The sequence below is a fragment of the Bacteroidales bacterium genome (assembly GCA_017521245.1).
Lineage (GTDB): Bacteria > Bacteroidota > Bacteroidia > Bacteroidales > G3-4614 > Caccoplasma_A.
In genome coordinates this window covers 1-44,198 of record JAFXDI010000019.1, presented here as the reverse complement: position 1 = coordinate 44,198, position 44,198 = coordinate 1, and the positions used below count along the sequence as shown (strand labels likewise).

33 protein-coding genes and 1 rRNA gene are annotated in these 44,198 nt (G+C 37.0%); 18 read left to right on the top strand and 16 right to left on the bottom strand.

Annotated features, from left to right (window positions below; translation table 11 throughout):
• Window positions 1-308, bottom strand: a 308-nt coding sequence (locus tag IKK64_04435) for a rubrerythrin family protein (GenBank protein MBR4119308.1), incomplete at its 3' end; no start/stop codon positions are given.
• Between the two features lie 237 nt (window positions 309-545).
• Between IKK64_04435 and IKK64_04430 the strand changes: the two genes are divergently transcribed.
• Complete coding sequence (locus IKK64_04430; GenBank protein MBR4119307.1) at window positions 546-1,025, top strand: outer membrane beta-barrel protein; 480 nt, start codon at window positions 546-548, stop codon at window positions 1,023-1,025.
• A 106-nt stretch (window positions 1,026-1,131) separates the two neighbouring features.
• Here the strand turns inward: IKK64_04430 and IKK64_04425 are convergent, their stop codons facing one another.
• Complete coding sequence (locus IKK64_04425; GenBank protein ID MBR4119306.1) at window positions 1,132-2,163, bottom strand: aspartate--ammonia ligase; 1,032 nt, start codon at window positions 2,161-2,163, stop codon at window positions 1,132-1,134.
• Between the two features lie 78 nt (window positions 2,164-2,241).
• Window positions 2,242-3,399: a DUF1343 domain-containing protein gene (locus tag IKK64_04420; GenBank protein ID MBR4119305.1), complete on the bottom strand. Its 1,158-nt coding sequence runs from the start codon at window positions 3,397-3,399 to the stop codon at window positions 2,242-2,244.
• 102 nt (window positions 3,400-3,501) lie between these two features.
• Here IKK64_04420 and IKK64_04415 point away from each other — a divergent pair, with 102 nt between their 5' ends.
• Complete coding sequence (locus IKK64_04415; protein ID MBR4119304.1) at window positions 3,502-3,948, top strand: hypothetical protein; 447 nt, start codon at window positions 3,502-3,504, stop codon at window positions 3,946-3,948.
• Between the two features lie 150 nt (window positions 3,949-4,098).
• Window positions 4,099-4,527, top strand: a complete 429-nt coding sequence (locus IKK64_04410) for an Hsp20/alpha crystallin family protein (GenBank protein MBR4119303.1) — start codon at window positions 4,099-4,101, stop codon at window positions 4,525-4,527.
• Window positions 4,528-4,535: 8 nt separating this feature from the next.
• Here IKK64_04410 and IKK64_04405 read toward each other — a convergent pair whose 3' ends face one another.
• Window positions 4,536-5,723 carry a glycosyltransferase gene (locus tag IKK64_04405; protein ID MBR4119302.1) on the bottom strand — a complete coding sequence of 396 codons (1,188 nt, stop codon included), beginning with the start codon at window positions 5,721-5,723 and terminating at the stop codon, window positions 4,536-4,538.
• Window positions 5,724-5,757: 34 nt separating this feature from the next.
• Complete coding sequence (locus IKK64_04400; GenBank protein ID MBR4119301.1) at window positions 5,758-6,504, bottom strand: hypothetical protein; 747 nt, start codon at window positions 6,502-6,504, stop codon at window positions 5,758-5,760.
• Between the two features lie 208 nt (window positions 6,505-6,712).
• Between IKK64_04400 and IKK64_04395 the strand changes: the two genes are divergently transcribed.
• Window positions 6,713-6,970 carry a type B 50S ribosomal protein L31 gene (locus tag IKK64_04395; protein MBR4119300.1) on the top strand — a complete coding sequence of 86 codons (258 nt, stop codon included), beginning with the start codon at window positions 6,713-6,715 and terminating at the stop codon, window positions 6,968-6,970.
• Between the two features lie 216 nt (window positions 6,971-7,186).
• Here IKK64_04395 and clpB read toward each other — a convergent pair whose 3' ends face one another.
• Window positions 7,187-9,775 (bottom strand): ATP-dependent chaperone ClpB, encoded by a 2,589-nt coding sequence (clpB, locus tag IKK64_04390; protein MBR4119299.1) that lies wholly within the window; start codon window positions 9,773-9,775, stop codon window positions 7,187-7,189.
• 424 nt (window positions 9,776-10,199) lie between these two features.
• Here clpB and tgt point away from each other — a divergent pair, with 424 nt between their 5' ends.
• The 3 genes from tgt (at window position 10,200) to IKK64_04375 (ending at window position 13,643) form a co-directional block, all read left to right on the top strand.
• Complete coding sequence (gene tgt / locus IKK64_04385; protein MBR4119298.1) at window positions 10,200-11,330, top strand: tRNA guanosine(34) transglycosylase Tgt; 1,131 nt, start codon at window positions 10,200-10,202, stop codon at window positions 11,328-11,330.
• 18 nt (window positions 11,331-11,348) lie between these two features.
• Complete coding sequence (locus tag IKK64_04380) at window positions 11,349-12,419, top strand: LptF/LptG family permease (GenBank protein MBR4119297.1); 1,071 nt, start codon at window positions 11,349-11,351, stop codon at window positions 12,417-12,419.
• A gap of 93 nt (window positions 12,420-12,512) precedes the next feature.
• Window positions 12,513-13,643 (top strand): glycosyltransferase family 1 protein, encoded by a 1,131-nt coding sequence (locus tag IKK64_04375; protein ID MBR4119296.1) that lies wholly within the window; start codon window positions 12,513-12,515, stop codon window positions 13,641-13,643.
• 186 nt (window positions 13,644-13,829) lie between these two features.
• On the opposite strand, the gene IKK64_04370 is transcribed toward IKK64_04375, so the two are convergent.
• Window positions 13,830-15,296 carry an aminoacyl-histidine dipeptidase gene (locus tag IKK64_04370; GenBank protein MBR4119295.1) on the bottom strand — a complete coding sequence of 489 codons (1,467 nt, stop codon included), beginning with the start codon at window positions 15,294-15,296 and terminating at the stop codon, window positions 13,830-13,832.
• 158 nt (window positions 15,297-15,454) lie between these two features.
• The gene (locus tag IKK64_04365; GenBank protein MBR4119294.1) at window positions 15,455-16,456 is read right to left on the bottom strand and encodes a flippase-like domain-containing protein; all 1,002 of its coding nucleotides are present in this window, start codon (window positions 16,454-16,456) and stop codon (window positions 15,455-15,457) included.
• 141 nt (window positions 16,457-16,597) lie between these two features.
• On the opposite strand from IKK64_04365, the gene rsmA reads away from it, so the two are divergent.
• The 4 genes from rsmA (at window position 16,598) to IKK64_04345 (ending at window position 20,699) form a co-directional block, all read left to right on the top strand.
• Window positions 16,598-17,386, top strand: a complete 789-nt coding sequence (gene rsmA, locus IKK64_04360) for a 16S rRNA (adenine(1518)-N(6)/adenine(1519)-N(6))-dimethyltransferase RsmA (GenBank protein ID MBR4119293.1) — start codon at window positions 16,598-16,600, stop codon at window positions 17,384-17,386.
• 13 nt (window positions 17,387-17,399) lie between these two features.
• A complete protein-coding gene (mgtE, locus tag IKK64_04355; GenBank protein MBR4119292.1) occupies window positions 17,400-18,749 on the top strand; it encodes a magnesium transporter in 1,350 nt (449 codons plus the stop codon).
• Between the two features lie 465 nt (window positions 18,750-19,214).
• On the top strand, window positions 19,215-19,427 hold the full coding sequence (locus IKK64_04350; GenBank protein MBR4119291.1) for an XRE family transcriptional regulator: 213 nt from the start codon (window positions 19,215-19,217) through the stop codon (window positions 19,425-19,427).
• A 126-nt stretch (window positions 19,428-19,553) separates the two neighbouring features.
• Window positions 19,554-20,699, top strand: a complete 1,146-nt coding sequence (locus IKK64_04345) for a 4Fe-4S cluster-binding domain-containing protein (GenBank protein MBR4119290.1) — start codon at window positions 19,554-19,556, stop codon at window positions 20,697-20,699.
• 317 nt (window positions 20,700-21,016) lie between these two features.
• Here IKK64_04345 and IKK64_04340 read toward each other — a convergent pair whose 3' ends face one another.
• On the bottom strand, window positions 21,017-24,163 hold the full coding sequence (locus IKK64_04340) for a C10 family peptidase (GenBank protein ID MBR4119289.1): 3,147 nt from the start codon (window positions 24,161-24,163) through the stop codon (window positions 21,017-21,019).
• A gap of 84 nt (window positions 24,164-24,247) precedes the next feature.
• Entirely contained in the window at window positions 24,248-26,188 is a 1,941-nt protein-coding gene (locus tag IKK64_04335) for an ABC-F family ATP-binding cassette domain-containing protein (GenBank protein ID MBR4119288.1), read from the bottom strand.
• Between the two features lie 90 nt (window positions 26,189-26,278).
• On the opposite strand from IKK64_04335, the gene IKK64_04330 reads away from it, so the two are divergent.
• Window positions 26,279-29,227, top strand: coding sequence for a PD-(D/E)XK nuclease family protein (locus IKK64_04330; protein MBR4119287.1), 2,949 nt, complete (start codon window positions 26,279-26,281; stop codon window positions 29,225-29,227).
• A gap of 247 nt (window positions 29,228-29,474) precedes the next feature.
• Here the strand turns inward: IKK64_04330 and IKK64_04325 are convergent, their stop codons facing one another.
• Together IKK64_04325 and IKK64_04320 are read right to left on the bottom strand one after the other, a co-directional pair.
• A complete protein-coding gene (locus tag IKK64_04325) occupies window positions 29,475-30,119 on the bottom strand; it encodes a hypothetical protein (protein ID MBR4119286.1) in 645 nt (214 codons plus the stop codon).
• A gap of 14 nt (window positions 30,120-30,133) precedes the next feature.
• Window positions 30,134-30,712: a LysE family transporter gene (locus tag IKK64_04320; GenBank protein ID MBR4119285.1), complete on the bottom strand. Its 579-nt coding sequence runs from the start codon at window positions 30,710-30,712 to the stop codon at window positions 30,134-30,136.
• A gap of 287 nt (window positions 30,713-30,999) precedes the next feature.
• Here IKK64_04320 and purL point away from each other — a divergent pair, with 287 nt between their 5' ends.
• From purL to dnaJ, 5 genes are all read left to right on the top strand, one after another.
• Complete coding sequence (purL, locus tag IKK64_04315) at window positions 31,000-34,692, top strand: phosphoribosylformylglycinamidine synthase (GenBank protein MBR4119284.1); 3,693 nt, start codon at window positions 31,000-31,002, stop codon at window positions 34,690-34,692.
• 13 nt (window positions 34,693-34,705) lie between these two features.
• Complete coding sequence (locus IKK64_04310; GenBank protein MBR4119283.1) at window positions 34,706-36,115, top strand: amidophosphoribosyltransferase; 1,410 nt, start codon at window positions 34,706-34,708, stop codon at window positions 36,113-36,115.
• 84 nt (window positions 36,116-36,199) lie between these two features.
• Window positions 36,200-36,637 (top strand): hypothetical protein, encoded by a 438-nt coding sequence (locus IKK64_04305; protein MBR4119282.1) that lies wholly within the window; start codon window positions 36,200-36,202, stop codon window positions 36,635-36,637.
• Between the two features lie 117 nt (window positions 36,638-36,754).
• Window positions 36,755-37,345 (top strand): nucleotide exchange factor GrpE, encoded by a 591-nt coding sequence (locus IKK64_04300; protein MBR4119281.1) that lies wholly within the window; start codon window positions 36,755-36,757, stop codon window positions 37,343-37,345.
• Between the two features lie 11 nt (window positions 37,346-37,356).
• Window positions 37,357-38,514, top strand: coding sequence for a molecular chaperone DnaJ (dnaJ, locus tag IKK64_04295; protein ID MBR4119280.1), 1,158 nt, complete (start codon window positions 37,357-37,359; stop codon window positions 38,512-38,514).
• Window positions 38,515-39,012: 498 nt separating this feature from the next.
• Here the strand turns inward: dnaJ and IKK64_04290 are convergent, their stop codons facing one another.
• The 4 genes from IKK64_04290 to lpxK all read right to left on the bottom strand — a co-directional run bounded on the left by IKK64_04290 (window position 39,013) and on the right by lpxK (window position 43,239).
• Window positions 39,013-39,978 (bottom strand): DMT family transporter, encoded by a 966-nt coding sequence (locus tag IKK64_04290; protein ID MBR4119279.1) that lies wholly within the window; start codon window positions 39,976-39,978, stop codon window positions 39,013-39,015.
• Window positions 39,979-40,249: 271 nt separating this feature from the next.
• Complete coding sequence (gene thiL / locus IKK64_04285) at window positions 40,250-41,284, bottom strand: thiamine-phosphate kinase (GenBank protein MBR4119278.1); 1,035 nt, start codon at window positions 41,282-41,284, stop codon at window positions 40,250-40,252.
• A gap of 36 nt (window positions 41,285-41,320) precedes the next feature.
• Entirely contained in the window at window positions 41,321-42,145 is an 825-nt protein-coding gene (locus tag IKK64_04280) for a purine-nucleoside phosphorylase (GenBank protein ID MBR4119277.1), read from the bottom strand.
• Window positions 42,146-42,171: 26 nt separating this feature from the next.
• Window positions 42,172-43,239: a tetraacyldisaccharide 4'-kinase gene (gene lpxK / locus IKK64_04275; GenBank protein ID MBR4119276.1), complete on the bottom strand. Its 1,068-nt coding sequence runs from the start codon at window positions 43,237-43,239 to the stop codon at window positions 42,172-42,174.
• A 610-nt stretch (window positions 43,240-43,849) separates the two neighbouring features.
• Between lpxK and IKK64_04270 the strand changes: the two genes are divergently transcribed.
• Window positions 43,850-44,198: ribosomal RNA gene (locus IKK64_04270) — 16S ribosomal RNA — on the top strand; the annotation flags it as partial.

Sequence of the window (44,198 nt, the reverse complement as noted above, 5' to 3'; positions counted from 1 at the left end):
TGGTCAAAACCCTCTTCTCTTGCCTCTTTAGCAAAAGTAGCATACATATCGGTCCACTCATAACGCTCACCAGCAGCAGCGTCTGCCAAGTTAGTAGCAGTATCAGCAATACCATCATGCAAAAGTTTAAACCATATTTTAGCATGCTCTTTTTCGTTATTGGCAGTAGCCTCAAATAACTCTGCAATTTGCACAAAACCCTCTTTTTTAGCCTTTGATGCGTAGTAGGTATATTTGTTACGAGCTTGAGACTCACCCGCAAAAGCGGTCATAAGATTTTGTTCAGTTTTACTTCCTTTAAGTTCCATATTCGTTTAGTTTTAAAAAGTTTATAAAAATCAATCATAAAGTAGAACACTCATAAAAGAGATTTGTTTCTACACTGCGAAAATAATAATAAAAACTCAAATCAGTTCACCAATCGGCATTTTTAATATTTTTTTACTTTTTGAACTTCCGTTACCCATTTTTTAATTATCTTTGCACCTCAAATGAGGACAAAGAATAATCCTCTCATATATAATAAACATTAAACTTAAGTCACTATGAAAAAAGTATTACTAACATTAGTATTATGTGCATTTGCAATGGTAGGATTTGCACAAAAAGGAGAGATGACAGTAGGTGCTCAATTTACAGTAGGAGCAGGACAAGGAATATGCAATCCGGGATTAGGTGCAAAATTCTCATATAGCATTACAGATCCATGGCGTTTGGCAGCATCGTTCGACTACGGATTTCAAACTGAAGGAGTAGCAACATGGGATATAAACGTTGATGCACACTATCAATTCTTCTTTGGAAAAGGATTCAGAGTATATCCATTAGCTGGATTCACACTATTGGGATACCACGTACCTGAAATCAAAAAATCAAACTCAACATGTGTTGGTATGAACATCGGAGGAGGTGCTCAATATGATATCAACGACTCTTGGGCAATATTTACCGAAGTAAAAGGACAATTAGTACACAAACACGGTTCACGCTTTGTATGGGGTATTGGAGGATCATATAAATTCTAATACACCTTTCGAGGACCAAAAGTAGCTTTACTACTACAAATAAATAAAAAAAATCTTACCCTTCGGGGCAAGATTTTTTTTGTTATATTGGCTTTTAACTATTATGCTACAACAATTGAATATTATGCTTTAAGCACTCTTCAATTTGCTCTTCGGGCCAGATACTTGCTTGAACCTCTCCAATATGAGCTTTTTGAAGAAGATACATACACAAACGAGATTGACCAATACCACCACCAATAGATAGAGGAAGTTCATCGTTCAAAAGCATTTTGTGGAAACTCAACCCAGCACGTTCTGGGCAACCCTTAATCTCTAATTGACTTTTAAGAGCAACCTTATCAACTCTAATACCCATTGATGAGAGTTCAAAAGGAATATCCAAAATAGGATTCCATAACATAATATCTCCGTTCAAACCTCTGTAACCATCGCTATTGATAGTAACCCAATCATCGTAATCAGGAGCACGTCCATCGTGAGGCTCTCCGTTTGATAGGTTAGATCCTATACCGATAATAAATACAGCCCCATATTTCTTTGTGATTTTTGCCTCACGCTCTTTTGGAGTGCAGTCGGGGTATAGTTGTAATAACTCTTCCGAGTTTATGAATGTAATATTCTCAGGTAAGAAAGGAGTGATATGAGGGAAACTCTCGTAAACCTCCATCTCCAACTCTTTAATAATAGAGTATAGCTTATTTACAACCTCTTTAAGGTAGTCAAGGTTACGCTCCTTTTCGGTAATAACTTGCTCCCAGTCCCATTGGTCAACGTACAAAGAGTGTAGGTTATCCAAATCCTCATCGCAACGAATAGCGTTCATATCGGTGTATATACCATAACCGGGAGAGATACCGTATGCGCCTAACTTCATACGTTTCCATTTAGCAAGAGAGTGAACAACCTCTGCACGTTTGCCCATACACTTGATGTTAAACGATACTGGAGCCTCTTTACCACTCAGGTCATCGTTAATACCTGTTCCTGACAATACAAACAATGGTGCTGTTACACGGCGAAGATTAAGTTTCTTTTTAAGTTTATCTTGAAACGAAACCTTTAATGTTTTAATAGCCTCCTCAGTAGTTTCGGGAAGCAGTTTAAGTTTATAGTTTCTTGGTATTATAAGTGCCATATAATGAAATTCTAAACGTTATCTGTAAAAATATTCTGCGAATATACTAAAAACTTCAATAAGTTTTGCTATAAAATGTTACAAATACCTATTATCGGGGTATATTAAATATATAAGTCGTAACTTTTTGTAAATATCAAGTTGAGTTTTCCAACGACTCTTAATCTCCTCTTCAGTTTTGCCGTTGATAATATCAGAGCGTAGTTGAGCATCGCCCGATAACTTCTCAAAAAAGTTGTTGCTGTTAAAGAAATTCTCCTTATTTGAGTAGTTGTTATACATATCAATCAAATATTTAAGAGTGAAACCTAGCACCTCTTCTCCCTCTCTTAGGTCAATACCATAACATAGTTGCCCTTTGTGAAGAGGATTTTTATCAAACCCTTCAAGAGGGGCAGGGGTAAAGGTAAAATCTCCTAAGTTTTTATCGGGAGCTCCAATCATCTGAAAGGGGGAATAAGTGCCTCTGCCCACACTTATTTTTGTACCCTCAAACAGACACAACGAAGGATAAAGATTTATACTTCTTCCGTTTGGTAAATTAGGCGAAGGCTTAATCTTAAGTTCGTAACTCTCTCCGTGTCTCCACCCATCAACCGCTATAACTTTTAAATCTATATCGTTGCACTCTCCCCAGTTCTCGCCCTTAATCATAAGAGCAAGTTCAGCAACTGTAAGTCCGTGCATAATAGGTAAGGGGAGAGTACCTACAAACGATTTTAAATTCATATCCATAACCGCACCATCAACAAAGTCGTTGGGGTTTGGGCGGTCTAAAACAACAAACTCTTTACCGTGTTCAGTTGCCGATTGCATAGCATAAAACATAGTAGAGATATAAGTATAAAACCTTGCACCAACATCCTGAATATCAAAGATGATTATATCAATATCAGACAACTGCTCGGCACTCGGTTTTTTGTTTTTCCCATACAGAGAAACAATCTTTACGCCACTACGAGTATCAATACCATCCTTAACACTTTCTCCGGCATCGGCAGTACCTCTAAAACCATGCTCGGGAGCAAAAATAGTTTTAATATTCACTCCTCTCGCTTTAAGGGTATCAACCAAGTGAGTACCGCACTCAGTAACTGAAGTCTGATTAACAATAAGAGCCACCCTCTTATTTTGAGTGATCTCTAAAATCTCATCAATCTTATCGGCACCACATTTAACCTTTGCATTGGCAAAAACAAATGGTAAGAGAAATATAAATATTATAAGTCGTTTCATCTTCTTTTTGTGAGATTATTCTTTTGTTTACAACAAAGTTAAACAAACCTTTGTCAGTAACAAAAAAAATAACTAAAATTGCAAAAAATAAACATTGATTATATGAAAGCCAATATAAAAAATATATTACTTCTCATTGTTATTGTTCTGTTTAGTGGAACGGCGTGGGGTGAGGAGGCACAACAAGATAGTGTAATCTATTCGCGAAGTTGTACGTTTGAGGAGTCTATTGATATTCTCGGATTTGAAAAACGCCTAAAAGATAAAAATGAACTCTATATAGTTCGCAATAATACAAATCACACAATAACACTAATAAAATTGAGAGTCTTTTATAAAACAACAAACGATGAAATGTTGGATTATCGCGATGTAACTCTCTCTGGCGAGTTGCTACCACAAACAACAAAGCAGTTTGAGGTTGTAAGTTTTGATAAAGGCAAACGCTACTACTACCATAAGTCGCCCGACCAAAATCCTAAGTTAGAGGGGTATCCATTTAAAATAACCTACGAACTTATCCGCTACGATGTAGCAGTGGAGAGGTAATTTTTAAATAATTTGTTATATAAAACTAACAACTGATAGCATACAGCAATTAAACATATCCCACTACATAAGTGTTATAAAGAGGAGTAACCCAAAGAGATGAGGTTATTTCTCTTTATTTTATGTTTAATTTTTAAAGGAGGACAAATTATGATGCCTGTAAAAAAAGGGCAGAACTGGCTGCCTACAATTTTTCACGACTTTTTTGGTAATGAGTGGATTGAACGAGCAAAAAACACATCAACACCAGCGGTAAACATTATCGAAAACGATAAGGAGTATGAGGTGCAAATTGCAGCACCGGGTGTATGTAAGGATGATATCTGCGTAAATATAAACGAAGATAATTATCTTGAGATAACAGTAGAGAAAAAAGAGGAGAGTGATGAGAAAGACAAAAAAGGCAAATACCTTCGCCGAGAGTTCTCGTATTCACAATTCCGCCAAACATTGGCACTGCCCGATAATATCGAGGCCGATAAAATTGAGGCAACGCAAAAGCATGGAATACTAAAGATTGTAATCCCCAAGAAGGCACTACCTGCACCAAAAGAACCCAAAAGAATAGATATAAAATAATGATTTTATTAACGTCTTATTCGCCAAGTGTAGTTTCGGTATGAACTACTCTTGCCTAAAATTGCAAAGCGAATGTTCTCTATGGGGCGAATAAAATCGTAGAACATAGTCTCAAAACCATTAACATCACCTTTTAATGTTTTTGAGGCTTTGTTTATAACAATACTTTGAGATAAATATCTTATCAAGAACATAGATGTAGCAAAAGCAATAAGCAATATGTTTGTAATACTGCCCCAAATAATCAACGCCACAAAGCAAGCGTAAAACAGGATGGTACAGATCCTCTCTACACCAAAAACAAAGTGAGCCGAAGTTTTAAGAATCTTGTCAGTAAAAGAGCGTCTTAAACGCATCTCTCGCAAATCTCCGTCAATATCGTAAAGAGTATTCTCAATTTGAGCCTCTTCAGCAAGTTCCACTCTGCAATTATCTTTGGTCATAATCTCGTTGGCGAAAATATCATCCTCGCCATACTGAATTGAGAGATTATTTGAGAAGCCTCTATTGTTGAAGAATAGCTCTTTTCTGATAAACATATTAGTACCCTCACCCATATATGCTCGGTGCATAATGGCGAAACTAAAATATTTAAGTTTAAAGAATAGTCTGTAAAATCTATAACTCCATTTGGCACGTTTATCCCCTTTTTCAAAACTATTGCCAATAACAATGTCTATATCGGTAATAAAATTCCTTACCATAGTTGACAACCACTTGTCTGATACAGGTCGGCAAAAAGCATCGGTAAAACCAACAATATCATATTTTGCGGCTTTAATAGCAACGGTAAGAGCAAGTTTCTTTCTGCTCAATGAGTGAGCCCCTTGCGGAACGTATGTATAACTAAGGTTGGGATATCTCTCTTTCAGAAGAGTTATCGTGTCTTTTAAATCGCTATCATCTCCATCGTTAACAACCACAATCTCAAAGTTTGGGTAATTCTGATTTAAAAACGAAGTAATATTACGTTCTGCATCAGTAAAATTTTCACTGCAATAAACAATAACCGAAACATTTGGTTTTGCGGCACTATGCCATATTTTACCTCTTTTGCTCTTGTTTGCATACCTGTTTGGTTTTGCAAAAATTGCAATATAGAATATAAGCTGAACCAACCATATTAAGGCAAATGAGCCCAAACCGTATAGTTCAGTTACCGAAAAATTCTCAATAAAAAAGTTGTATATAAACATTCCAGTTCTCTAATGTAAACAATTTGAAAAACTACTATAAAAGTTGGTCGTTTTTAATGGAGTGAGCAAGTTTCTCTGCAATGGCAGGATACTCTTTTGAAGATAAAAATCTATTAATAACCTCAACATGCCCAAAGTGGTGAAGGTCGCTACCAACAAACGAAACATAACCTTTATTTGCCAACCATAGAGCAGTCTCTTTCTCTCTGTCGCCATAGTAACCTGTAAGAGACAGAAGATTAATCTGAAACTCACAACCTGAGTGAAACAGAGTTTCATAAATCTCCCTCTTGCGTTGATAGTACCCGTAACGTTCAGGGTGAGCAAGAATAGGCTTAATATCTCTAAGTTGCAATTCGTATATAATATTCTTTAAGTCAATAGGAGGTTGAACAAAAGAGTTCTCAATAAGCAGATAGTTATTAGGCATAACAATAATGTTATTTTCTTCAAGCATCTTTCTAAACCTATCATCAATTCTATACTCTGCCGAGTAACGAACATTCATCTTCACGCCCAAATCAAGCATACGAGTATTAAGTTTATCGTAGGCATTTTTTATAGTTTGAGGAGTATTCTCAAAATTCTCTTCAACAATATGAGGAGTAGCAACAATCGATTCAACACCCCAACTCTTCATAGCCTTTAAAAGCTCAATAGAAACATCGGTATTAGGTGAGCCGTCATCAATGCCGGGAAGAACATGAGAATGAATATCTGTAGAGTAAAAAAGCGGTTGAGGCTCTCTCTTTTTCTTACTTTTAAAGAAACTTAGTAACATTATCAACTCTCTCTTAAAAACTAATGCGAAGATACTACATTTTTTTGAGAGAATAAAAGATAAAAACATTATTATAAAAAAAAGAGTAATAAACTTTTTGCTAAATAAAAAATTATGAGTACCTTTGCGTGCCATTACGAGAGAACTATATATACGCACGCTACCAACGTGCTACTAATTTCGGAAACAATTAAAAAGATATATAACAATGAAAAAAGGACTTCACCCCGAAAATTACCGCGAGGTTGTTTTCAAAGATATGTCGAACGAGGAGATTTTCATCACACGTTCAACAGTAGCAACAAAAGAGACAATTGAGGTTGATGGTGTAACTTATCCTTTGGTAAAACTTGAGATTACCAATACTTCACACCCATTCTTCACAGGAAAACAAAAACTTGTCGATACAGCAGGTCGCGTTGATAAGTTTATGAGCCGTTACGCAAAATTTGCGAAGAAGAAATAATTGTTATAACACAATATAAAAGTAGCCTTGCATATAAATGCGAGGCTATTTTTGTATGTATGGTTTTACTCATATAAGAGTAATTGTAAAGAGCAATCTACTTGTTAGTTCAATTAGTACTATTAGTCTAATAAAAAGGGAGAATACTCTCCCTTTCTAACAACTACCCCATAGGGGCGGTTGAGTTTATGCAGCAGACAACTAACAACTCTTATTTTAGTTTCCAAAAACTAAACCATCTTCGTCAGCATCAATTACAATAGGTTTGCTCTTATCAACCTTTTGAGCAAGAAGTTCTTTAGAGAGGTGGTTAAGTACATCTCTATGGATAACTCTCTTAACAGGTCTTGCTCCAAATTGGGGGTCGTAACCCTCGTGGGCAATAAACTTAACAGCCTTGTCGGTAAAGTTCAGAGTAATACCGTTTTGTGCCAATAACTTCTTAACGCTGTTCAATTGAATTGAGACAATCTCTCCAATTTCACTCTCGTTAAGCGGAGCAAACATAATAATGTCATCAATACGATTCAAGAACTCGGGGCGAACACTCTGTTTCAACAACTCCATAACCTCGTTTTTGCTCTTCTCAATAATCTCCTCGCGGTTATTGTCGTTAATACGCTCAAAGTTTTCACGAATAAGTGAAGAACCTATATTAGAGGTCATTATAATAATAGTGTTCTTAAAGTTTACCAAGCGTCCTTTATTGTCGGTCAGACGACCATCATCAAGCACCTGTAAAAGAGTGTTGAAAACATCGGGGTGAGCCTTCTCAATCTCATCAAAAAGAACAACAGAATATGGTTTCCTTCTGATTGCTTCGGTAAGTTGACCACCCTCATCGTAACCAACATATCCTGGAGGCGAACCAATCAAACGGGTAACACTGAATTTCTCTTGATACTCACTCATATCAATACGAGTCATCATATTCTCATCATCAAAAAGATACTCAGCAAGAGCCTTTGCAAGTTCAGTTTTACCAACACCGGTAGTGCCTAAGAATATAAATGAGCCAATGGGGCGTTTGGGGTCACTCAACCCTGCTCTGTTTCGTCTTACGGCGTCAGAAACAGCAACAATAGCCTCGTGCTGACCAACAACACGTTTGTGTAACTCTTCTTCAAGATTAAGAAGTTTCTCGCGTTCGCTTTGTAGCATCTTGGTAACAGGTATGCCGGTCCAACGTGATACAACCTCTGCTATATCATCGGCAGTAACCTCCTCTTTAATCATAGCATTGTCGCCTTGTAGAGTTTTTAAATGCTCCTGAATATCGGCAATCTCTTTCTCTTTACCAACAATCTTAGCATATCTAATCTCTGCAACCTTGCCATAATCACCCTCGCGTTCTGCCCTCTCTGCCTCATATTTAAGGTTTTCAATATCAATCTTGTTTTGTTGAATCTTGTTAACAAGCTCTTTTTCCGATACCCACTTTGCACTATATTGTTTCTCTTCCTCTTTGAGGTTGGCAATAGAGCGGTTTAGTTGCTCCAGTTTAGCCTTGTCGTTTTCACGTTTGATAGCCTCACGCTCAATCTCAAGTTGCATAATCTTACGGCTTATCTCATCAATATCTTCGGGAACAGAATCCACCTCCAAGCGAAGTTTTGCAGCCGCCTCATCCATAAGGTCTATGGCTTTGTCAGGTAAGAAACGATCCGAGATATAGCGAGATGACAATTGAACAGCAGCAATAATAGCCTCATCTTTAATTCTAACCTTGTGGTGGTTTTCGTATCTCTCCTTTAATCCTCTCAATATTGAAATTGAGTCAGCCTCATCAGGTTCATCAACCATCACAATTTGGAAACGTCTCTCAAGAGCCTTATCCTTCTCAAAATATTTTTGATACTCATCAAGAGTAGTTGCTCCAATTGAACGAAGTTCTCCGCGAGCCAATGCAGGTTTTAGAATGTTTGCGGCATCCATTGCCCCTTCGCCCTTACCGGCACCAACAAGAGTATGAATCTCATCTATGAATAGGATAATCTCTCCATCGGCATGAATAACTTCATTAACAACCGCTTTTAAACGCTCCTCAAATTCACCTTTATATTTAGCACCTGCCACCAAGGCACCCATATCTAACGAGAATAACTCTTTACGTTTAAGGTTCTCTGGTACATCACCTCTGACAATTCTGTGGGCAAGACCTTCAGCAATAGCAGTCTTACCAGTACCCGGCTCTCCAATAAGAATAGGATTGTTTTTAGTCCTACGGCTTAATATTTGCAGAACACGTCTAATCTCATCATCTCTGCCAATAACGGGGTCTAACTTACCATCTCTTGCACGTTCGTTCAAGTTTATGGCATATTTCGATAGAGCATTGTAGGTCTGTTCGGCACTTGCATCGTTAACCTTCTTGCCTTTGCGGAGTTCATCAATGGCACTGCCCAACCCCTTTTCGGAAACACCGGCATCCTTTAAAAGCTGAGAAACCTTGTTTTTTACCAATAGTAGAGCCATAATAATGCTCTCCATAGCAACAAACTGGTCGCCGCACTTATTAGAGTAATCTTCGGCTTTAGTTAAAACCTCATTGCTCTCTCTGCTTAAATAAGGTTCGCCACCGCTAACCTTAGGTAGCATCTCAATCTCTCTATTAATAGAGTATGTAAGTTGGTTTACGTTTGCTCCCAATTTGTTAAAGAGGAATTCGGCAACGGAGCCATCAACCTCCATAACACCTTTGAGCAAGTGAAGTGTTTCAATAGATTGATTGCTGTTTCTGTTAGCAATCTCTACGGCCTTTTGAATGGCCTCTTGCGATTTAATTGTAAAGTTGTTTAAATTCATAACTATAATCTCCTTTCATTAACAAATGTTCTTTATAACAATAACAACAAACAAAATGCCATAGGGTTTTATATGACAAAATGTCCGTTTCTTGGTGATTTACAGATGGTTGTGTGTTGTTGATTTTGCAAAACTCGTTGAAAATTTGCAAGTTGGCTAACTGACAAAAAGTCATATTTTGTAATTGTAATTATAAAATAATTGTTCAACTTACTACTTGCTTAAAAAATAAATCCTCTTAAATACCACATTTTCGCTCGTTTGTTATTATCTTTGAGGTTGAACCTCGAAGATAATCGGCACTCGCAGTAAAATACATCAGAACAAGTTCTATGTATTTTGCTCGTTTGTTATTATCTTTGCTTACTAACAACTACCCCGTAGGGGCAACTTTAGTTGACAACTAACAACTACTAAAAGATAAATGGAATTTGAATTAATAAAAAACGATATATTAAGTAATGCAAGGGCAGGAGTTATAACCACTTCGCATGGGAAAATTGAGACACCCATATTTATGCCTGTTGGAACAGCGGCAACAGTAAAGTGCTGTCACCGCCATGAATTGGAGGAGGATGTAAATGCTCCTATAATATTAGGTAATACATACCATCTATACCTGCGCCCGGGATTGGATATACTCCGAAGTGCAGGAGGATTACACGGCTTCTCTGGATGGAATAGGGCAATGCTTACCGATAGTGGAGGTTTTCAGGTATTCTCACTTTCAGGAAACAGAAAGTTAAAAGAGGAGGGAGTACACTTCCGCTCGCACATTGATGGCAGTAAACACCTATTTACCCCCGAAAATGTAGTAGATATACAGCGAGTGATAGGTGCTGATATAATGATGGCACTTGATGAGTGTACACCGGGAACAGCAGATTTTTCGTATGCTAAAAAGTCGTTAGATTTAACAATGCGTTGGTTACAACGTGGATGGAAACATTTCAACGAAACAGAGCCATTGTATGGACATAGTCAAACATTTTTTCCCATAGTACAAGGATGTGTATATCCCGAACTCCGTCGCCGAGCAGCCGAGGAGGTTGCCGCTCTTGGAGCAGAGGGAAATGCCATAGGAGGGTTGGCAGTAGGAGAGCCTGCTGAGCAGATGTATGAAATGATTGAGGTAGTAAACGAGATACTACCCAAAGATAAACCACGCTATTTAATGGGTGTAGGAACTCCTGCCAATATACTTGAGGGTATAGAGCGAGGAGTAGATATGTTTGATTGTGTAATGCCAACACGCAACGGACGCAATGCAATGTTGTTTACTCGCAACGGAATAATGAATATGCGAAATAAAAAGTGGGCAACCGATTTCTCTCCAATCGAGGAGGGAGGAGCATCGTATGTTGATGAAGCATATACAAAAGCATATCTGCGTCACCTGTTCATAAGTGATGAGTTTTTGGCAATGCAAATAGCGTCATTGCACAATTTAGCATTCTATCTATGGTTGGTGCGTGAGGCTCGCCGTCAAATATTGAATGGCACATTCAAATCGTGGAAAGATGAAATGATAGTCAAAGTGACAACACGCTTGTAGAAATTGACTTTTTAGGTTATGCTTAAGAAAATTGACTTTTACATAATAAAGAAGTTTTTAGGAACGTACATATTTGCAATAGTACTTATAATATCTATTGCGGTAGTATTTGATATAAACGAAAAGATTGACGACTTTATAAATGCGCCGTTAAAGGAGATATTATTTGATTACTATCTAAACTTTATCCCATATTTTGCAAACCTGTTTAGTCAATTATTCACCTTTATAGCGGTAATATTTTTTACATCAAAGTTGGCAGACAACTCTGAGATAATAGCAATGCTATCAAGCGGAATAAGTTTTAAGAGGTTAATGGTACCCTATATGGTGTCGGCAGCAATAATATCATCGCTAACCTTTACCCTTAATAGTTTTGTAATACCCCCGGCAAATAAAACCCGAATAGAGTTTCAAAATAAATACGTCTCAAACAAGAAGGTAGATTATGCACAAAACGTGCAGTTGCAAGTATCGCCGGGAGTAATAGCATATATAAACCGATACGATGACAACCTTAAAACAGGGTATCGTTTTTCAATGGAGAAATTTGAGGGAAAGAGTCTAAGGTCAAAACTAACGGCAGAGTCAATCCGATACGATAGTGCTTACAGATGGGTCGCACGAAACTATACCATACGCGATTTTAACGGAATGGAGGAGACCTTCCGTAAAGGAACACGATTAGATACCATAATAACCATAGCACCCTCCGATTTTTTAATATCGCGATACGATGCTGAGTTGATGACCACGCCAGAGTTAAAAGAGTATATCAAAAAACAAGAGGCACGAGGAGCATCAAACATAAAACCATTCCATATTGAGTTTGAATCGCGAATAGCATCAACCTTTGCAGCCTTTATATTAACCTCAATAGGAATGTTCCTATCATCCCGAAAGGTAAAAGGCGGAATGGGAGTAAACATAGGAATAGGTTTAATATTAAGTTTTACCTACATCTTGTTCTCAACCATATCATCAACCTTTGCAACCAATGGCGATATGTCGCCACGCTTGGCAGTGTGGATACCAAATATACTCTATCTCTTCATTGCTATATACCTATATACCAAAGCACCAAAATAGGAAGATAAGGATTAGACGGTAAAAAAAGTGAGGCAAATATTTGCATTTAAATATCTTTTATTGTAAAATTGTAACCCCAAAACAGAAAGCAAAGTGACAAAGAGAATACATGTAATATCTTTTCAAGTACCTTATCCGGCCGACTACGGAGGGGTGATAGATGTCTATTATAAGGTAAAAGCATTAAAGGATGCAGGATACAAAGTAGCCTTGCACTGCTTTGCTTATAAGGGAAGAAAAGACTCACGAGCATTGCACGATATAGCCGATGAGGTATATATCTACAAACGTAATACATGTGTTTTATACCGATTATTATCAAAACCATATATAGTCAAGAGCCGTCAATCTGATGAGTTACTCAATAGACTATTACAAGATGATGATCCAATCCTTTTTGAAGGGTTACACACTACACATTTATTGTCATCACCACTGCTTAAAAATCGCAAAAAGTTTGTAAGGGCTCACAATGTTGAGAGCGACTACTACAAATATTTGGCAGATGCAACAGTCTCAATGAAGAAAAAAATATTCTTCAATTGGGAGGCACAACGCCTAAGCAAATACGAAAGCGTATTATCAAATGCCGATGTAATATTTGCAATAACCGAAAAAGATAAACGATATTTCTCAACAACATATCCATCGGTAACTACCGAACTGCTGCCATGTTTTCATAACGGAAACGAGGATAATGTTTCTGAACAAAGAGGAATGGGAGGCTATATCCTCTATAATGGAAATCTAAGTGTAGAGGAGAATTTGAATGCAGTCTATTTCTTGGCTGAGAGAATAATCCCTGCATTTCCAACCCAGAAATGGATAATAGCAGGAGGTAATCCACCTAAGGAGTTGTATGAAGTATTCCAAAAAAACGATAACGTTGAGATAGTTGCCAACCCAACCTCTCAAGAGATGTCTCGCTTAATAAACGAAGCGGCAGCAAACGTCTTGATAACCTTCCAATCAACAGGCATAAAGCTAAAACTAATAAATGCACTATACAAAGGCGGTCACTGCATTGTAAACGATAAGATGATTGAGAGTACAGGACTAAAAGATGTATGTATGGTAACCCACTCTGATAAAGATTTGATAGAGACAATAAAAACAGCACTATCACAAAAAATCACACCCGCACAACTTGCCGAGCGAAAAGAGGTCCTACTCAAAAGTTATGACAATAACGAGAATATCAAAATCCTCACAAAATACCTATAAGAATTAATTAGAAATTAGTGCGAGGCTTTGCCATAATTAAGAATTAATATACTATCAGCTATCCTATGTTAGAAGGGGAGCTCTCCTCTTGCAGACAAATAACAAATCTACGAGTAAGCGATGGCAAAATAAGTTTACTTAAACTTTGCCGAGCGTGAGTATATTCAACGAACATATATTCGTTAACTAACAACTTTGTTCAGGGCTATTTTTAAGAATACCTAAAAGAAAGTTCCAAAATTTTTCAACCGAAGCAATCTCAACCCTCTCATCGGGAGAGTGGGGGTGAAGCATATTCGGACCAATTGAAATCATATCCAAATTTGGGTATAACGAAGATATAATACCACACTCCAGACCTGCGTGCATAACCTTAGTCTTAAGATCTTCCCCAAAAGAGGTTTTATAAAAATCTTTAGCAACATTTAAAATAGGAGAGTTTAAGTTAGGCGACCACGAAGGATAATCACCAAACAGGTCAACATCAGCATCAACAAGAGAGTATAAACTCCACAAACTTGATATGTAGTTATACTTTCGGCTATTCATAGTAGATCTAACCAATATCTGTACCCAAGCCTTACCATCCTTGCAATTGACAATAGCCAAATTAGAAGAGGTCTCAACCGTATCCTCAATACCGGGAATCATACGCTCCACGCCATCTGGCGTTGCATCAATAACATTAATAAATTTGCGTTGAAACTCCATAGGAAGAATACCAACAGGCATATTAACCTCCTGACAATCTAACAAGACAGCATCATCAATAATATTATATTCGTTCTGATAGAGTCGGCTAAACAGAGTAACCTCTTTTAAGAAATCTTCGCAATCATCCTCGTTAACAACCACAATGGCATTAGCATAACGCGGAATGGCGTTGCGAGTATCACCACCAATAATTTCTGAAACCCTAATACCGTATGCTTGAATACAAAAATTTAAGAATCTGACCAATAGTTTATTTGCGTTACCCCTGCCTCTATGAATATCAACGCCGGAGTGACCACCTTTTAGACCTCTGATAGTAAGTTTATAAGCCCTTCCATTAATATCGCAAACCTCGTTTGTATAGTTAAGCGAAGCCTTAAAATCAATAGCACCGGCACAACCAATAAATGCAGAGTTATCCTCTTCAGAATCGGTGTTAATCATAATGGAGTGCTTTAAAAAATCTTTATCTAAAAGAGCCGCTCCCTCCATACCGCACTCCTCATCGGTAGTAAAAAGAGCCTCAATCTCAGGATGGGGAATTTCATCGTTGTCCAAAATGGCAAGAGTAGCAGCAACGCCAATACCATTGTCTGCCCCCAGCGAAGTATCCTTAGCCTTAACCCAGCCATTATCAACAAAGATAGTCAGTGGGTCAGTCGAGAAATTATGCGAAGAGTTGTGAGTTTTCTGTCCCACCATATCAATATGAGATTGAATGATAACCCCCTTACGCATCTCCATACCTTTAGTAGCAGGCTTATGTATAAGAATATTCCCAGTCTTATCTTTTACATAAGAGAGAGCTCTCTCCTTTGCGAAATTTATAATATACTCCGATATCTTTTCAAGGTTATGTGAAGTATGGGGGATTTTACAAATATCGTAAAAGAAACGCCATACACTCAAAGGTTGTAAAGGTAAAATTTGTTCTCTCATATCAGATGCCAGTTATCAGTTAACGAACATACGTTCGTTGAATATACTCACGCTCGGCAAAGTTTAAGTAAACTTATTTTGCCCTCGCTTACTCGTAGATTTGTTAGTTGTCAGTTAATTACTATTTACTAACTTATTTATATAATAACAAAAGCCACTTACAAATTGTTCTCCCCTTTAACTCTTTTTTTATAGAGCGAGATAGATACAAAAGTATAAATACCCACTAAAATTGTCATAATAAGTTGAGCACCGTGAGCAACAAGAGCAAAAGCCCCGGCAGTATCATTATTCAAACCATAAAGAGTAAGAACAGCAATAACAGCCCAGTGCCAAGGGCCAAGTCCGCCCTGAACAGGAACACCCATTCCAATGCTACCCATTAAGAAACAAGAGAAGGCACAAACAACGCCTAACGATTCGGTCTGTTTAAAGGCAAAGAAACAGACATAGAGCTCAACAAAATATAGGAACCACATTAAAACAGTGTAGAAGAGAAACAATCCCTTCTTCTCCATTTGAAAAATAGTTTTAAAACCATTAATCAGATTATTTACCATCTCCTTTATTTTGATGATAAGGGGATTGTCACTTTTAAAGCGGAATAACCAAACCAGAGCAATAATACCCACTGCAATAACGCTATAAAGGGCAGGGGAGGTAAGAACATTAATAACCCCCTCTTTGACAGATGGGTTATTGTTTAGAATCTCTTTTAAAACATCGAGTTGTAAAAAGAAGGTAACAACAGTGATAGTAATAACAGTAAGAGTGTCGGTTAAGCGTTCCGAAATCATTGAGCCTACCACCTTTATAAACGACTTATCTTCACTTTGAGCAACGTAAGCACACCTCCAAACTTCACCTACCCTTGGAAGAATAAGATTAACAGCGTATGTCCCAAAAATAGCATTAGTCAAAACCCTCATCGAAGGGTTGGCAGGGAGAGCCTTTAACTGAATTTTCCAGCGTAAAGCCCTGACAATATGGCTAAGCAAACCAATAACACCAGAGAGAAAAATCCACCAATAGTTAATATCATATTGAAGAATTTTTCCCACCTCTTCCATATTCAACTTACTATAAATATACCACATAAGCCCCACGCCAAATGCAAGAGGAATAATAAATTTAAATATATAAGAGGTTATTCGTTTCAATTTTTTAAGAATTTAATTATCTTTGCGTGATTGTACTCTCTGTTTTTATTACTAAAACAACTGCAAAGGTAACCTTTTTGTAGATAAAAGAGAGTAAAAAGTCACAAAAATATATAATAAAGAGATAAAAGTTGTTCAATAATGGCAAAGTTGGTACGACCTAAAAAGAGTTTGGGACAACATTTCCTAACCGATCTTGATATAGCACGTCGAATAGCGGAGACACTATCCGACTACAAAGGTATGCCCATATTGGAGGTGGGACCAGGAATGGGTGTGTTAACACAATACCTATTAGAAGAAGGGCACAATGTAACAGTTGTAGAGATAGACAAAGAGTCGGTAGCCTATTTGAACAAAAACTTTCCTCAGTTATCAGGAAGAATAGTAGAGGGCGACTTCCTTCAAATGAACCTGTCGCAGGTGTTCGGTAAAAACCTATGTGTAATCGGAAACTACCCCTACAACATATCAAGTCAAATATTTTTCAAAGTATTAGACTATAAAGATATGATACCCTGTTGCAGTGGAATGATACAAAAAGAGGTGGCAGAGCGACTTGCAGCCAAACCCGGAAGCAAAACCTACGGAATACTATCGGTATTGATGCAGGCGTGGTACAATGTAGAGTATCTCTTTACCGTATCGGAACACGTATTTAATCCGCCCCCAAAAGTAAAATCGGCGGTAATACGTATGACACGCAACAATGTCACGGAACTGGGGTGTAACGAGCAATTATTCAAACGCATCGTAAAAACCGCATTCAATCAACGTCGCAAAACAATGCGAAACTCGTTAAAACCCATAATACAACAAGGGTCGCCAATACTCGCAAATGAAATATTTGCACTACGCCCCGAGCAAATATCGGTAGCACAATTTATTGAGTTGACCAACGAGATAGAAAACCATATCGTTAAACCCTAAACAATGCACAACGATGATTGAACTATCACCCGAATACATAAAAGACCTACAAAACATAATAGAAGAGAAAGATACCGACAAGATAAAAGCCTTATTAAAAGACCTTCACCCTGCCGATATAGCCGAAATATACAAAGAACTAAGCCTAGAGGAGGCTGAGTTTACATACAACCTGCTTGAACCTGAGATAGCAGCAGAAGTATTGATGGAGTTAGAGGAAGACGACCGTCAAAAACTTTTGAAACACGTCTCAAACGAGGAGATTGCACACCAAGTCATAGAGCAGTTGGATACCGACGATGCCGTTGACCTAATCCGAGAGATGGATGAGGAGGACCAAGAGGAGATTCTTGCCCACATCGATGACGTAGAACAAGCAGGAGACATTGTTGACCTATTGAAATACGATGAAGATACAGCGGGAGGATTAATGGGAACCGAGATGGTAATCGTTAATGAAAACTGGAGTATGCCCGAGTGTCTAAAAGAGATGCGTCAACAAGCTGAAGAGATGGATGAAATCTACTATGTATATGTAGTAGATGACGACCACAAACTAAAAGGCGTCTTCCCATTAAAAAAGATAATAACCCACCAATCGGTAGCCAAGATAAAACACGTAATGAAGCGTGAACCAATATCGCTTCATACCGATACCCCAATAGATGAAGTAGCACAAGCCTTCGAGAAGTATAACCTTGTGGCAATGCCGGTAGTTGATAGCATTGGACGTTTGGTAGGACGCATCACTGTCGATGACATTATGGATGAGGTGCGTGAACAGTCAGAACGTGAGTATCAATTAGCATCAGGTATCTCGCAAGACGTAGAAGTAGATGACAACGTCTTTACCCAAACCCGAGCAAGATTACCCTGGTTGGTAATAGGAATATTTGGAGGATTGTTAAACTCAATAATGCTTGGCGGATTTGAGGCGGGACTTGCCGCAGTACCGGCCATAGCCCTCTTTATTCCCCTGATAGCAGGAACAGCAGGAAACGTAGGAGTACAATCATCGGCAATCATAGTACAGGGATTAGCAAACGGATCGTTAGACCTACGCAATGTAGGAACACAAATCCTGAAAGAGGTAGGCGTATCGTTAATCAACGCAAGTATAATAGCGTTGCTAACATTCGCATTCAATATGCTAATAGGAACAGAGGCCGATATAACAGTAGCGGTAAGCATATCACTATTTGCAGTAGTAATATTCGCTTCAATATTTGGCACATTAGTACCAATAACATTAGAGAAATTTAAAATAGATCCAGCCATAGCAACAGGACCCTTTATCACCACAACCAACGACATTGTAGGATTGTTGATATATATGCTCTGTTGCACATTGATGTTGGCATAGATAAGATTTTAGTTAACGAACATGCGTTCGTTGAATCTGCTCACGCTCGGCAAAGTTTAAGTAAACATATTTTGCCCTCGCTTAATCGCAGATTTGTTAGATAATCTAATTAGACCAATTGGACTAATTAGTCTAATAAAAAAGAAGTAGGGACGCTGGACTGCCACGTCCGCAAAAGAGAATCAAAAGAAGTAGGGACAGAGCATAATCTGTCCGTAAAAAATATAAAATATAAACAAGCATTTGCTAACTATTCGGTATCATCCTAAAACCTGAGAAATTTTAGAAAAACAATACCACGAATAAGTCAGTCGAATGCTCACGTACTTTTACGTGGGCTTGGCTTATCCGGTATTGTGGGCAATCTCAGGGCCTAAGGATGTGGATATAGTCAAGTCCACATTTTTTTGTGCCTTATTTTGCTCATAATAGATTAGGATAGCCAATGCAAAATACTCACGTAAAATGGAAAAAGTACACATTGGCTCCATAATACGGGGCGAACTACGTAAGCAGAACAAGAGCAATCGCTGGTTAGCAGAGCAAATAGGAGTAGTGCCTCGCACTGTAAATAAGATATTCTTAAAAGAGTATCTCGATACCTATCTGTTACTCAAAATATCAAGAGCAATGAATGTCGATTTCTTTGCCTACTATTCACAAACCTTAAACTCTTAGCATCCGCTTTTTTTTTCAACTATGCCCAATTAGGGCAGTTGCCCGTATTGGGCAAAATAATATATTTGATTTTATTCTATAATTAGTTTTCTTTGTAAAAAATATTTAATTATAGAATCTACTTATATGGAAAATTCTCTTACATCACCACATAGAATAAAAACAACAAGAGTGTGTACATTGATGATTACCCATACGTGTAATTTAAATTGTACTTACTGTTTTGAAAAGTATAAGTCATCTAAAAAGATGACTTTTGATGTTGCTAAAATGATTTTGGAGGAAGAATTTAAAAATTATAAAGGAGATGTTGCAAAAGAAAGGTTGGCTATTGAATTATTTGGAGGTGAACCATTAACAAATTTTCCTCTAATACAACAGATTTATGAATGGACAAAGAATCAAAATTTACCATTTAATTATATTTTTCAAATAACAACAAATGGAACATTATTAACTTCCTCAATAAAAGAATGGTTGAAAGAAAGAAAAGATGATTTTAGAATTGTTCTATCTGTTGATGGAACTGAGGCTATGCAACACAAGAATAGAGGTTGTGACCTTTTAAATTTGCCCATTAGTTTTATCAAAGAAGTATGGCCAAATTCATATTTTAAACTAACACTCTCATCAGATACTTTACCTAATTATTCAGAGGGAATTATATCATTGTATGAGAAAGGTTATAAAATAGCAAGTTCATTAGCAGAAGGACAATGTTGGAAAGAGGATGATTATATAATATACAAGAATGAACTTGAAAAAATTTGTGAATACTTTCTTAATCATCCAGAGAAGGAGTTAGAACATCCATTCAATTTCCTTTTTAAAGAATATACTGACCAAAGAATAAACGACAAGTTGCCTCATAAGAATTGTGGATGTGGAACTACTATTGCAATGTATGATACTGATGGTACTTTATATCCTTGTCATTTGTTCTTGCCAATGGTACATGGAAATCATTCTGTTTTGAAAGAGATTAAGGATATTGATTTTTCTAATCCATCTGTATTGGTAGATAATAGTTGCATATCTTGCCCTATTTTAAAAATATGTAAAACTTGCTATGGATATAATTATGCACAAAGAGGTAATGTAATTTTTCGTGATAAAGGAATGTGTAAATTGCGATTAGTAGAGGCAAAAGTTATATCTATGTTTCAAATAAAATATTTTACTAGTCTAAAAAGAAAATTGAGCGATTATGAACTTTTGATGTTGAAAACGGCTCTTTCTTGTTATAAACATTTAAAGGACATATCAATATAATTAACTTATTTATTAACAATCTAAATTTTAAACAATGGATGCTAATATTATCAAAAACGCAGAAGAAATTGTGAAAAACAATCAAGATGTTGTTTCAAGAGTTGAAGTAGAAATTTGCAATATAGGTTGCGAATTATGTACAAACTGTTCAGGTATTGTTGGTGGATAAAACCAGAGGATACTAAAAAATCATTATTAAATTTGGGACTGCTAACAGTCCCAAATTTATAATTAAGGCTTGTTAAAACAAATTATTAATTAAAGATACAATATCTACCATTTCCCTATCTACGGAAGAGGGGTTAGGGGAGAGGCTTTTATATTATAACCTTCACAACTCCCTCGCTTGTAACAACAAGGTAAATGCCTTTGTTAACTTTAATCTGAGCATCTGTATCGCAGAAAATATCTTTTACAACTTCTCCTGCAATGTCTACAATCTTAACGTTGCCAGTGTAGTTGTTAATATTTATAACTCCGTCAGAGGCATATATTTTGGCAGAATTGCTCTCGCTATCTTCAATACCCGATAAATCGGTTACATCAACAACTATGTCGTATGCAATACCTTTATCTAATGATGTAGTACAAGCGTCAGGGAAACTACCCCAAGCATTAGTATATATAACCCTTATGCGAGATGCCCCCAAAAGAGCATTGTCTGGAACAGAAATTTCTGTTGTTATATTCATACACTCATTATAGTTACCATATACATTGTGTGCTGGAGGATTATTACCCCATGTAGTAACAGCAGAGCCAAATTCACCATCAATATCAAAATCGGTAAATAGTGATGCGTGGCAATAGCGAATATCTTCTCTAACGCTGTAATTGCTTCCCGTACCAAGTGATTTTGCAACAAGGTTTAGTGTAAATGAGTTTCCTCTGCCAACTCTTATTGTGTCAGGAACAATAAAGTATTCACTTCCGGGATGAGACGATGCCGAGTAAGATATATTCTCTTCTGCCCCACTCGATGTTATTGCTGTAAGGTAGTTATCTGTATAGTGATTGCCGGAAGGGGTACAATAACCAACCTCACCGGGGAGACCTCCACCTGAAGAGAGTTCGTTAAAGGTTGCAATAAACTCTGTGTTTGCCGATATAGTTGCAGTATAAGGGTTCTCGTAACTTACCACTGATGTTCCAATACTCCAACCCGCAAACTCATAACCTTCAAAAGGAGTAGCAGTAAGAGTTACCGTTCCGCCCTCTTCAACCTCTGTTGCCGAACTTGTTGCACTACCTCCAACACTGGCTGTAACGCTAACCGAGTATTTGGTTGGTGTTGGTGGTGTTACAGGCTCATCGCTACCATCTTTTTTAATTGTAACTATAAAACTCTCAACTGTGATATATTGCTGACCGGTTTGAGAAACAGAGAGGGTAAACGATGTTGATTGAGCGTTTAATCCCGAAGCCGACAGATTTTGGTCGTTAGTGTTGGTTGGAGTGTTAGTTGTTGTTCCGTTTGAAACTGTTACTTGACCTTTATGCGAACTTGATACCCAATAGGTCATATTGTAGCCTGTAATTACATATCCTGCGGGAACAGATAGAGTATAAGTTACATTGTCATATCCGTTAGTGTTACTATCGTATACGTAGGCATAGTATCTGTCGTAACTGTTTGATAATCCATAAACCTCAGTTGTTCCACTTGTTGAGGTTAGTTGCAGAGCAACAGGGTTATTTGTGTTTGTAGTATATGTCCAAGTGCTGCTTCTCGCACCACTTGCATTGGTCTTTGTTCCGCTCTCATGGCTAACAACGTAATCGGCAACTGCCAATGAAAACTCTGCTGTAATTTCAATACCGCTTGTTGCTATAAATGTAAAATCTTTAGTATCTATATTTTTAGTAGAGCCATTGCTTGTTACAGACCATCCATTGAAAATATAACCATCTTTTGGCGTTGCAGTTAAAGTAACCTCTTGATTCTCTTTTGCTGTGATAGTTGTTCCCTGTATAGTACTTCCGTTATATGATACAGAACCATAACTGCTGTTATAGGTTATGGGTATTGATATATTTGTTGTGCCAACAACTAAAAAATTGGCAATATATGTATTGTCAGTAGTATTGCTTGTAACCTTAGTGTTAAAACTCTTTTCGGTACTGACAATAGAACCATTGCATGTCCAGTTATTAAATGTGTAGCCGCTGTTAGCAGTAGCGGTAAGAGTAACGGTAGAATTTTCAAATAGCGATGCGGTTACTGAAGTGCCGATAGTTCCTCCGTTGATTGAGACTTTACCTGCAGCAGAAGGTGAAACCGAAGCATTAACCTCAAACTCCTCCTTGTTTGGCATAAAGTTGAAATATGCATAGTTGCTTGTAATGTAGTTGCGTGAGGCATCGGGGGTTATTGCACTTATTGTAAAATATCCGTTCTGGCTTCCACTCCAGCCCCAATTAAAGTGAAAATAGTCATTGCTTGTGTAGCCGTCAACAACAAACATATGCTTACCGTCTATTTGACCGGGATTTATAGCACTTGTAGCCCTGTATGGAACGGGGCAATTATTATTTAAACTCTCTTTTAAAAGTCTCTTCCATTCGGTATCACCAACCATATCTCTGCTTGTTGATGGCACGTTATTATAACCAAAACTCTTTTGAAGATACTCTGTTGAACCCAATCCTGCACTCACGTCAGTAGAACTTGTACCATACGAAGCCATAAATCTGTATCCAAGGTCAACCATTATCTCGGCAACTTCAGTTGCTTGAGCATCGGTATATTGTCCCGATATATAGTTTAATGGCATATTTTCCCACTCATATACTCTTTGGCTTATATCTGTGGGTTCTGCTGTATTAGGGTTATATACTTTTCCAGTTCCGCTAATGGGCCATTCGTGATAACGCATAACAATGGCATATGCAGTTGGAACACATCCTGTTAAACAATGAGATGTACCACTTGTTGGGCAGAGATTGTTAAAAGGAGAACCTTGTCCCCAATTTGCAGTTTCAAGTTGTTTGACAATAGTCCCTCCTGTCTCTGTGGCTGTTGCTTTTAGACTTTTTGTTGAGTATGATATGTTTTCTCTAAAATATTTAATCTCTTTATCAATACCTTTTAAATACTCTTTCATTGGGGCAGGAATCTCATCTGATGAATTAATGCTACCTTCAAAAGAGTATCCTATAACCTCTTGTAAATTATCTTCTGCCGAAACAATAACAAAAGCCTTTTCGTTTGAGAATACGTAAAATGTAGGCTCAACTTCCTCTTCTTTCAATAATGAAGAACTTTGATTGTATAGTGAGTTACTATCCCAAGCATATTCCAGTTGAGAATCAATATTCTTTATCAACTTGTTGCCATTCAATGTTTTTGCAAAAAAGTTATTTGCAATCTCATTTGCACCGTCAATGGTAATAACTTCAGCGTTTACATTGCCTATAAATGCAAATAGAGTAACTAATATACCCCAAAAAGTAAAATTTCTCATAAACTAAATCTTTATAAAATTTTATTATGCAATATTCGTTATAAATTTTTTAATATGCAAATATTCAGTGTGCTAAAAGTGTTTTTAATCACCTAATTCTGCTTTTGCTCTTTCAAGATTTTCGCACTGCTCTTCCCAATACTCCATAATAATACCTAGTTCTCTGTTCAACTCTCCATGCTTTTGACAAAGGTCAATGTTTGAAAAACCTTCGGGAGTAGCCAGTAACTTTTCAACTTCGGCAATCTGCTCTTCAATCTTAGAAATACGTTTCTCTGCATCATTCACACAGTTTTGGAATTGCCTTATTTTACGTTGAATCTCTTTACGTTCCATATATGAGAGTTTGTTCTCCGAGATCTCTTTTGGTTTCTCTTCAACCTTCTCAACTCTCTTCTTTTCCAACTCCACTAAACTCTCAATTTTGCGTTTTTGAAGAAAGTCGTAAATGCCTCCCAGATGCTCCGTAACTTTTCCGCCACCAAACTCATACACCTTTGAAACAAGTCCATCAAGAAACTCTCTGTCGTGCGAAACAATAATTACAGTTCCGTCAAACGCCTCAATAGCCTTTTTGAGAACATCTTTAGTACTCATATCAAGGTGATTTGTAGGCTCATCCAGAATAAGCAAATTAACAGGTTCAAGAAGGAGTTTTATCATTGCTAACCTTGCTCTCTCTCCACCCGACAGAACTTTTACCTTTTTATCTGATGCCTCACCACCAAACATAAAAGCACCCAATATATCACGTATCTTAGTGCGTATATCGCCAACCGCAACGCGGTCAATAGTGTCAAAAACAGTTAACTCCCCATCAAGAAGTTGAGCCTGATTTTGAGCGTAGTATCCAATCTTAACGTTGTGTCCTATCTTTAAATTACCGTTAAATTGAATCTCTCCGTTAATACACTTTACCAGAGTTGTTTTACCCTCTCCGTTTTTACCAACAAAAGCAATCTTGTCGCCACGTTTAAGAGTAAAAGTAGCATTAGAGAAGATATGACGTTCGCCATAATATTTGCCTACACCATCAAGAATAAGAGGGTAATCTCCAGAGCGAGGAGCAGGAGGGAACTTAAGATTTAATCTTGATGTATCAACCTCATCAACCTCAATACGCTCAATCTTTGCAAGTTGTTTGATGCGTGATTGTACCTGTACCGATTTAGTTGCTTTATATCTAAATCTCTCAATAAACTCCTCCGTATCTTGAATTTGCTTTTGTTGATTTTCGTAAGCCCTCATCTGTTGTTCCAACCTCTCGGCACGAAGTTCAACATATTTTGAGTAGTTTACTTTGTAGTCGTATATCTTTCCAAGAGAAATCTCAATAGTTCTGTTTGTAACATTATCAATAAAAGCCCTATCGTGCGAAACTAACATAACAGTGCTTCCGCTTGTTGACAAAAAGTTCTCTAACCATTGAATAGACTCAATATCCAAGTGGTTGGTAGGCTCATCAAGTAGTAGTAAATCGGGGCGTCGCAAAAGAATCTTTGCAAGTTCAATACGCATACGCCAACCACCACTAAACTCCGATGTTGGTCGGTCAAAATCTTCTCTAACAAAACCTAAACCTAAAAGAGTCTTTTCAATTTCGGCTTGGTAGTTCATTGCACCCATAATTGCCATATGTTCGTTGGCAATTGTGAGTTCATTAATAATATCGTTATACTCTTTGCTCTCATAATCGGTACGTTCGGCAAGAGCTGTGTTAAGTTCTTCAATATGCTTTTGTAACTCAAAAATCTCAGCAAAAGCAGTCTCAGTCTCTTTCAGCAGAGTTTGAGTATCTGAAACCGGCATATGTTGAGGCAGATAGCCGATAGTGATGCCCTTAGGAACAGATACATTGCCATTAGTGGGGATTTGAACACCGGCTATTATCTTTAGCATAGTAGATTTTCCTGCACCATTGCGTCCCACTAAAGCAATTCTGTCGCGTTTATTAATAATATATGATATATTGTCGAAAAGAGGAGTTGCTCCAAATTCAACAGATAGTCCGTTAATAGAAATCATAAATAAAAAAATATATTACAAAGTTACAAAAAAATGTGACCAACTACCGAAAAAATATATATTTTTACAAGAAATATATATCATATAATTATGAGCTCGTTTTTATATAGTGTAGCAAAAGCTTTTTATCATGGCAATGCCGAGAATTTAAGAAACCATACATTTGTATTTCCCAGTAGAAGAGCGGAACTGTTTTTCTTAAAACATATATCAAAATTATCAGGGAAGTATATATTCTCCCCGTCAACAATAACTATTGATGATTTTGTTTCTCAACTATCGGGTTATGCACCAGCCGACCGAATAGAGATGCTGTTTTTGTTATATAATCATTATATAAAGGCAACCTCAAGAGAAGAGTCTTTTGATGATTTTTACTATTGGGCAGATATCTTGCTAACCGATTTTGATGATGTTGATAACTTCTTAGTTGATGCTTCAAAGATTTTCTCAAACATATATGACCTAAAAGAGATTGATGCTCAATTTAAAGATATGCTCTCTGAAGAGCAGATACAGTTTCTGCAACGATTTATAAAAAACTTTAACTTAGGCAAAAAGGAGGATTCCGCCAAAAAAGAGTTTATGTCGTTGTGGCAAGTGCTATACACTTTATATCAAGGGCTACGTTCCGACTTGGATTCACGAGGATGTGCATATACCGGAATGATGTTACGTTCTATTGTTGAGAAGATATCAACTAATGAGATAACAAAAAAGGATATAGAGTTACGTTACAAAAAAATAGTATTTATAGGGTTTAACCTGCTTTCAGTAGCAGAGGAGACAATGTTTGCCCAATTAAGAGATATGGGAGTAGCCGATTTCTATTGGGATTATAATATGCCAATAAAAGATGATAAATTCTCAATAATGTCCGACTCTATGAGTAAGAATATTGAGAAATTTCCATCAGCATACAATCTGTATGAGGTTGAAAACCAAAAATTCCCGGATATAGAGTTGGTGGCAATACCCTCAAATGTGGGGCAAACAAAATATGCGGGAGAGGTAATAAGTCAGATTATATCAAATGCCTCAGGAACAGAAGAAGATCGAAAAGAACAAGAGGCAAATACCGTAGTAGTTCTCCCCGATGAGAAACTACTATTGCCAATGTTGCATACTATCCCCTCTGCGGTAGATAGTGTTAACATAACTATGGGGTATCCATTGAAAGAAACACCTCTGTTTTCGCTCTTTAAATCCATATTTAACATCCATACAAAAGCAAAAGTTGATGAAAGCGGTCAAGTAAGATATTACCATCAAAATGTATTATCGTTATTACGACAACCAAACATAAAGGAGCTACACGGAGATACTGTATCAGACTTTATTGACAAAATAACAAAAGGTAATATTGTTTATATAACCTCTTCTGTAATCCCCGAAGAGTTAAAATATCTCTTTCCGAATTTATCAACTAACGATGAGAAGTTTGAATATTTAAAATTGATAATTGACAAACTTTGCGAAAATTTAAATAAGAAAGACTCAATAACGTGCGAGTTCCTTTACTATTACAAGATGATAATAAATCGTCTGCAAACATTAGTAAAAGATTTTCCGTTGCAAGATAATACTCTATTCAAGTTGATTGAAAAGATGAGTTCATCAATAAAAGTTCCTTTCAACGGCGAACCACTATCGGGATTACAAATAATGGGAATTCTTGAGACTCGAGCATTAGACTTTGATAATGTAATAATATTATCGATGAACGAAGGATGCTTTCCTGCCGATTCTCGTGGCGATACATTTATACCATACAATGTACGCAGAGGATTTGGAATGTCGTCGTATGAGCAACGCGATGGAATAGCAGAGTACTATTTCTATCGCCTTCTATCACGTGCAAAACGAGTTTTTTTAACATACGATTCACGAGCCGAAGGAGCAAAAGTAGGAGATTTAAGTAGGTTTGTATATCAATTAAAATACCAATATAACAATAAAATAAACTCTTTTATAGAGAAGAATATAAACTACTCAATCAAGTTATCAAGTAGTAAGCAAGTAGTAGTTGAGAAAAAAGGGGAAGTGTTAGAAAAACTAAATGCATATAAAAAAGGAGGAGCAAAAGCGCTTTCAGCATCAACGTTAAATAGTTATATAGACTGTCCTCTAAAATTCTATTTCTCAAGCGTTGAGAATATAAAAGAATCTGATAAAGTTTTAGAGGATCTTGATTCTTCGGTATTTGGAACAATCTATCACGATGTGATAGAAAAAATATATCAACCCTATATAGGTAAAACTATAACAAAAGAGATTTTAGAAGAGCTTCAATCTCAAACAGATAAAATAGAGAGTATTACATTAGACTCTTTTGCAAAAAACTATTTTAAATCTTCAACAAAAAAGAATTTAACAGGAAGACTGTTTTTGCGTGGTGAGATAATAAAGAAGATGGTCGATAGAACATTAGAGATAGATAAGGGCAGAGTACCGTTTGTAATGTTGCAAACAGAGTTGAATTTGAAAACCTTAATAACGTTGCCAACTAAAGAAGAGGTGCAACTAGTGGGAAAGATTGACCGATTAGATTTAACATCCAACATAAACATAATTGATTATAAAAGTGGTGATGTGGTGTCAGATTTTTTTGATATTGATGATATATTTATACCGGCTGCTAAACGTAAATATCAGGTATTTCAACTTCTCTTTTATGTATATCTTTTGCAGATATCTATCGAAGAAGAGATTGCCCAAAGTGGAACAAATACCAAACTGAAAGATTTAATGAAACTTGCAAACATTAATACTCTTTCGCACGGAATGATGTTCTCTCCGGGATTGTATGCGTTCAATAAATATTTTTCAGAAACATTCAAGTGGGAAATCAGAAAAAAAATAAGTCCAAGAGTAACTGAAGAATTTATTGTTGAACCCAATAATTCAATCTTCAATGAGTACGTGGAGCGATTAGAGAAGACTATATCGGAAATATTTAATGAGGAGATACCTTTTACTCAAACAGAAGTAGAAGCAAATTGTAAATATTGTCCATATACCAATATATGTAAAAAGTAAAGTTTAAACTATTGTATAAAAAAAGAGGCTATCCAACTAAAAATTGTGATAGTCTCTTTAGTTTTGAAATTTTTAGAAGTTGCTTGCACTCAGCATAGTTTGTATAAATGCTACTCTGCTTTTGTTTACTCGCAACTTTATAAGAGTTGGTAAAAAACAGGCATTATAATATTGAAAACAACACTCTTGTTTGTTAATTATGAGACACCGTCTTTTACTATTATGATACTATTAAATAAATGCTCAATTAAAAATAGAGCTCTCCAAAAAACTCTGGACGGTGAAAGTCGGGAGCAGGAGTATCAATCTTGTTCCAACTAACATAATGGGGAATAGATGTTTTGTCGCCACATTTGTAGAAGTTAGCCTCAATCATTTGAGGTATATTTTTACTATCTACACCCATCATATCAAAAGGAATAGCAACAACAACTTGCCAAGAGTGAATACCTTCTTTCTCTTCAAAAGGTTCGTTGCCTAAACTGCTCCATGTTTTTATTCTTGCCATTTGTTCATCAGAGTAGTGAGTGCTTTCTGTTCTGCTTTTACGTTTTGAAGAGAGAGCAGTACCAATGCAGTTAAATTCAAAATTGTAATATTCGCTCTCTCCGGGAATCTTTGCAAAGAACTCAACACAACTATCTTGATATACGTGTGAATTATACTCTTTATTTACTGCACGAATATAACTACCTCTAACAAAGAAACTGATAAAAAGGTAGTTGTCGCTACGAGCAACATCAAAAGCCACAATAGGTTTATGCGGAAACTCATCCCAGTTAATCTCCGAAACATAATCTCTTTGTGCATTACCCTCCATTTGGTTGGCAACTTCGTTTAACTCTAACCCTTCAAGTTGAGGCATATAAACTGCCTTAATACTCTTTTTCATTATCTTTATAATAGTTAGTTGAAATAATTATATACACCCGAAACAAAACCATATGTGGCCATTATTAAAATAATAGAACCTATACATCTGTTGATAATCCAAAGCGAGCGTAAATTAAATTTTGACCTCACCTTATCAATAAAATATGTAATGGTAAACCACCATAGCATTGCTCCTCCAATAATTGACGCATATCCAATCAGGTAGTCATGAAATTGCGATTCGGCAGAAAAGAAGTTGAATCGAGCAAACAATCCAATGAATAAAAATAGAATCAAAGGATTTGATAGCGTCAAAAAGAAAGCCGAAACTAGATCCTGAATATGGTTTGCTGTTTTAGGTTTTTTGATATTTAGATTCTTAGCTGGATTTTGTCGGTAAATATATATACCAAAACCAGCAAGAACAAGACTTCCAAGTATCTGAATAATGAGTTCGTAGTTTTCAATAAAATCTAAGATTATAGAGATACCAAAACCGGTAAGAACAGCATATATCAAATCTGAAAGAGAAGCACCAATACCTGTAAACAAACCAGTTATTCTTCCTTTGTTTAAAGTTCTCTGAATACAGAGTACGCCAATCGGACCCATAGGAGCCGAAACAAAAACTCCAATCAGCAGCCCTTTTAATATGGTACTTATAATTAAATCCACAATTTATCTCAATTTATTGTATTAACTGCAAATTTAAACAAAATTTTTGTAACACATCCAATTTTTTAGCATTATAAATTTTAAACAAAAAAACTTGAGTGTAAAAGTGTAAATATTTATGATTTTGGTTTTGCAAACCCGACTAAATTATTAATTTTGTGAGCAAATTAAGAATAAATTCGCTTTTGAGGAAATAATAAAGCATAATATAATAACTACTACTGATGGTATCATTTTTTAAAACCCTAACAAACAGCGTTATAGCGGTATCTTGTGATCATAAATTATCACAGGAAGAGATCGAAAAACTATGTTGGCTCTTTGGCTCAGCAAAAGAGATTAAACAAGATGTAATTTCAGGCAAGTTCGTAGGACCACGCAAGGAGATGATAACTCCATGGAGTACAAACGCCGTAGAGATAACCCAGAATATGGGAATTTCAGGTATAGCTCGCATAGAGGAGTACTTTAAAGTGAGTGGCAAAAACGTCAAATATGACGCAATGTTGCAACGACTTTACGATGGCTTAAGCGAAGAGATATTCAATATAAATAAAACTCCCGACGCAATAGTCTATATTGATGATATAGTAGAGTATAACAAAAAAGAGGGATTGGCATTAAGTGAAGATGAAATACAATATCTAAACGATTTGTCTGCAAGAATAGGTCGCAAATTAACCGATAGCGAGGTATTCGGATTCTCTCAAGTAAACTCAGAGCACTGCCGTCACAAAATATTCAACGGAATATTCGTAATAGACGGAGAAGAGAAAGAGAGTTCATTGTTTAAGATGATTAAGAAAACATCTGAAACAAACCCAAATAAACTGGTATCTGCCTACAAAGACAACGTAGCCTTTAACGAAGGACCACGAGTAGAACAATTTGCACCTGCAACACAAGATAAACCAGACTATTTCCAAGTTAAAGATATTGATACTGTCATATCGTTGAAAGCAGAAACTCACAACTTCCCCACAACAGTTGAACCATTCAATGGAGCAGCAACAGGAACGGGAGGAGAGATTCGCGACCGTTTAGGTGGAGGAAAAGCAAGTTTGCCAATAGCAGGAACAGCAGTATATATGACCTCATATCCACGCTCTGAGAAAGGACGTGCATGGGAAGGAGTAATGCCTGAACGTGAGTGGTTGTATCAAACACCAGAACAAATATTGATAAAAGCATCAAACGGAGCATCTGACTTTGGAAACAAATTCGGACAACCAATGATTTGCGGATCACTGTTAACATTTGAACACGAAGGTAATGATAAGAAATATGCCTACGACAAAGTGATAATGCTGGCAGGAGGTGTTGGCTTTGGAACACGTCGCGATGCAATAAAAGGAACTCCCACACCGGGCGAAAAAGTTGTAGTGATGGGAGGAGATAACTACCGCATTGGAATGGGTGGTGGTGCCGTATCTTCAGTAGAGACAGGAGAGTACGATAACGCCATAGAGTTGAATGCTGTTCAACGTGCAAACCCCGAAATGCAAAAGAGGGTATCTAACGTAATTAGAGCATTAGCGGAGGATGAGATAAATCCAATAGTATCAATCCACGACCATGGAGCAGGAGGACATCTTAACGCATTGTCTGAGTTGGTAGAGGCAACAGGAGGAAAAATTGAAATGGATAAACTTCCTATTGGCGACACAACTCTATCAGCAAAAGAGATTGTAGGAAACGAAAGTCAAGAGCGTATGGGTATGGTAATCCCCGAAAAAGATATACCATACGTTGAAAGAATAGCAGAACGTGAACGTGCTCCAATGTATGTAGTAGGAGAGACAACAGGCGATGATCGTTTTGTATTTGAGCAAAAAGATGGAGTATGTCCAATAGACCTTGCAATGGATGATATGTTTGGTAAGGCTCCTAAGACAATAATGACCGACTCAACTGTTGAAAGCAAATTTGAAGATGTAACATACACAACTTCAAAAATCCACAAATATATTGAGGATGTACTACAATTAGAGGCAGTAGCATGTAAAGATTGGTTAACAAATAAGGTTGACCGTTCGGTAACAGGAAAAGTAGCACGTCAACAATGTCAAGGAGAGATACAATTACCATTGAGTGACTGTGGAGTTGTAGCACTTGATTACAGAGGTAATGCAGGAATTGCAACATCAATCGGACACGCACCACAAGCAGCACTCGTTTCGCCCGAAGCAGGCTCGGTATTATCAATAGCCGAAGCATTAACAAACGTAGTATTTGCACCATTAGCAGAGGGAATAAAGAGCGTATCGTTAAGTGCAAACTGGATGTGGCCATGTAAGAACGAGGGTGAAGATGCTCGTCTATATAAAGCGGTTGAAGCATGTAGCCAATTTGCAATAGATTTAGGGATCAACATTCCAACAGGAAAAGACAGCTTGTCAATGACACAAAAATATGGCGAAGATAAAGTCTATTCACCAGGAACAGTAATTATCTCGGCAGGAGCAGAGGTGTCAGATATAAAGAAAGTGGTATCGCCGGTTGTTAAGAACAAACGCAATATGCCACTATATCATATCGACTTCTCATTTGATTCATACAAATTGGGCGGATCAGCATTTGCTCAATCATTAGGAAAAGTAGGAGGCGAAGTGCCAACTGTGCAAGATGCAGAGTACTTCAAGAGTGCATTTGCCGCAGTGCAAGAGATGATAAAGAGTGGAGTAGTTGCAGCAGGTCACGACATCTCAGCAGGAGGACTATTGACCACTCTCCTTGAGATGACTTTTGCAAATAGTGAAGGTGGACTTGAGATAAATCTTGACAAAATAAAAGAGAAAGATTTAGTAAAACTACTATTCAGTGAAAATCCAGGAGTTGTGCTACAAGTAACCAATGCACGTGAGGCAGAGGCAATAATGAAACAATATGGAGTACAATTCGTTAAAATTGGACGTCCAAGCAAAGAGCGTCATATAATAGTGGCAAAAGATGGAGCTGAGTACCAATTTGGAATCGATTACTTACGCGATGTATGGTACACTTCATCATATCTATTAGACCGCAAGCAAAGTGGAGTTGAGTGTGCAAAAGCACGTTTCAATAACTATAAAAAACAACCCATTAAGTGGAGAATGCCAAAAGCCTTTGAAGGAACAATGGCAAGTTATGGAATAGCTGCAGGAGCAAGACCATCAACAGGAGTTAAAGCAGCAATCATCCGTGAAAAAGGAGTAAACGGAGACCGCGAGATGGCATACTCACTATACTTGGCAGGATTCGATGTTAAAGATGTTCATATGACAGACCTTATGTCAGGACGTGAAACACTCGAAGATATCAATATGATCGTATATGTGGGAGGATTCTCAAACTCTGACGTATTAGGCTCAGCAAAAGGATGGGCAGGAGGTTTCTTGTGGAACGAGAAAGCAAAACAAGCATTGCAAAAATTCTATGCACGTAAAGATACTCTCTCACTTGGAATCTGTAATGGATGTCAATTAATGGTTGAGTTAGGATTGTTAACTCCCGATGATGATAAGAAACCAACAATGCAACACAACGATTCACACAAATTTGAATCAGAGTTCATTGGTTTAACAATACCACAAAACAACTCGGTAATGTTTGGCTCATTATCAGGAAGTAAGTTAGGAGTTTGGGTAGCACATGGTGAAGGAAAATTCTCACTACCATACTCGCCTAAACACTATAATGTTATAGCAAAATATAGCTATAACGAATATCCGGCAAACCCCAATGGATCACCCGCTGCAATAGCAGGTATTGCATCACCTGACGGACGTCATTTGGCAATGATGCCCCACTTGGAACGTGCAATATTTCCATGGCAATGTGCATATTATAACCCACAAAGAGCAAATGATGAGGTAACTCCATGGATTGAGGCATTTGTAAATGCTCGTAAGTGGGTAGAACAAAACAAAGAAAAATAATTAAGACACAACAATGGGAGGATTATTTGGAACCATAAAGAAAAGTGATTGTGTATCGGATCTCTTTTACGGAACCGATTACAATTCGCACTTGGGAACAAAGCGTGCAGGAATGGTAACAGTATCGGAAGGCAACTTTATGCGTTCGATACACAATATAGAGAACTCATATTTCCGTACTAAATTTGAAGGTGATTTGCCCGAGTTTAGTGGAAATGCAGGTCTTGGAGTTATTAGCGACACCGATGCACAACCCATAATCATAAGTTCAAAACTTGGTAAGTTTGCCATAGTGACTGTGGCAAAAATCAACAACCTTAAGGAGTTGGAGCAAGAACTGTTAGCACAAGGACACCACTTTTGCGAACATAGTAACAATATAACCAATCAAACAGAGTTGCTGGCGATGCTTATAGCAGAAGGCAAAGACTTTGTTAGCGGAATAGAGTATCTCTTCTCAAAGATAAAAGGGTCGTGTTCTATGCTAATATTGACAGAAGACTCAATAATAGCAGCACGTGACAAATACGGAAGAACCCCCTTATATATAGGAAGAGGGGCAGAGGGTAAAGGATTTGCGGTATCATCAGAAACATGCTCTTTCTCCAATCTTGGTTACGAGGTGGAACGATGGTTAGGACCGGGAGAGATAATGCGAGTAACAGCCGAAGGTTATACTCAAATACGCAAACCAAACGACAAGATGCAAGTATGCTCATTCTTATGGGTATATTTTGGTTATCCCTCATGCGAGTATGAAGGAAAGAACGTTGAAGAGATGCGCTATGATTGTGGAGAGGCAATGGGAAAATCTGATGATGTAGAGGTAGATTTCGTATCAGGAATACCCGACTCAGGAATAGGAATGTCGCTTGGATATGCAATGGGTAAAGGAGTGCCATACAAAAGGGCAATAGTAAAATACACTCCTACATGGCCAAGAAGTTTTACACCACCCACACAGGAGCGTCGTGAGTTGGTGGCAAAAATGAAACTAATACCCAATAAAGCACTACTAAAAGATAAACGAGTAGTATTTTGTGATGACTCAATAGTTAGAGGAACGCAGTTGCGTGACAACATAAAAGATTTATATCGTTATGGAGCAAAAGAGGTGCATATCCGAATAGCGTGTCCACCAATGATATATCCATGTAAGTTCTTAGGATTCTCGGCAACAAAGACAGAATTAGAGTTGATATGTCGCAGAATAATACAGGATTTAGAGGGAGATCATAACAAAAACCTTGATGTATATGCTAAAACTGGATCACCACAATATTGTGAAATGGTTGACAGAATACGCGAGCAATTGGGAATAACATCATTAAAATTCAATCCAATTGAAACACTTGTAAAATCAATAGGATTACCCAAAGAGCAAATTTGTACACACTGTTTCGATGGGTCAAGTTACGAATAACCATTTATAGCATAGAGACTCAAAACAACTGCCATATCTCGAACAAAACAGAATGGCAGTTGTTTTTTTATAAAAACAATTGCTATGCTAAAACAAAAAATAACAGAGGCCTTAACAACATACGCAGGAGCATTACTTTGGGTAGCACACTATAACCTATCAATATCTCTAAATTTAAAAACTAAAGGGTATGAAAAATTATCCTCTCATATACGAACATTATATCAAAGACACATAGTACAATCAATAGAAATATACGACTATATAGCAAGGCAGGGAACAGTTCCGCAAATACGCGATATGGTTGATATCCCAATAACATTTGACTCTCCCGAAGAGGCAGTAGAGCGTTCATTAGTGCAAACCCTACGATTAACCGATGCACTTGAATCGTTAATGGATATAATTCTTCAGGCAAAAGACCATACCTCTTACGCAACTTTTCAATATCTCTTAAGAGAGCAATTTGATGAGGAGGTGTTATTGTCAAAACTAATAGAAAAATTAAAAAATAGATGTTAATAGAGAAAAAAACAAAATTTATAATAAAATAATACTGACAAAATTGCTGCCAAAAAGAATGGCAGCATTTTTGTTATATATTAAGTATAAAAGAACAGAAATAAAAACATACAAGATATGAGCAAGGAGAAAAAATCGCAAAACATTAATGAAACTGAGGAGATAAACGATTTTAAACAATCAGAAGAGGTGCAAAATATAGTACCCGAAACAGAGGCAACTTCGGACCAAGAGGGTACAGAAACTGACACATTGTCAGCAGAAGTGGCATCTTTGGCAGAAAAAGTAGAGCAACTGACAAAAGAAAAACTTCTTCTTATGGCAGATTTTGATAACTATCGTAAACGTACCATAAAAGAGAAAGCAGATTTAATAAAATCAGGAGGAGAAGAGTGTTTGAAAAATTTATTGCCAATCATTGATGATTTTGAAAGAAGTTTACAAGCCATAAATTCGGCAACCGATATTGAGGCATTAGTAGAGGGTGTAAATCTAATATACAATAAATTCAAAGGCTATCTTGCTCAAAACGGAGTAAAAGAGATAGAGACAACCGATGCTCCATTTAATACAGAGTATCACGAGGCAGTAACAACATTCCCCGTTGAAGATCCCGATAAAAAAGGTAAAGTAATTGATTGCGTTCAGAAAGGATATACAATGAACGACAAAGTGATACGATACTCAAAAGTAGTAGTTGGAGAATAAAGCATAAAATTATGGCTGAAAAAAGAGACTATTATGAGGTGTTAGAGGTCTCAAAGACCGCTACACCCGAAGAGATAAAAAAGGCTTATCGTAAAAAAGCGATACAATATCATCCTGATAAAAATCCGGGAGACAAAGAGGCTGAAGAGAAATTTAAAGAGGCAGCTGAGGCATACGAAGTGCTAAGCGATCCCCAAAAGAAAGCACGTTACGATCAGTACGGACATGCAGGAATGGGAGGAGCAGGAGGCTTTGGAGGAGGCTTCGGTGGCGGAATGAGTATGGAAGATATCTTCTCTCAATTTGGCGATATATTCGGAGGTCACTTTGGAGGCTTTGGCGGATTTGGAGGCTTTGGTGGTGGATCACGTAAACGCACCAATAGAGGAACAGATCTTAGAGTAAAAGTAAAACTAACCCTTAAAGAGATATCAACAGGCGTAGAGAAGAAGATAAAAGTAAAAAAATATGTAGCCTGTGAGCATTGTAACGGAACAGGAGCCGAAAACGGAACAGCATACACCACTTGTAGTAACTGTAACGGAAGCGGTGTTGTAACCAAAGTTCAACAAACATTCTTAGGGGCAATGCAATCAACAACTACCTGTCCACATTGTAATGGTGAGGGTAAAACCATTACAAAAAAATGTCCTCACTGTAATGGCGAGGGAATTGAAAAAGAGGATGAGGTTATAACAATCAATATTCCTGCAGGAGTAATGGATGGAATGCAACTCTCAATGCGAGGTAAAGGAAATGCAGCGCGTCATGGAGGAACACCGGGAGATCTATTAATATTAATAGAGGAGGAGTCGCACCCCGATTTACTACGTGATGAAAACGATTTGATATATAATGTGCTTCTTGATTTCCCTACTGCGGCTCTTGGTGGAAGTATTGAGATACCAACAATTGACGGAAAGGTAAAAGTAAAAATAGAACCAGGAACACAACCCGGAAAAGTTTTACGTTTAAGAGGTAAAGGTTTACCCTCTGTAAATCACTATGGAGTAGGAGATCTGTTAGTGAATATATCGGTATATGTTCCGGAAAATCTAAATTCTGAAGAGCGTAAAACATTAGAAAAATATCGCGATGCAAATAACTTCGCTCCAACTAAATCAGTTAAGGAGAGGATATTTTCTAAAATTAGACGTATGTTCGATTAATATTGATTATAAGAGGTCATCTACTACTTAACTTGGAGTATGTAAACTAGGTCACATACGTAATGTATGCTCCCTTCGTTTCCATACCCCAAGTTAATTGTATCTAACCCCTTCTAATCAATATTAAGGAGTGTATTTCAAAACTAAAAAAGTTGTATCTTACTCATTCTAACCACTCTTAAAAACAACAAGAGGTCATCTACTGCTTAACTTGGAGTATGTAAACTTGGTCACATACGCAATGTATGCTCCCTTCGCTTCCGTACCCCAAGTTAATTGTATCTAACCCCTTCTAATCAATATTAAGGAGTGTATTTCAAAACTAAAAAGTTGTATCTTACTCATTCTAACCACTCTAAAATATAACTTGGAGTATTGGAGCTTTCCATACCCCAAGTTAATCGTATCTACCCCCTATGATTATATCGTGGTTTAAAAGTAGGGACACAGCATGCTGTGTCCGTGTATTATTTTATAAAAAAGTTATAGAGTATTCTATTAGTTTCTTCTGCTTCTCACAATCTTAATGCCTTTGCGACGGATTGGAAGTTTAGGGAACATCTTCCTAAATCGGATAAGAGTGTAGGTAATATTCTTTCCTCCTGCAACAACCAAACAAACCGAAGCAATAATACATGCCAGACCTATGCAGTCGCGAGGAGTAAGAACCTCTCCAAAAACTGTAATACCAAAGAATATAGCAGTGGCAGGTTCAAGAACACCCAGTATAGCAGTAGGAGTAGAACCAATCTCTTGAATGGCTGTGGTTGTGCAAATTAATGATATTGCAGTGGGGAAGAGAGCAAGAGAGATAATATTACCCCACATATACCAAGTGTTGGGTAACAATATACCATCGCCAAAAAATAGTGAGCGGAAAGCAAACAGTCCCCAACCAAAAAGAAGAACATAAAATGTAACCTTAATGGTCGCCATATTCTCCAATCCTACTCTGTTGATACCAACAATGTATATAGCGTATGCCAGAGCAGAGCCCAATACAAGCAGAGTGCCGGCAAGACTCAGTGTCCCCTCTTCTCCACCTTCATAAAGCAGTCCAATGCCCACAAGAGCCATAACAATACATAAAACAGTTTGAAGAGTGAGTTTCTCTTTAAAGAACAGTGTCATTATTGCCGCCACCATAACAGGGTAAACAAAGAGTAGGGTAGATGCAATACCCGCATCCATATAGTTATAACTCATATAGAGGGTAAGCGAAGATGCAGCAAACAAAACTCCCATAATAAAGAGAGGTAAAATTTGTCGGCGTTCAATCTTAAAACTACGTCTTCGCCACTTTAACATAATGGCTAAAATAGGAATAGCAAAAAGGTATCTGAAAAACAGTACAGAGTCGGCATCCATACCATCGTTATACAGCGGTAAAGTAAATAGCGGATTCATTCCGTATGTTGCTGCCGAAATAGCACCTAAAAAGTATCCCTTAACTTTGTTGTTCATTTTTTTGTAATAAGGTATAAGAATATAACCTTTGCAAATTTACATAAAATCGTTACTCATTATAACACTCTTTACAAAAATATTTTTACAATAAATAAAATGTATTATTAAGAGTATAAAAAATGCAAGTTCTTAAGAAAAATACCTCAAGAACTTGCATAATAATATAAAGATTATACAATATGCATTATCTCTAACAACTAAAAACTAACAACTACCCGTAGGGCGGTTGAGTTCACGAAACCGACAACTAACAACTGATAACTGAAATCTAAACATGCTCCCAGCCTTGAGCCTTAAGGGTAATCTCTGTGCCATCGCGGGTAATCATTGCACAGCCCAAACTTTCGGCGGTAATATGACCAATAACAGAAACACCCTCAATTTGAGAAATCTCTTCGTGCTTGTCTAATGATACGGTAAACAATAGTTCATAATCTTCACCACCATTCATAGCGGCAGTCACCACGTTTAAGTTCATCTCTTCTGCGGTAACAGCAGTTTGATAATCAATAGGAATTCTCTCTTCATAAATCCTGCAACCAGTTTTGCTTTGAGTGCAAATGTGCATCAACTCTGAAGATAGACCATCTGAAACATCAATCATAGAGGAGGGAACAATACCTTTCTCTCCTAAAATTCTAACAATATCCTTACGTGCCTCAGGTTTAAGTTGACGTTCCAAAATATACTCTCTGCCCTCAAATTTAGGAGTAGCGCCCTCAACATCGTTCAGAACACTCTTTTCACGCTCCAAAAGTTGTAGACCCATATAGGCAGCACCAAGGTCTCCGCTAACACAAATAAGGTCATTCTCTTTAGCCCCGTTGCGTTTTGCAATTTTACTCTCTTCTGCAACACCAATACAAGTTATACTAATAGTTAAACCTGTCATCGAAGCTGAAGTATCGCCACCAACAAGGTCAACACCATATATCTCACACGCAAGTTTTATTCCGTCATAAAGAGCATCAATATCCTCAACAGCAAAACGCTTTGAAATACCCAACGAAACAGTAATCTGCTTAGGAGTACCGTTCATTGCATATATATCAGAGAAGTTAGCCACTGCCGCTTTATATCCTAAGTGTTTAAGTGGAACGTATGTCAAATCAAAGTGAATACCCTCTAAAAGCAAGTCGGTAGTAACAAGAGTTTGCAAATTGCCATTATTAATAATAGCGGCATCATCACCAACACCCAAAACACTCTCGGGGTTATTTAATTTTATCTCTTTAGTCAAATGATTAATCAAACCAAACTCACCGAGAGTTGAAATCTCAGTGCGAACAACATCTTTACTCATACATTATATATAATAGAAAATATTTTAAAATCAATGTTACTCCTCCAAGGTGAGTAAACGTCTCATAATTCTTGTCATTTTAGGCTGAGCCTCTTCGGCGGCACGTTGCACCTCTTCGTGCGAACATTTCTCCACAACACCCTCAACCCCTAAATCAGTAATAACCGACATTGCAAAAACTTCAATACCGCAGTGTCGAGCAACAATAACTTCGGGCACGGTGCTCATTCCAATAGCATCGCCACCAATAACCCTGAAATATTTATACTCGGCAGGAGTTTCAAAAGTAGGTCCCTGCGTACCAACATACACTCCGCACTGAAGTTTTATTCCCTCTTCATCCGCAATTTCAAAAGCCTTTTCTCTTAATATAGGAGAGTAGGCATCGCTCATATCGGGAAATCTTACCCCATGCTCCTCAATATTTCTTCCCCTCAAAGGGTGTTCTGGAAACAAATTGATATGGTCCTTAATAACCATTAAATCCCCAATCTCAAAATTAGGATTCATACCACCTGCTGCATTCGATACAAACAGACGTTTAATTCCTAACTCATGCATCACTCTTATGGGGAAAGTAACCTTACGCATATCGTATCCCTCATAAAAATGAAATCTTCCCTGCATAGCCAAAATTGGATTGTTGCCCAATTTGCCCAATATCAGTCTGCCCGAATGACCTTCAACAGTTGAAACGGGGAAATTGGGAATGTCGCAATAATTAATAATTTGTTGGTCATTAATATCATCGGCAAGTTTGCCAAGACCAGTACCCAATATAACCGCAGTTTTAGGAATATTAATAAACCTATCTTTGATAAACTTAGCACACTCCTTAATACAATCTAAATATTCGTTCATAGTAAAATAAATTAAGAAGATTATAACTATTGCTTTATGTTCTTAATCAAGCACTCCTCAAGAAGGGAGTCTTCATTGTTGTTAATTTTAACAACTAACGGAAGAGCATATATATGCATCTTTATCTCTTGAGGAATATTTAAATTTAGAATCCTTGCAGCATCCTTTTCTGTTGTAATTATATAAGATTTCTCTCTATTATTTTTAGCAATAGAATAGAACTTTTCAATAATATTATTAATATCTTTATTTGAGAAATTGTGATGATCACTAAAATGGATATCTTTCACAGTAGCACCGGTTGACCTCAAAAAGTCATCAAACTGCGAAGGGTTAGCAATCCCCGATACCGCTAAAATATTACAATCTTTGCCAATACAATTAATATCAAGTTCTTTAATCTCGTTCTCTTTAAAAACCGCAATAGGATTGTTATATGAAAAAGAGGAGAAGAATAACTTTTGATAAGGGAAAAGATTTACCCTTTTAATCATTATTCTTTTATCAATAGGAATGATGTTTTCAGGGCATTTAGTAATAATAACAATATTTGCTCTGAAGCGAGCAGACGCAGGCTCTCTTAGATTGCCAACAGGTAATAAAGAGTCGTTGTAGAACATATTGTTATAGTCACTTAACAATATCGAAACTTTAGGAGTAACATATCTATGCTGAAAAGCATCATCCAAAATAATAAGATTAGTTTGGGGTTTTAATTCCAAGATTTTTCTAATACCATTACGTCTGTCAGCATCAACAGCAACAGTAATATCCTTAAACTTCTGTTTAATTTGGAAAGGTTCATCTCCAATCAAGGCAACGGTAGAGTTTTCATCAGCAAGAATAAAACCTTTTGATTTGCGCTTATATCCTCTGCTTAAAAGAGCAATATTATATCTATCCTTAAGCATGCCGATGAGATATTCCGAATGAGGAGTCTTTCCAGTACCACCCACAGCAATGTTTCCAATAGATATAACAGGAATATCAAAACTCTCCGATTTAAGAACTTTCCAATCGAAAAGTTTATTTCTCAACCAGACCCCAAACTTATAAAGAGGTAATAGAGGATATAAAGCAACCCTTTTACTCATTATTGTTGAAATAATAGACCTTAATAAATACAAAGTTAAACTATTTCTTTAATAAAAAGCAAAATAACTCATATAAATATAGTAAAAAGAGAAAAATAAGTCAGTTTTCAGTTGTTATTAGCAAGTATTCTCTTCTTGATTTTGCTCATGCTCGGCATAGTTCAAGTAAACTTGACTTTGCTCTCGCTTACTTGCAAAATTAATAAACATTCGTTTCTTGATTTTGCTCATGCTCGGCATAGTTCAAGTAAGCTTGACTTTGCTCTCGCTTACTTGCAAAATTAACAAACATTCGTTTCTAATTTTTAATTCAAAAAAGAGTGTTTTATAACATAAAAATAATTCACTGAGAATATGCAAGTTACAGAAAAAGTAAAATTTTTTTGAAAAATTCTTACTAAAAAATTTGGTGAATAAGGATAAAGGTAGTAATTTTGCACTCGCTTTCGGGGAACAACCGAGGGCAACAAAAAAAGAGATCATTGAATATTTGAAAAAGACAAAGTAGTACGAGACGAGTAAAAAACGTCAACGTCAATAACTTTTAACGAGTTTAAATTGAGCATCGGATCAGGTTATTTACAGTAAAAAATAAATAACAAACATAATTACAACGAAGAGTTTGATCCTGGCTCAGGATGAACGCTAGCGACAGGCCTAACACATGCAAGTCGAGGGGCAGCATTTAATAAGCTTGCTTATTAAGATGGCGACCGGCGCACGGGTGAGTAACACGTATGTAATCTGCCTGTAACAGGGGGATAACCCAAAGAAATTTGGACTAATACCCCATAATATCAAAATGTTGCATGAAATTTTGATTAAAGGATTTCCGGTTACAGATGAGCATGCGTATCATTAGCTAGTTGGTAGAGTAACGGCCTACCAAGGCAACGATGATTAGGGGTTCTGAGAGGAAGATCCCCCACACTGGTACTGAGACACGGACCAGACTCCTA

What these genes read in the sequence shown, in the direction of transcription:
- IKK64_04430 (MBR4119307.1), top strand. Translation starts at nt 546, where the DNA reads ATGAAAAAAGTATTACTAACATTAGTATTATGTGCATTTGCAATGGTA.
- IKK64_04425 (MBR4119306.1), bottom strand. Translation starts at nt 2,163, where the DNA reads ATGGCACTTATAATACCAAGAAACTATAAACTTAAACTGCTTCCCGAA.
- IKK64_04420 (MBR4119305.1), bottom strand. Translation starts at nt 3,399, where the DNA reads ATGAAACGACTTATAATATTTATATTTCTCTTACCATTTGTTTTTGCC.
- IKK64_04415 (MBR4119304.1), top strand. Translation starts at nt 3,502, where the DNA reads ATGAAAGCCAATATAAAAAATATATTACTTCTCATTGTTATTGTTCTG.
- IKK64_04410 (MBR4119303.1), top strand. Translation starts at nt 4,099, where the DNA reads ATGATGCCTGTAAAAAAAGGGCAGAACTGGCTGCCTACAATTTTTCAC.
- IKK64_04405 (MBR4119302.1), bottom strand. Translation starts at nt 5,723, where the DNA reads ATGTTTATATACAACTTTTTTATTGAGAATTTTTCGGTAACTGAACTA.
- IKK64_04400 (MBR4119301.1), bottom strand. Translation starts at nt 6,504, where the DNA reads ATGTTACTAAGTTTCTTTAAAAGTAAGAAAAAGAGAGAGCCTCAACCG.
- IKK64_04395 (MBR4119300.1), top strand. Translation starts at nt 6,713, where the DNA reads ATGAAAAAAGGACTTCACCCCGAAAATTACCGCGAGGTTGTTTTCAAA.
- clpB (MBR4119299.1), bottom strand. Translation starts at nt 9,775, where the DNA reads ATGAATTTAAACAACTTTACAATTAAATCGCAAGAGGCCATTCAAAAG.
- tgt (MBR4119298.1), top strand. Translation starts at nt 10,200, where the DNA reads ATGGAATTTGAATTAATAAAAAACGATATATTAAGTAATGCAAGGGCA.
- IKK64_04380 (MBR4119297.1), top strand. Translation starts at nt 11,349, where the DNA reads ATGCTTAAGAAAATTGACTTTTACATAATAAAGAAGTTTTTAGGAACG.
- IKK64_04370 (MBR4119295.1), bottom strand. Translation starts at nt 15,296, where the DNA reads ATGAGAGAACAAATTTTACCTTTACAACCTTTGAGTGTATGGCGTTTC.
- rsmA (MBR4119293.1), top strand. Translation starts at nt 16,598, where the DNA reads ATGGCAAAGTTGGTACGACCTAAAAAGAGTTTGGGACAACATTTCCTA.
- mgtE (MBR4119292.1), top strand. Translation starts at nt 17,400, where the DNA reads ATGATTGAACTATCACCCGAATACATAAAAGACCTACAAAACATAATA.
- IKK64_04350 (MBR4119291.1), top strand. Translation starts at nt 19,215, where the DNA reads ATGGAAAAAGTACACATTGGCTCCATAATACGGGGCGAACTACGTAAG.
- IKK64_04345 (MBR4119290.1), top strand. Translation starts at nt 19,554, where the DNA reads ATGGAAAATTCTCTTACATCACCACATAGAATAAAAACAACAAGAGTG.
- IKK64_04340 (MBR4119289.1), bottom strand. Translation starts at nt 24,163, where the DNA reads ATGAGAAATTTTACTTTTTGGGGTATATTAGTTACTCTATTTGCATTT.
- IKK64_04335 (MBR4119288.1), bottom strand. Translation starts at nt 26,188, where the DNA reads ATGATTTCTATTAACGGACTATCTGTTGAATTTGGAGCAACTCCTCTT.
- IKK64_04330 (MBR4119287.1), top strand. Translation starts at nt 26,279, where the DNA reads ATGAGCTCGTTTTTATATAGTGTAGCAAAAGCTTTTTATCATGGCAAT.
- IKK64_04325 (MBR4119286.1), bottom strand. Translation starts at nt 30,119, where the DNA reads ATGAAAAAGAGTATTAAGGCAGTTTATATGCCTCAACTTGAAGGGTTA.
- IKK64_04320 (MBR4119285.1), bottom strand. Translation starts at nt 30,712, where the DNA reads ATGGGTCCGATTGGCGTACTCTGTATTCAGAGAACTTTAAACAAAGGA.
- purL (MBR4119284.1), top strand. Translation starts at nt 31,000, where the DNA reads ATGGTATCATTTTTTAAAACCCTAACAAACAGCGTTATAGCGGTATCT.
- IKK64_04310 (MBR4119283.1), top strand. Translation starts at nt 34,706, where the DNA reads ATGGGAGGATTATTTGGAACCATAAAGAAAAGTGATTGTGTATCGGAT.
- IKK64_04305 (MBR4119282.1), top strand. Translation starts at nt 36,200, where the DNA reads ATGCTAAAACAAAAAATAACAGAGGCCTTAACAACATACGCAGGAGCA.
- IKK64_04300 (MBR4119281.1), top strand. Translation starts at nt 36,755, where the DNA reads ATGAGCAAGGAGAAAAAATCGCAAAACATTAATGAAACTGAGGAGATA.
- dnaJ (MBR4119280.1), top strand. Translation starts at nt 37,357, where the DNA reads ATGGCTGAAAAAAGAGACTATTATGAGGTGTTAGAGGTCTCAAAGACC.
- IKK64_04290 (MBR4119279.1), bottom strand. Translation starts at nt 39,978, where the DNA reads ATGAACAACAAAGTTAAGGGATACTTTTTAGGTGCTATTTCGGCAGCA.
- thiL (MBR4119278.1), bottom strand. Translation starts at nt 41,284, where the DNA reads ATGAGTAAAGATGTTGTTCGCACTGAGATTTCAACTCTCGGTGAGTTT.
- IKK64_04280 (MBR4119277.1), bottom strand. Translation starts at nt 42,145, where the DNA reads ATGAACGAATATTTAGATTGTATTAAGGAGTGTGCTAAGTTTATCAAA.
- lpxK (MBR4119276.1), bottom strand. Translation starts at nt 43,239, where the DNA reads ATGAGTAAAAGGGTTGCTTTATATCCTCTATTACCTCTTTATAAGTTT.